The organism is Variovorax fucosicus (genome assembly GCF_030316825.1).
GTDB classification, from domain to species: domain Bacteria; phylum Pseudomonadota; class Gammaproteobacteria; order Burkholderiales; family Burkholderiaceae_C; genus Variovorax; species Variovorax fucosicus.
Genome location: NZ_JASZYU010000004.1, coordinates 331945 through 387827 on the forward strand (window position 1 = coordinate 331945; position 55883 = coordinate 387827).

General features: G+C 66.7%; 51 protein-coding genes and 4 tRNA genes (2 of these 55 only partly in view). 32 read left to right on the forward strand and 23 right to left on the reverse strand.

The window, feature by feature from the left end:
* A protein-coding gene (locus QTI05_RS23750; RefSeq protein WP_286543199.1) for a response regulator transcription factor crosses the window boundary here: on the reverse strand, positions 1-27 show its 5' portion. Its footprint begins 657 nt before the window's first position; only the first 27 of its 684 coding nucleotides appear in the window; its start codon is at positions 25-27; the stop codon falls past the left edge of the window.
* Positions 28-130: 103 nt separating this feature from the next.
* On the opposite strand from QTI05_RS23750, the gene QTI05_RS23755 reads away from it, so the two are divergent.
* From QTI05_RS23755 to QTI05_RS23765, 3 genes are all read left to right on the forward strand, one after another.
* Positions 131-1090 (forward strand): tripartite tricarboxylate transporter substrate binding protein, encoded by a 960-nt coding sequence (locus tag QTI05_RS23755; protein WP_286543201.1) that lies wholly within the window; start codon positions 131-133, stop codon positions 1088-1090.
* Positions 1091-1185: 95 nt separating this feature from the next.
* Positions 1186-1743 carry a tripartite tricarboxylate transporter TctB family protein gene (locus QTI05_RS23760; RefSeq protein ID WP_286619888.1) on the forward strand — a complete coding sequence of 186 codons (558 nt, stop codon included), beginning with the start codon at positions 1186-1188 and terminating at the stop codon, positions 1741-1743.
* Between the two features lie 12 nt (positions 1744-1755).
* Positions 1756-3279, forward strand: coding sequence for a tripartite tricarboxylate transporter permease (locus QTI05_RS23765; protein WP_286543203.1), 1524 nt, complete (start codon positions 1756-1758; stop codon positions 3277-3279).
* A gap of 22 nt (positions 3280-3301) precedes the next feature.
* On the opposite strand, the gene QTI05_RS23770 is transcribed toward QTI05_RS23765, so the two are convergent.
* On the reverse strand, positions 3302-3664 hold the full coding sequence (locus QTI05_RS23770) for a hypothetical protein (RefSeq protein ID WP_286619890.1): 363 nt from the start codon (positions 3662-3664) through the stop codon (positions 3302-3304).
* 179 nt (positions 3665-3843) lie between these two features.
* Between QTI05_RS23770 and QTI05_RS23775 the strand changes: the two genes are divergently transcribed.
* Positions 3844-5043: a glutamate carboxypeptidase gene (locus QTI05_RS23775; RefSeq protein ID WP_286543636.1), complete on the forward strand. Its 1200-nt coding sequence runs from the start codon at positions 3844-3846 to the stop codon at positions 5041-5043.
* A 40-nt stretch (positions 5044-5083) separates the two neighbouring features.
* On the opposite strand, the gene QTI05_RS23780 is transcribed toward QTI05_RS23775, so the two are convergent.
* The 6 genes from QTI05_RS23780 to QTI05_RS23805 form a co-directional block, all read right to left on the reverse strand.
* Positions 5084-8191, reverse strand: coding sequence for an efflux RND transporter permease subunit (locus tag QTI05_RS23780; protein WP_286619891.1), 3108 nt, complete (start codon positions 8189-8191; stop codon positions 5084-5086).
* Positions 8192-8203: 12 nt separating this feature from the next.
* Positions 8204-9373, reverse strand: coding sequence for an efflux RND transporter periplasmic adaptor subunit (locus QTI05_RS23785; RefSeq protein ID WP_286619892.1), 1170 nt, complete (start codon positions 9371-9373; stop codon positions 8204-8206).
* The gene (locus tag QTI05_RS23790) at positions 9370-10905 is read right to left on the reverse strand and encodes an efflux transporter outer membrane subunit (RefSeq protein ID WP_286619893.1); all 1536 of its coding nucleotides are present in this window, start codon (positions 10903-10905) and stop codon (positions 9370-9372) included. The genes QTI05_RS23785 and QTI05_RS23790 overlap by 4 nt, the downstream gene beginning before the upstream one ends.
* Positions 10902-11660, reverse strand: coding sequence for a CerR family C-terminal domain-containing protein (locus tag QTI05_RS23795; protein WP_286619895.1), 759 nt, complete (start codon positions 11658-11660; stop codon positions 10902-10904). Before QTI05_RS23795 ends, QTI05_RS23790 begins: the two co-directional genes overlap by 4 nt.
* 91 nt (positions 11661-11751) lie before the next feature.
* Complete coding sequence (locus QTI05_RS23800) at positions 11752-12123, reverse strand: type II toxin-antitoxin system VapC family toxin (RefSeq protein WP_286619897.1); 372 nt, start codon at positions 12121-12123, stop codon at positions 11752-11754.
* Positions 12120-12317, reverse strand: coding sequence for a type II toxin-antitoxin system VapB family antitoxin (locus tag QTI05_RS23805; protein WP_286619899.1), 198 nt, complete (start codon positions 12315-12317; stop codon positions 12120-12122). Before QTI05_RS23805 ends, QTI05_RS23800 begins: the two co-directional genes overlap by 4 nt.
* An 87-nt stretch (positions 12318-12404) precedes the next feature.
* Here QTI05_RS23805 and QTI05_RS23810 point away from each other — a divergent pair, with 87 nt between their 5' ends.
* The 9 genes from QTI05_RS23810 to QTI05_RS23850 all read left to right on the forward strand — a co-directional run bounded on the left by QTI05_RS23810 (position 12405) and on the right by QTI05_RS23850 (position 22072).
* On the forward strand, positions 12405-13937 hold the full coding sequence (locus QTI05_RS23810; RefSeq protein ID WP_286619902.1) for a sigma-54 interaction domain-containing protein: 1533 nt from the start codon (positions 12405-12407) through the stop codon (positions 13935-13937).
* Between the two features lie 184 nt (positions 13938-14121).
* The gene (locus QTI05_RS23815) at positions 14122-15309 is read left to right on the forward strand and encodes a substrate-binding domain-containing protein (protein ID WP_286619904.1); all 1188 of its coding nucleotides are present in this window, start codon (positions 14122-14124) and stop codon (positions 15307-15309) included.
* A gap of 262 nt (positions 15310-15571) precedes the next feature.
* Positions 15572-17026, forward strand: a complete 1455-nt coding sequence (locus QTI05_RS23820) for an extracellular catalytic domain type 2 short-chain-length polyhydroxyalkanoate depolymerase (RefSeq protein ID WP_286619906.1) — start codon at positions 15572-15574, stop codon at positions 17024-17026.
* A 47-nt stretch (positions 17027-17073) separates the two neighbouring features.
* Positions 17074-17838: an ABC transporter ATP-binding protein gene (locus QTI05_RS23825; protein WP_286619908.1), complete on the forward strand. Its 765-nt coding sequence runs from the start codon at positions 17074-17076 to the stop codon at positions 17836-17838.
* Positions 17835-18569, forward strand: a complete 735-nt coding sequence (locus QTI05_RS23830; protein ID WP_286619910.1) for an ABC transporter ATP-binding protein — start codon at positions 17835-17837, stop codon at positions 18567-18569. Before QTI05_RS23825 ends, QTI05_RS23830 begins: the two co-directional genes overlap by 4 nt.
* Positions 18566-19546: a branched-chain amino acid ABC transporter permease gene (locus tag QTI05_RS23835; RefSeq protein ID WP_286619913.1), complete on the forward strand. Its 981-nt coding sequence runs from the start codon at positions 18566-18568 to the stop codon at positions 19544-19546. Before QTI05_RS23830 ends, QTI05_RS23835 begins: the two co-directional genes overlap by 4 nt.
* A gap of 19 nt (positions 19547-19565) precedes the next feature.
* On the forward strand, positions 19566-20642 hold the full coding sequence (locus QTI05_RS23840) for a branched-chain amino acid ABC transporter permease (protein WP_286543231.1): 1077 nt from the start codon (positions 19566-19568) through the stop codon (positions 20640-20642).
* Positions 20643-20644: 2 nt separating this feature from the next.
* Positions 20645-21514, forward strand: coding sequence for an alpha/beta fold hydrolase (locus QTI05_RS23845; RefSeq protein WP_444812959.1), 870 nt, complete (start codon positions 20645-20647; stop codon positions 21512-21514).
* A 51-nt stretch (positions 21515-21565) separates the two neighbouring features.
* Positions 21566-22072: a DUF1993 domain-containing protein gene (locus QTI05_RS23850; RefSeq protein ID WP_286543234.1), complete on the forward strand. Its 507-nt coding sequence runs from the start codon at positions 21566-21568 to the stop codon at positions 22070-22072.
* Here the strand turns inward: QTI05_RS23850 and QTI05_RS23855 are convergent.
* Positions 22054-22320, reverse strand: coding sequence for a hypothetical protein (locus QTI05_RS23855; RefSeq protein WP_286543239.1), 267 nt, complete (start codon positions 22318-22320; stop codon positions 22054-22056). The genes QTI05_RS23850 and QTI05_RS23855 overlap by 19 nt on opposite strands.
* An 88-nt stretch (positions 22321-22408) precedes the next feature.
* Positions 22409-22894, reverse strand: a complete 486-nt coding sequence (locus tag QTI05_RS23860; protein ID WP_286619915.1) for an Lrp/AsnC family transcriptional regulator — start codon at positions 22892-22894, stop codon at positions 22409-22411.
* 137 nt (positions 22895-23031) lie between these two features.
* Between QTI05_RS23860 and QTI05_RS23865 the strand changes: the two genes are divergently transcribed.
* A complete protein-coding gene (locus tag QTI05_RS23865; protein WP_286543244.1) occupies positions 23032-24048 on the forward strand; it encodes a 1-aminocyclopropane-1-carboxylate deaminase in 1017 nt (338 codons plus the stop codon).
* Positions 24049-24074: 26 nt separating this feature from the next.
* On the opposite strand, the gene QTI05_RS23870 is transcribed toward QTI05_RS23865, so the two are convergent.
* Positions 24075-24293, reverse strand: a complete 219-nt coding sequence (locus QTI05_RS23870; protein WP_286543246.1) for a YbdD/YjiX family protein — start codon at positions 24291-24293, stop codon at positions 24075-24077.
* Complete coding sequence (locus QTI05_RS23875) at positions 24290-26356, reverse strand: carbon starvation CstA family protein (RefSeq protein WP_286619917.1); 2067 nt, start codon at positions 26354-26356, stop codon at positions 24290-24292. The genes QTI05_RS23870 and QTI05_RS23875 overlap by 4 nt, the downstream gene beginning before the upstream one ends.
* Positions 26357-26582: 226 nt before the next feature.
* Here QTI05_RS23875 and hppD point away from each other — a divergent pair, with 226 nt between their 5' ends.
* Genes hppD through QTI05_RS23895 form a run of 4 tightly spaced genes read left to right on the forward strand, consistent with a single transcriptional unit; the run spans position 26583 to position 30406 of the window.
* On the forward strand, positions 26583-27668 hold the full coding sequence (hppD, locus tag QTI05_RS23880; protein WP_286543252.1) for a 4-hydroxyphenylpyruvate dioxygenase: 1086 nt from the start codon (positions 26583-26585) through the stop codon (positions 27666-27668).
* A gap of 37 nt (positions 27669-27705) precedes the next feature.
* Complete coding sequence (gene phhA, locus QTI05_RS23885; RefSeq protein ID WP_286619919.1) at positions 27706-28590, forward strand: phenylalanine 4-monooxygenase; 885 nt, start codon at positions 27706-27708, stop codon at positions 28588-28590.
* The gene (locus QTI05_RS23890; protein WP_286619921.1) at positions 28587-29945 is read left to right on the forward strand and encodes a class II 3-deoxy-7-phosphoheptulonate synthase; all 1359 of its coding nucleotides are present in this window, start codon (positions 28587-28589) and stop codon (positions 29943-29945) included. The genes phhA and QTI05_RS23890 overlap by 4 nt, the downstream gene beginning before the upstream one ends.
* Before the next feature lie 20 nt (positions 29946-29965).
* Positions 29966-30406: a DUF1801 domain-containing protein gene (locus tag QTI05_RS23895; RefSeq protein ID WP_286619923.1), complete on the forward strand. Its 441-nt coding sequence runs from the start codon at positions 29966-29968 to the stop codon at positions 30404-30406.
* On the opposite strand, the gene QTI05_RS23900 is transcribed toward QTI05_RS23895, so the two are convergent.
* From QTI05_RS23900 to hemH, 3 genes are read right to left on the reverse strand one after another with little or no spacing between them, the layout of a single operon-like run.
* The gene (locus QTI05_RS23900) at positions 30363-31001 is read right to left on the reverse strand and encodes a response regulator transcription factor (protein WP_286619924.1); all 639 of its coding nucleotides are present in this window, start codon (positions 30999-31001) and stop codon (positions 30363-30365) included. The genes QTI05_RS23895 and QTI05_RS23900 overlap by 44 nt on opposite strands.
* Positions 30998-32359 (reverse strand): cache domain-containing protein, encoded by a 1362-nt coding sequence (locus QTI05_RS23905; protein WP_286619926.1) that lies wholly within the window; start codon positions 32357-32359, stop codon positions 30998-31000. The genes QTI05_RS23900 and QTI05_RS23905 overlap by 4 nt, the downstream gene beginning before the upstream one ends.
* Before the next feature lie 13 nt (positions 32360-32372).
* Positions 32373-33404: a ferrochelatase gene (hemH, locus tag QTI05_RS23910; RefSeq protein ID WP_286619928.1), complete on the reverse strand. Its 1032-nt coding sequence runs from the start codon at positions 33402-33404 to the stop codon at positions 32373-32375.
* A 15-nt stretch (positions 33405-33419) separates the two neighbouring features.
* Here hemH and QTI05_RS23915 point away from each other — a divergent pair, with 15 nt between their 5' ends.
* On the forward strand, positions 33420-34172 hold the full coding sequence (locus tag QTI05_RS23915; protein WP_286619930.1) for an HAD family hydrolase: 753 nt from the start codon (positions 33420-33422) through the stop codon (positions 34170-34172).
* A gap of 16 nt (positions 34173-34188) precedes the next feature.
* On the opposite strand, the gene QTI05_RS23920 is transcribed toward QTI05_RS23915, so the two are convergent.
* From QTI05_RS23920 to hpnC, 5 genes are all read right to left on the reverse strand, one after another.
* Positions 34189-35118 carry a hypothetical protein gene (locus tag QTI05_RS23920; RefSeq protein WP_286619932.1) on the reverse strand — a complete coding sequence of 310 codons (930 nt, stop codon included), beginning with the start codon at positions 35116-35118 and terminating at the stop codon, positions 34189-34191.
* A gap of 2 nt (positions 35119-35120) precedes the next feature.
* Positions 35121-35870: a DUF6345 domain-containing protein gene (locus QTI05_RS23925; protein ID WP_286619934.1), complete on the reverse strand. Its 750-nt coding sequence runs from the start codon at positions 35868-35870 to the stop codon at positions 35121-35123.
* 108 nt (positions 35871-35978) lie between these two features.
* Positions 35979-37235, reverse strand: a complete 1257-nt coding sequence (hpnE, locus tag QTI05_RS23930; RefSeq protein WP_286619937.1) for a hydroxysqualene dehydroxylase HpnE — start codon at positions 37233-37235, stop codon at positions 35979-35981.
* A gap of 11 nt (positions 37236-37246) precedes the next feature.
* Positions 37247-38089 carry a presqualene diphosphate synthase HpnD gene (gene hpnD / locus QTI05_RS23935; RefSeq protein WP_286543273.1) on the reverse strand — a complete coding sequence of 281 codons (843 nt, stop codon included), beginning with the start codon at positions 38087-38089 and terminating at the stop codon, positions 37247-37249.
* A 45-nt stretch (positions 38090-38134) separates the two neighbouring features.
* On the reverse strand, positions 38135-38974 hold the full coding sequence (gene hpnC / locus QTI05_RS23940) for a squalene synthase HpnC (RefSeq protein WP_286619939.1): 840 nt from the start codon (positions 38972-38974) through the stop codon (positions 38135-38137).
* Positions 38975-39018: 44 nt separating this feature from the next.
* Between hpnC and QTI05_RS23945 the strand changes: the two genes are divergently transcribed.
* The 13 genes from QTI05_RS23945 to QTI05_RS24005 all read left to right on the forward strand — a co-directional run bounded on the left by QTI05_RS23945 (position 39019) and on the right by QTI05_RS24005 (position 53839).
* Positions 39019-40929 carry a potassium transporter Kup gene (locus QTI05_RS23945; protein ID WP_286619941.1) on the forward strand — a complete coding sequence of 637 codons (1911 nt, stop codon included), beginning with the start codon at positions 39019-39021 and terminating at the stop codon, positions 40927-40929.
* A 106-nt stretch (positions 40930-41035) separates the two neighbouring features.
* Entirely contained in the window at positions 41036-42208 is a 1173-nt protein-coding gene (locus tag QTI05_RS23950) for an efflux RND transporter periplasmic adaptor subunit (protein WP_286543280.1), read from the forward strand.
* On the forward strand, positions 42205-45351 hold the full coding sequence (locus tag QTI05_RS23955) for an efflux RND transporter permease subunit (protein WP_286619942.1): 3147 nt from the start codon (positions 42205-42207) through the stop codon (positions 45349-45351). The genes QTI05_RS23950 and QTI05_RS23955 overlap by 4 nt, the downstream gene beginning before the upstream one ends.
* 76 nt (positions 45352-45427) lie before the next feature.
* A tRNA-Leu gene (locus tag QTI05_RS23960) sits at positions 45428-45514 on the forward strand.
* 26 nt (positions 45515-45540) lie between these two features.
* Entirely contained in the window at positions 45541-46854 is a 1314-nt protein-coding gene (gene tig, locus QTI05_RS23965) for a trigger factor (protein WP_286619945.1), read from the forward strand.
* 94 nt (positions 46855-46948) lie between these two features.
* Positions 46949-47557: an ATP-dependent Clp endopeptidase proteolytic subunit ClpP gene (gene clpP / locus QTI05_RS23970; RefSeq protein WP_286543286.1), complete on the forward strand. Its 609-nt coding sequence runs from the start codon at positions 46949-46951 to the stop codon at positions 47555-47557.
* A 103-nt stretch (positions 47558-47660) separates the two neighbouring features.
* Complete coding sequence (gene clpX, locus QTI05_RS23975; RefSeq protein WP_286619947.1) at positions 47661-48929, forward strand: ATP-dependent Clp protease ATP-binding subunit ClpX; 1269 nt, start codon at positions 47661-47663, stop codon at positions 48927-48929.
* Between the two features lie 9 nt (positions 48930-48938).
* Positions 48939-51383 (forward strand): endopeptidase La, encoded by a 2445-nt coding sequence (gene lon, locus QTI05_RS23980; RefSeq protein WP_286543292.1) that lies wholly within the window; start codon positions 48939-48941, stop codon positions 51381-51383.
* A 53-nt stretch (positions 51384-51436) separates the two neighbouring features.
* A tRNA-Gly gene (locus QTI05_RS23985) sits at positions 51437-51512 on the forward strand.
* A gap of 51 nt (positions 51513-51563) precedes the next feature.
* Positions 51564-51637, forward strand: a tRNA-Cys gene (locus QTI05_RS23990).
* Positions 51638-51739: 102 nt separating this feature from the next.
* A tRNA-Leu gene (locus QTI05_RS23995) sits at positions 51740-51832 on the forward strand.
* A gap of 19 nt (positions 51833-51851) precedes the next feature.
* A complete protein-coding gene (locus QTI05_RS24000) occupies positions 51852-52493 on the forward strand; it encodes a DUF6806 family protein (RefSeq protein WP_286543294.1) in 642 nt (213 codons plus the stop codon).
* Positions 52494-52528: 35 nt separating this feature from the next.
* Entirely contained in the window at positions 52529-53839 is a 1311-nt protein-coding gene (locus tag QTI05_RS24005; RefSeq protein ID WP_286619949.1) for an MFS transporter, read from the forward strand.
* A 1-nt stretch (position 53840) separates the two neighbouring features.
* Here the strand turns inward: QTI05_RS24005 and QTI05_RS24010 are convergent, their stop codons facing one another.
* The 3 genes in view from QTI05_RS24010 to QTI05_RS24020 are tightly spaced (each overlapping or abutting the next) and all read right to left on the reverse strand, a layout consistent with a single transcriptional unit that may run on beyond the window.
* Positions 53841-54602 (reverse strand): PA3715 family protein, encoded by a 762-nt coding sequence (locus QTI05_RS24010; protein ID WP_286619951.1) that lies wholly within the window; start codon positions 54600-54602, stop codon positions 53841-53843.
* Positions 54599-55402 (reverse strand): glutamate racemase, encoded by an 804-nt coding sequence (murI, locus tag QTI05_RS24015; protein ID WP_286619953.1) that lies wholly within the window; start codon positions 55400-55402, stop codon positions 54599-54601. The genes QTI05_RS24010 and murI overlap by 4 nt, the downstream gene beginning before the upstream one ends.
* On the reverse strand, positions 55399-55883 hold the 3' end of the coding sequence (locus QTI05_RS24020) for a fumarate hydratase (protein WP_286657926.1). The gene runs 1066 nt beyond the window's last position; 485 of the gene's 1551 nt are visible here — the last part of the coding sequence; the start codon falls outside the window, past its right edge; the stop codon is at positions 55399-55401. Before QTI05_RS24020 ends, murI begins: the two co-directional genes overlap by 4 nt.

The following is a 55883-nucleotide window of genomic DNA, read 5'->3' on the forward strand; positions in this document are numbered from 1 at the left end:
ATCGTCTTCGACGAGCAGCAGTTTCATTCGGTGTTTTCCCCAAGCCGCCGGACAGCCAACTGACAGCAGGGCGGCGCATGATAGCGGGGTTCAGGTTCTGATCAGCTTCTTAGTCACTGGAGACACATACATGCGTCGCGATACCTTTCTGAAGTCACTGGCCGCCTTGGCCGCCTCCGGCGCGCTGCCGATGTCGGCCTGGGCCGCCGCCAACGTCAAGATGATGATCCCGGCCAACCCCGGCGGCGGCTGGGACACCACCGGCCGGGCCCTGGGCAAGGCCATGACGGACGGCAAGCTGGCCGACACCGTGAGCTACGACAACAAGGGTGGCGCCGCCGGCGCACTGGGCCTGGCCCAGTTCGTCAACGGTTCCAAGGGCGACGCCAACGCGCTGATGGTGATGGGCTCCGTGATGCTCGGCGGCATCATCACCGGCAAGCCGCCGGTCAAGCTCGAGCAGGCCACGCCGATCGCGCGCATGACCACGGAGTACAACGTGTTCGTGCTGCCGGCCAACTCGCCCATGAAGACCATGGCCGACGTGGTGGCCCAGCTCAAGAAAGACCCTGGCAGCGTCAAGTGGGGCGGCGGTTCGCGCGGCTCCACCGAGCACATCGCCGCGGCCATGATCGCGCAGAAGGTCGGCGCCGACCCATCCAAGATCAATTACGTCGCGTTCCGTGGCGGCGGTGAAGCCACGGCGGCCATCCTGGGCGGCAACGTCACGGTCGGCGGTAGCGGCTACAGCGAGTTCGCACCGTACATCGCCGACGGCAAGATGCGCGCCATTGCCGTCACCTCGGCCCAGCGCCTGCCCGGCATCAACGTGCCGACGCTCAAGGAACAGGGCATCGATGTCGAGATCGGCAACTGGCGCGGCGTCTACGGCGCACCGGGCATCACGCCCGAACAGCGCAAGGCCCTGACCGACCTGGTGCTGGCGACGCTCAAGACGCCGTCGTGGGCCGACTCGCTCAAGAAGAACGACTGGACGCCTGCCGTCCTGTCCGGCGAGGCTTTCGCCAAGTTCGTCGACGACGACTTCGCCAGTCTGCGCGCGATCATGATCAAGTCCGGCATGGTCTGAGGCCTGCACGTTTCGCTCCGGAGCACGTCGGCGACGTGCTCTTTTTCCATCCGGCATTCCGATAACAACACAGCCAAGAAGAAAACGAGGCAACCATGCAATCCGATTCATTGACCGTCGGGCCATTGCCCCAACCGCCGGCCTCGCCGGCTGCCGTGCGCGTCCAGACGCTGGTGGGCGTCGGCGTGCTGCTGGTCGGGCTGGGCCTGGCCTTCGGCGCCATCAGCATCCCGTCCGAAGCGGGCTATGGCGGCGTCGGCCCCAACTTCCTGCCCTGGCTGGTGTCGATCGTGCTCACGATCTGTGGGGGCTGGATCATCTGGGAGGCGCGCACCGGCGGCTTCCGCGAAATGGATGCGCCCGCCGACGATGCCGAGCCCGCCTACTGGTCGGGCTTCGTGTGGCTGTCGGCCGGCCTGCTGCTGAACGCCGCGCTGATCACCGTCATCGGGTTCATCCTGAGCTGCACGCTCTGCTATGTGCTCGCGGTGCAGGGCCTGCGCCGCGCCGCCGGCCAGGCCGCGGTGAACCAGCCGCGCACCTGGTTGATCGACCTGGTTACCGGGCTGCTGATTTCGGCGCCGGTGTACTGGATGTTCACCAAGTTCCTGGCCATCAACCTGCCGGGTCTCACCACCACCGGCTGGCTCTGAAAGGCGTTTGACATGGACATCCTCAACGCGCTCATGCACGGGTTCGCAACCGCGATCACCCCGGTCAATCTGCTCTGGTGCCTGTTCGGCTGTGCCCTCGGAACCGCCGTCGGCGTGCTCCCCGGCATCGGCCCGGCGGTGGCCGTGGCGATGCTGCTGCCGATCACCGCCAAGGTCGAGATCACGGCCTCGATGATCTTCTTCTCGGGCATCTACTACGGCGCCATGTACGGCGGCTCCACCACCTCGATCCTGCTCAACACGCCCGGGGAGACGGCCAGCATGGTGACGGCCATGGAGGGCAACAAGATGGCCAAGAGCGGCAGGGCGGGCGCAGCGCTCGCCACCGCGGCCATCGGCTCGTTCGTGGCCGGCAGCATCGCCACCGTGATCGTCACGCTGTTCGCACCGTTCGTGGCCGAGTTCGCGGTCAAGCTCGGGCCGCCCGAGTACTTCATGCTGATGCTGCTCGCCTTCACCACGGTGAGTGCGGTGCTCGGCAAGAGCACGCTGCGCGGCATGACGGCGCTGTTCGTCGGCCTCGCCGCCGGCTGCGTCGGGCTCGACCAGATCTCGGGCCAGGGCCGCTACACCGGCGGGGTGCCCGAGTTGCTCGATGGCATCGAAATCGTGCTGGTCGCGGTCGGCCTGTTCGCGGTGGCCGAGGTCATGTACGCGGTGATGTACGAAGGCAAGGTGGTCGAAGGCCAGAACAAGCTCAGCCGCGTGCACATGACAAAGCGCGACTGGAAGCGCTCGATCCCGGCCTGGCTGCGCGGCACCGCCATCGGCACGCCGTTCGGCTGCATCCCCGCAGGCGGCACCGAGATCCCGACTTTCCTGAGCTACGCGATGGAAAAGAAGCTGGTGAAGAACCCCGAGGACAAGGCCGAGTTCGGCACCAAGGGCGCCATCGAGGGCGTGGCCGGCCCCGAGGCCGCCAACAACGCCACGGTGACGGCGGCGCTGATCCCGCTGCTCACGCTCGGCATCCCGACCAGCAACACCACCGCCATCCTGCTCGGCGCATTCCAGAACTACGGCATCCAGCCGGGTCCGCAGCTCTTCACCACCTCGGCTGCGCTGGTGTGGGCGCTGATTGCTTCGCTCTACATCGGCAACGTGATGCTGCTGGTGCTGAACCTGCCGATGGTCGGCCTGTGGGTCAAGCTGCTCAAGATCCCGAAGCCGCAGCTCTACGCCGGCATCCTGATCTTCGCCACGGTCGGCGCCTACGGCATGCGCCAGAGCGCGTTCGACCTGTTCCTGCTGTACGGCATCGGCCTGCTCGGCGTGGCGATGCGGCGCTTCGACTTTCCGACCGCGCCGGTGGTGGTCGGCATGATCCTGGGCCCGCTGGCCGAAGCGCAACTGCGCAACGCCATGTCGATCGGCGAGGGCAGTGCGGTGGTGTTCTTGCAGCGCCCGATGTCGCTGGCGCTGATCATCATCGTTCTCGCCGTGCTGATCCTGCCGCGCCTGGCCAAGCGCATGAGCGAGCGCAAGCGGCTGCGGCTCGCGCAACTCGACACCTGACGCTGAGCACCGCTGCTGCCGGCTAGCGCGGGGCGGTGGTGGTGCTTTCGGCCGACGGCACGACGATCGCGCGGCCATCGCGCGAGGGCCGCGCATCGGCACCACCGGAACTCGGCACTGTGCCTTCGGGCGCCACCACGGTGGCGCGGCCGTCGCGCGAGGTCACGGCCGCCGCCGGCGGCGGGCCACCCTCGGCGCGATCCAGCAAATTGCCCGCCGCACGCACGCAGGCCTCGCGCGCCGGTGCGGGCAGGGTGCCGTCGTTGCAGCGCGCGATCTGCTGGTCGTAGCGCTGCTGCGCCGAACCGGGCTGTGCGGCGGCCAGCGACGCGCCACCCACCAGCAAGCCGGTCAGGAAAAGAGTGCGAAGGCGTTGTGCGTTCATGATTTTTCATTGTGCGGGCACGGGCTTTCGGCGGTGTGCGAAGCGGCTGTGTCAGGTGGTAGGCAAAGGCCCCGTCCGGCTCTTCTAAACTGATCCCCCTTTTATTTGATGAGGTGCCGATGATGCGGTTTGCATGGAACAGACGCGGGGCTTCTGCCCGCTGGGTGCGTGGCCTGTCGATGGGGTTCGCGGCGGCGGTTTGTTCGTCGCAGCTGCTGGCCGAGCCCAACAAGGACGTCTATGACCGCGCTGCGAGCTACAAGGATGAAGCGCTGCTCCTGCTGGAGCGGCTGGTCAACATCGATTCCGGCTCGGCCAATACCGCGGGCCTCGAGCGCGTGCGCGGCGTCGTGGTCGAAGAACTGCAAAAGCTCGGCGGGAAGATCGAAACCTTTCCGGCCACGCCGCACCCCGGCACCAACGTGACCGCCACTTTCGAGGGCACGGGCACCCGGAAGATCCTACTGATGGCGCACATCGACACGGTGTTCCCGGACGGTACGGCCAAGAACAAGCCGTTCTACATCAAGGATGGGCGCGCCTACGGGCCCGGCGTGATGGACAACAAGGGCGGCGTGGTCACCGGCCTCTATGCCATCAAGATCCTGAAAGCGCTGAATTTCAAGGACTACGCCCGCCTGACCCTGCTGCTGGACACCAATGAGGAGGTCGGCTCGGTGGACACCTCCGCCCTGATCCGCCGTGTGGCCAAGCAGCACGATGTGGTGCTGAACCTGGAGCCCGGCCGGCCGGCCGACGGTTTGGTGCTGTGGCGCAAAGGCGGCGCGACAGCCCTGGTCGAGGTGAAAGGGCGGGCCGCACACGCCGGCGTGGCCCCCGAGAGCGGCCGCAATGCGGCCACCGAAGTGGCCCACCAGGTTTTGCAACTCGGCAAGCTCGGCGATGCAGAGAAGCTCACCACGATCAACTTCACGGTGCTGACGGCGAATGGGGCGACCAACGTGATTCCCGAGAACGCATCGGCCAAGGGTGATGTTCGCGCGGCCACACGGGAGGAGTTCGATCGCATCGAACGCGACCTGGCCCGTGTTTCGCAAAACAAGCTGATCCCCGACACGCAGGTCAAGACCACGCTGTCACGCGGCCTGCCCCCCATGCCGCGTACGCCCGCGGCCGAGGCCCTGGTCAAGACCGCCGAGTCGATCTACGCGGAGATTGGCAAGAAACTGACGATCGAGGGTTCCGGCGGCGCCGCCGATGCGAGCCTGGCCGCCGATGAGGGCGTGCCCACGCTCGACGGCTTCGGCATCGTCGGCGGCGGCATCCACACGCCCGAGGAATATGCCGAGGTCGCCAGCGTGGTGCCGCGCTTCTATCTGCTGACCCGCATGGTGATGGAGCTCAGCAAGAAGCCTTGAGCCCCCGCGGCCCGCGCGGTTCGCGCACCGCGCCGCGGCCTCAGGTGGTCGACGTCTTCAGGTCGTCGTCGATGTGCGGGTCGGCCGGCTGCCCGCGCAGCTTGCGCACCGTGCGCCGCAGCCAGTGCTCGATGTCGTCGATGTAGGTGAACACGGCCGGCACCACCAGCAGGCTCAGCACGGTCGAGGTGATGAGCCCGCCAATCACGGCCACCGCCATCGGCGAGCGGAAGCTCGAATCCGCCGCGCCGAAACCGACCGCGATCGGCAGCATGCCGGCGCCCATCGCGATGGTGGTCATGATGATCGGCCGCGCGCGCTTGTGGCAGGCGTCGCGCAACGCGTCCCAGCGGCTCATGGCGTGGTCGCGGCGCGCGACGATCGCATACTCCACCAGCAGGATCGAGTTCTTGGTCGCCACGCCCATCAGCATGATCAGCCCGATGAGCGACGGCATCGACAGCGCCTTCTGCGCCACCAGCAGCCCGACGAAGGCGCCGCCCAGTGCCAGCGGCAGCGCGCACAGGATCGTCACCGGGTGCAGGAAGTCCTTGAACAGCAGCACCAGCACGATGTAGATGCACAGCACGCCGGTCAGCATTGCCAGGCCGAAGCTTGCGAACAGCTCGGTCATCACTTCCGCATCGCCTACCTCGGCCACGCGCACGCCGGGCGGCAGGTTGGTGATGGAGGGCAGCTTCATCGCCGCGTCCTTCGCGTCGCCCAGGCCCACGCCCGACAGCTCGATCTCGAAGTTGACGTTGCGCGAGCGGTCGTAGCGGTCGATGACGGCCGGGCCGCCTTCCATGGTGAGCTTGGCCACCTGGCCCAGCATCACCGGGCCGCGCGCGCTCGGCACGCTCAGGCGCTCCAGCAGCGACAGATCCTGCCGCGCCGAGTCCTCCAGCTTCACCACGATCGGCACCTGCCGCTGCGCCAGGTTGAGCTTGGGCAGCGACACGTCGTAGTCGCCGAGCGTGGCGACGCGCAGCGTCTCGGCAATGGCCGAACTCGTGACGCCGAGGTCGGCCGCGCGCGCGAAGTCGGGCCGCACCGCGATCTCGGGCCGGATCAGGCTCGCGGTCGAGGTGATGTTGCCCAGGCCCGGAATGGTGCGCAGGTCGCGTTCCACCGCGCGTGCCGCGGTGGTCAACGCGTTGGGGTCGTCACCGCTCAGCGCCAGGATGTACTTCTCGCCCGAGCCGCCCAGGCCGACGGTGCTGCGCACGCCCGGCAGCGTTTCCAGCGCGGCGCGGATCTGGTTCTCGATGACCTGCTTGCGCGGCCGGTCGCCGCGCTCGTCGAGCTGGATGGTGAGCGTGGCCTTGCGCGTTTCGGGCGTGCCGAAGTTGGCGAACGGGTCGCCGCCCGCGCTGCCGCCGCCGACCGTGGTGTAGACGCTTTTCACGTGCTGCACTTCCATCACGCGCCGGCGTGTTTCCTCGGCCGTGGCCGTGGTCTGCGCCAGCGTGGCGCCCGGCGCGAGCGACAGGTACACCTGCGTCTGCGAGTTGTCGTCGGGCGGAATGAAGCCGGTCTTCAGCAGCGGGATCATCGCGAGCGAGCCGAAGAAGAACAGCGTGGCCAGCACCATGGTCATGAAGCGGTGCTTCATGCACCAGCCGGCCATGCGCATGTAGATCCTGAGCCAGCCGGCTTCCTTTTCCTGCGTGACCAGCGGCTTGAGGATGTAGGCGGCCATCATCGGCGTGAGCACGCGCGCCACCACCAGCGACGCGAACACCGCGAGCGACGCGGTCCAGCCGAACTGCTTGAAGAACTTGCCCGCCACGCCACTCATGAAGGCCGTGGGCAGGAACACCGCAATCAGCGTGAAGGTGGTGGCGATCACCGCCAGCCCGATCTCGTCGGCCGCCTCCATTGCGGCTTCGTAGGGGCTCTTGCCCATGCGCAGGTGCCGCACGATGTTCTCGACCTCGACGATCGCGTCGTCCACCAGGATCCCGACCACCAGCGACAGCGCCAGCAGCGAAATCACGTTGACCGAAAAGCCCAAGAGGTGCATGCCGATGAACGCCGGAATCACCGACATCGGCAGCGCCACGGCCGTGACGAAGGTCGCGCGCCAGTCGCGCAGGAACAGCCACACAACCAGCACCGCGAGGATGGCGCCTTCATACAGCAGGTGCAGCGAGCCGTTGTATTCCTCTTCCACCGGCGTCACGAAGTTGAAGGCTTCATGCAGCGCGATGTCGGGGTGCTGCAGGCGCATTTCGCCCAGCGCCTTCTGGATTGCGGCGCCCACCTCGACCTCGCTCGCGCCGCGGCTGCGCGCCACTTCGAAGCCGACCACCGGCTTGCCGTCGAGCAGCGCGGCGGCGCGCGGCTCGGCCACGGTGTCGCTCACGCGGGCGACCTGGTCGAGCCGGACGCGGCGGCCATCCGACAGCGCGATCTGCAGGTCGGCCAGTTCGGCCGCCGACTGCACCGTGGCCAGCGTGCGCACGGGCTGCTCGCTGCCGCCCAGGTCGGTGCGGCCGCCGGCGCTTTCGGTCTGCACCTGGCGCAACTGGCGCGAGATGTCGGCCGCGCTCGCGCCCAGCGCCTGCAACTTGGCCGGATCCAGGTCCACATGCACCTGGCGCGTGACGCCACCCACGCGGTTGACCGCGCCCACGCCCGGCAGTGCGAGCAGCTTCTTGGTGATGTCGTTGTCGACGAACCAGCTCAGCGCCTCGGGGTCGAGCTTGTTCGATGCAATGGTGAAAGCCAGCACCGGCTGCGCCGCGAAGTCGAGCTTGGTGACGACCGGGTCGCGCACGTCGGCGGGCAGGTCGGAGCGCACCTTCTGCACCGCGGAGCGCACGTCGTCGACCGCTTCCTGCACCGGCTTTTCGAGGCGGAACTCGACAATCAGCGTGGCCGCACCGTCCTGCACCTTGGTCGTGATGTGCTTCAGGCCCTGGATGGTGGCGATCGAATTCTCGAGCTTGCGCGCCACGTCGGTTTCGAGCTGCGAAGGCGCGGCGCCCGGCAGCGCGGCCGACACCGTCACGGTCGGCAGGTCGATGTCGGGAAAGTTCTGCACCTTCATTGCGTTGAACGACAGCAGCCCACCGAAGGTGAGCAGCACGAACAGCATCACCGCGGGAATCGGGTTGCGTATGGACCAGGCGGAGACATTCATGGCGTGCGTTCCTTACTTGGCCGCGACGGGGGCGCCGGCCGGCGCCGGGGCGTCCACCACGCGCACGAGGTCGCCGTCGTTCAGGAAGCCCGCGCCTTGCACCACCACCCTGGCATTGGCAGGCATCTTCGTCAGCACCTCGACGCGGTCGCCCACGCGCCGGCCGGTCTCGATCTTGAGCTGGGTCACCCGGTTGTCCGGCTGCAGCACCAGCAGGAAGTTGAACCCGTCTCGCGGCACGATCGACGCCTGCGGCACAGTCCACGCATTGCTGCGGCCCAGCTGGAAGTCGCCGCGCGCGAACATGCCTGCCTTGATGCCGGTGTTCTGCAGCACGTTCGGCACATCGACGTACACCAGCGCCGCGCGCGTCTGCGGGTCGACCGTGGGTGCGATGCTGCGCACCTTGCCCTGCACCTGCGCACCACTGGCGCTGACCACCAGCACCGGCGTGCCGACCGCGACGCGCCCCAGCTCGGCCGAGGTGACTTCGGCGCGCCATTCGAGCCGGCCCTGGCGGATCAGCTTGAACAGCTCGGTGCCGGCCGAGACCACGCCGCCGACCGTGGCCGTGCGCGACGAGATCACGCCGTCGTCGGGCGCCAGCACCTGCGTGTTGCGGCCACGCACCTGCTGCGCCGCCAGCACCGCCTCGGCCGCTTCGACCTTGGCCTTGGCGGTTTGCTCGGTGGTCTGGTACTGGTTGATCTGCTGCTGGCTCAGCGCGCCGGTCTTTTCGAGCGTGCGTGCGCGCGCGGCGTTGCCGGCCGCATCGGCCGCGTTGGCCCTGGCCTCGGCCAGCGATGCCTTCGCCTGTGCCACGTCGGCGTTGATGGTCTCGGGCGAGAAGGTGGCCAGCACCTGGCCGCGCTTGACCACGTCGCCCACGTTCACGCGCACTTCGGCCAGCCGCAGTCCGTTCGACTCGGAGCCCACGCTGGCCTCCTGCCAGGCGGCCACGTTGCCGTTGGCCGCGAGCGTCATGGTCAGCTCGGTCTGCTCGGGCTGCGCCACGGTGACGGTGAGCGTTGGCCGTGCCGGAGCGGCACCGGCCTTCTTGGCGGCCGCGGGTGCGTTGGCTGCGTCGGGCTTCTTCTTCATCGCGAAGAAGGCGCCGGCGACGATGAGCACCAGCACGATGGCGGCGATGACGAGGGTAGAGCGTTTGATCTTGGTGTTCATGGCGACTTGGTCGTTGTCGTTTCTTGTCGGGTCATTGCGAGGGGTGCGGCAGCGTCGGGCCGGGCCCAGCCGCCGCCCATCGCGCGGTAGAGCGCCACCCAGGCCTCGGCCCGTTCGCGCTGCAGCGCCACGCGCGCCGTTTGTGCGGTGAGCAGCGTGCGGCGCGAGTCTTCGAGCTCGAACAGGCTGGCCAGGCCGCTGTCGTAGCGCGCCTGCGTGGCGTTGAACGAGGCCTGGTAGTTCTGCACCGCGGTGTCGGCGTCGCCGGTGCGGCTGGCCGTGCTGTCGAGATTGAGCAGCGCTTCCTCGACCTCGCGCACCGCCTGGCGCACGCTGCCGCGGTAGATCGATGCCATCTCGTCGTAGCGCCCGCGGGCTGCCTCGGCATTGGCCTTGTACGCGCCGCCGTCGAGGATCGGCACGGTCAGCGACACCGGGCCCGCGCTCCAGGTGTCGAGTGTCTGGCGGGTGCCCTGCGTGCGGATCTGCAGACGGCCGATCGAGCCCGTGAGCGACAGGCGCGGATAGCGCTGCGCCTCGGCCTCGCCGACATCGGCGCTGGCTGCGGCCACGTCGAGCTCTGCCGAGTACACGTCGGGCCGCTGCGCGAGCGCTTCGGCCGGCACGCTGGCAACCGACTGGACTGCCGGCAGTGCGCGGTCGACCGGCGCGGCGGCCAGCTTTTGTTCGAGTGCGCGGGCCTCGATGCCGGTCAGCGCGACCAGCCCGGCGCGCGACACCGCGCAGGTGGCGCGCTGCTGCGTGAGCCGGCCCGCGGCATCCGCCGCACTGGCGCGCGCCAGCGCTGCATCGGCCGGCGCCGTGAAGCCGGCGCGCATCGACAGGTCGTTGAGCCGCGCCGTCTCGGCCCGCGAGCGCGTGTCGTTCTCGGCCACCGCCAGTTGCCGCTCGCAGGCGCGTTCGCTGAAGTAGAGGTTGGCCGTGTCCGCCGCCACCGAAACGCGTGCCTGGTGCCACTTGGCATCGGCGCCCGCGAGCCGCAACGATGCCGCATCGCGCCCCGAGCGCAGCTTGCCGAACAGGTCGACCTCCCAGCTCGACTGCAGGCCGGCCTGCAACGTCGTCATCGGTGGGATCGATGCGGACGATGTGCTGCTGCTGCTCGTGGAGGAAGACGTGCCGGTGCCCGAACTGCCCGATTGCGAATTGCTGCGCGTGGCTGACAGCGTGCCGGTCAGGTTCGGCAGCAGCGCGGCACCTGCGGCCACGCTGGTGGCGCGCGCGTCGCCGATGCGCGCCGCCGCGCTCGCGAGCGTCGGGCTGGCGGCCTCGGCCGCTTCGATCAGCTCCACCAGCAGCGGGTCGTCGAGCTGGCGCCACCAGTCGGCCAGCGCCGCTGGCGAGCCCGCATGGGGCAGGGCGGCCGAGCCGCCCGGCGGCGGCAGCGGCGCGTTCCATTGCGCGGGGATGGGGGCGGGCGCCGCCGAGGGCGGCCGCGTCAGGCTGCAGGCGCCGAGTGCCAATGGCACACAAACGGCTGCACCCAGCAGCTGGAATCTGCGAAGGCTCATAGGACTTGCTTCTTCTCTGTCTTGTTGCGGGTCGAAGGTGCCCGCTTGGGGTTGGAGGACGCGCGCTTCGTGGGCTGCGCAACCTTTTTCTCTTCGCTTCGGCGTTGTGCCTCCGAGGCGACCACGGCAAGAGCGTAACTGACCAGCCGGTCAGTCCATGTATCGATTTGCTGCGTCGATTGGAGCAGCGAGGGGCGCATGAAGTCGATTACCTCCTGCATAAGGAACATCTGGATCGCCATGCCCGCCACCGAGAACGCGAGCCGGTGCATGTCGTCGTCGGCCTTGGGCACCTGCAGGTGCCGGCACAGCACGCCCACCAGCGCCTCGTGCGGCGCCTGGATGTCGCGCTCCAGCTCGATCCTCCACTGGCTCGTGGGCTCAACCATTTCGCGCATGTGCAGCCGCATGCACTGCCGCGCGATCTCGCCGTTCTTGAGCGGCGCGAGGTACCCCTCCATGAAGATGTGCAGCGCCTCTTCCAGCGAAATGCCGGGCGCCGAGAACCGCGCCGTCAGCTCGCGCGGATCGCCGCCCATCGGTTCGGTGAAGGTCGCTGCATAGAGCCCGGCCTTGTCGCCGAAGTAGTAGCTGATGGCCGCGATGTTGGCATTGGCCGCCAGCGCGATCTCGCGCGTGGAGGTCTTGGCGAAGCCTTTTTCGGCGAACAGCGCGAGGGCGGCAAGAAGGATGCGGTTGCGGGCCTCGATGCCGTCGGCGCGGGTGGGGTGGGGTGGCGGGAAGAAGGCAGGCATGGCGCCGCATTGGAGCACATAAATCAATCGATTGATTGACTTGACATGATCCAGCGCATGGCTATTCACCCAGTACGGGTGCCGCTGAAATTCAATGATTCAGGGAGAAGGCCAGATCAAGCTGGCGGGCTGCGGCTTGCAGGCGCTTGTCGAGCGTCCACAGGCGCGTGCCGGGTGTCAGGCGTGCCGCGGCAAGCAGGTGTGCATCGACATAGCCAATACCGATGCCGTGCAAGGTGTGGGTGGCAATGAAGCCCAACACTTCAGTGTCGGTTGCCACGGTGGCCGCGGGCAGAAACTGCAGGGCCTCCAGCACGCTCGCGCGCTGCTTCAGGCTGCCCAGCGCAAGCTCGCCCACCACAAAGGGGTGCCCGAGCACCTGGCCTTGCGCAAGGCTGTCCGCCAGGGCCTTGTTGCCGCGCTGCAGGTGGTCGACCCACACCGAGGTGTCGACCAGGATCACGCCTTGGCGCCCCTGCGGCGTGGCGCGGCTTCGAGTTCGGGTTCGGTGCCGCCGAGCAGCGCAAGCCTTCGGGCGCTCTCGCGTTCGATGAGCGCCTTCAGGGCTTCGCGGATCAGCGTCGACTTTTCCTTCAGGCCGGTCATGAGCTGGGCTTGATCCAGAAGCTGGTCGTCGAGGGTGAGGGTTGTGCGCATGCAGGCTCCTTGGTGCACAATCATCGTAGCATCAAAATGTGCATCAAATGATGCTTGCCGCCGTGCAGCAATCCAGTACGATGCGCCATGCCTCCGCCCGTCGCACCCCCTGCGCTCCCCCTCGACGCCGCCGCCATCCACGCGCTTGCCGCGCGGTCGATGTTCCATTTGTTCTCCAGCATCAGCCAGGGCATGTTCCTGGTCGATCGCAGCGGGCGCATCGTGTGGGTGAACGAGGGCTACAAGCGCTTTCTGCCGTTGCTGGGGTTCTCGTCGGTCGACCAGTTCCTCGGGCAGATGGTCGAAGACGTGATTCCCAACACGCAGATGCGACAGGTGCTCGAAACCGGCAAGCCGATCCTGATCGACCTGCTCACCAACAAGGCGGGCACTTTCGTGGTCAGCCGCATCCCGCTGCACGAGGAGCGCGAAGGCGACGCCGGCTACGTGCTGGGCGACGTGATCGGCGCCATCGGCATCGTGCTGTTCGACCATCCCGAGACCACGCTGCAGCCGCTCATCAGCAAGTTCGCGATGCTGCAGCGCGACCTGGACGACGCGCGGCGCGAGCTGGCCTCACAGCGCGCCAACCCGCTGCTGCAGCACTCGCCCGATGGGCAGCGCCGCGCCAAGTACACCTTTGCCAGCTTCATCGGCAGCAGCCCGGCGGCGGTGGACGTCAAGCGCCATGCGCGGCGCGCGGCGCAGTCGTCGAGCCCGGTGCTGCTGCTGGGCGAAACGGGCACCGGCAAGGAACTGCTGGCGCATGCCATCCACACCGCATCGGCGCGAGCCAGCGGGCCGTTCGTCAGCCTCAACATCGCGGCCGTGCCCGACACGCTGCTCGAGTCCGAGTTCTTCGGTTTTGCGCCCGGCGCCTTCACCGGTGCCGACCGCAAGGGGCGCGAAGGCAAGTTCAAGCTGGCCGACGGCGGAACGCTGTTTCTCGACGAGATCGGCGACATGCCGATGGGCCTGCAGGCCAAGCTGCTGCGTGCGCTGCAGGAGGGCGAGATCGAGCCGCTAGGCTCCAACAAGCTCGTGCCCTTCGATGCGCGCGTGATCGCGGCCACCTCGCGCGACCTGGCTGCGCTGGTGCGCGACGGGCGCTTTCGCGAAGACCTTTACTACCGCCTCAACGTGCTGCCGCTGCGCGTGCCGCCGCTGCGCGAGCGGCGCGGCGACATTCCCGCGTTGGTCGAGGCGCTGAGCGAAGACATGGCGCTGCGCAGCGGCGACGCGCCGCCCGAGCTGATGCCCGACGCGCTGGCGCTGTTGGCCGCGCAGCACTGGCGCGGCAACACACGCGAACTGCGCAACGTGCTGGAGCAGCTCAGCATGCGCAGCGACATGCAGCGCATCGACGCGGACGAGATCAAGCGCGTGCTGGCCGAAACCGGGCTGGAGAAGATCGCCGCGCCGGAGCCGATCGCTTCTTCGGCCAGCGGTGCCGACGAAGCCACCAGCCTGCTGCGCCCGCTGGCCGAGCAGATCGCCGAACTGGAGCGCCGCGCCATCGACGCGGCGATGGCGTCCACCGGCGGCAACAAGCTGGCCGCCTCGCGCCTGCTCGGCATCTCGCGCGCGACCCTCTACGACCGGATGACGACGACCGGCTGAGTGCCCCGCGAGGCGCTGGAAAACCCTGAACAAAAATCAGACAACTGTCTGAAATAAAGGCATTCAGATCGTCTGCAGGCCACACAAAACTATAGAGTTACAAGGGAAATCCCTTTGAAATCAACAGTGTGGCGGTTGGCATGAACTGTGCAATATTCAGTCATTCCAACCAGGAGACACATCCATGATCCGTCGCCACCTCATCGCGGCCGCCGCCCTGAGCACGATTGCCGCAGCCGTTACGGCCCACGCGCAAACCAACGAAGTCCGCATCGCCCACATCTACAGCAAGACCGGCCCGCTCGAGGCCTACGGCAAGCAGACCGCGGTCGGCCTGCAGATGGGTCTGGAGTACGCCACGGGCGGCACCATGATGGTCAACGGCAAAAAGATCGTGCTGATCGAAAAGGACGACCAGGGCAAGCCCGACCTGGGCAAGTCGCTGCTCGCAGCCGCCTACTCGGATGACAAGGCCGCGCTGGCAATCGGCCCGACGTCGTCGGGCGTGGCGCTCGCGATGCTGCCGGTGGCCGAGGAGTACAAGAAGATCCTGATCGTCGAGCCCGCGGTGGCCGACTCGATCACCGGCGACAAGTGGAACAAGTACATCTTCCGCACCGGCCGCAACAGCTCGCAGGACGCGATCTCCAACGCAGTGGCGATCGACAAGCCGGGCGTCACCGTCGCCACGCTCGCGCAAGACAACGCCTTCGGCCGCGATGGCGTGAAGGCCTTCGCCAGCGCGATCAAGAAAGCCAAGCTCGCGCACGAGGAATACCTGCCGCCCGCGACCACCGACTTCACGGCCGGCGCGCAACGCCTGATCGACAAGCTCAAGGATCAGCCGGGCCGCAAGATCATCTGGATCGTGTGGGCCGGCGCCGGCAACCCGTTCAAGATCGTCGACCTCGACCTCAAGCGCTACGGCATCGAGATCGCCACCGGCGGCAACATTTTGCCGGCCATGGCCGCCTACAAGGCGCTGCCGGGCATGGAAGGCGCGGCCTACTACTACTTCGGCATTCCGAAGAACCCGGTCAACGAGGCGATGGTGGCGCAGCACTACCAGCAGTTCAAGACGCCGCCGGACTTCTTCACCGCCGGCGGCTTCTCGGCCGCGATGGCTGCCGTCACCGCACTCAAGAAGACGGGCGGCGACGCCAGCGCCAACAAGCTCATCCCCGCCATGGAAGGCATGAGCTTCGACACGCCCAAGGGCAAGATGACCTTCCGCAAGGAAGACCACCAGGCGATGCAGTCGATGTACCACTTCAAGATCAAGGTCGACCCGGCGTTCGCGTGGGGCGTGCCCGAGCTGGTCCACGAGATCAAGCCTGAAGAGATGGACATCCCCATCAAAAACAAAAAGTAGAGGCTCGCCCCCAGGCTGCGCGCACTTCGTGTCGCGCACGCCTTCCCCCTGCCGGGGGCAACACCAGCGGCCCGGCAGAGCCGGTTCCGCGGTGTTCTTGAAGGTTCATGCCGCGCCCGAGGAAGCGCAGCTCCCTGTCCCGCCCCGGATGGCCGCCGGGCGGAGCGCCAGCTTGCGCCCTTGCGGCGCGAGAGCGGCGCTGCCAACGGTCGATTCGTCAGCAAGCAAGCGTTCGATACACCTACAAAAGAAGGAGACAGCGATGGCAGCGATGCGATGGAAAAACTGGAAGGGATTGGCCGCGGCGGTAGCGATGACGATGGCGGCGCAGGTCACGACGGCAGCGGTGCCGCTGCCGGGGCTGGGCGCCAACCCGGCAGAGGTGAGCGTGTCCGGCCTGTCCGCGGGCGGCTTCATGGCGGTGCAACTGCACGTGGCCTATTCGGCCACCTTCAAGCGCGGCGCCGGCGTCGTGGCCGGCGGGCCGTTCTACTGCGCCGAGGGCTCGGTGGTCAATGCCACCGGGCGCTGCATGACGCACAGCACCAGCATCCCCGTCTCGACGCTCGTGAGCACCACCAACAGCTGGGCTGCCAGCGGTGCGATCGACCCGGTGTCTAACCTGACCGCCTCGAAGGTGTACCTGTTCTCCGGCACCTCGGACAACACCGTCAAGCAGGCGGTGATGGACGACCTCAAGACCTACTACCAGAGCTTCGTGCCTGCGGCCAACACGGTCTACAAGAACAACATCGGTTCCGGCCATGCGATGGTCACCGACGACTATGGCGGCGCCTGCAGCACCACCGCCGCGCCCTACATCAACAACTGCGGCTTCGACCTGGCGGGCGAGATCCTGCAGCAGCTCTACGGGCCGCTGAACGCGCGCAACAACGGCACGCTGGGCGGCAGCTTCACCGAGTTCAACCAGTCGGAGTTCATCACCGGCCACGGCGTGGCCGCCACCGGCTGGATCTACGTGCCGCAGGCCTGCACGACGACGTCGTGCCGCGTGCACCTGGTGCTGCATGGCTGCAAGCAGAACTACACCGACGTGAGCGACCAGTACGTGAAGAAGACCGGCTACAACCGCTGGGCCGACACCAACAACATCGTCCTGATCTACCCGCAGACCAGCACCGCCGCCACCAACAGCTGCTGGGACTGGTGGGGCTACGACAGCGCGAACTATGCGAAGAAGTCGGGCCCGCAGATGGCGGCGCTCAAGGCCATGGTCGATCGCGTGACCGGCTCCGGCGGCGGCTCGTCGCTGCCGGCGCCGACCGGCGTGGGCACCTCGGGCGCGACCAGCAGCAGCATGGTGATCGGCTGGAACGGCGTCGCGGGCGCCAGCGGCTACAACGTCTATCGCGGCGGCAGCAAGGTCAACGCCACGCCCGTCGCCGGCACCAGCTACACCGACAGCGGCCTGACTGCGTCCACGACCTACAGCTGGACGGTGACCGCACTGAACGCCAGCAACGTCGAGGGCGCGATGTCGACCGCGGCCACAGGCGCCACCACCGCGGGCAGCGGCGGCGGCGGAACCTGCTACACGGCGAGCAACTACGCGCACACGCTGGCCGGGCGCGCCTATGCGTTGTGGGGCTTCACCTACGCCTACGGCTCGGCCCAGGCCATGGGCCTGTGGAACATCTACGTAAACACTACGCTGAAGCAGACCGGGCCCGGCTACTACGTGATCGGCAGCTGTTGAGGCCGATCGCCGTCGACCTACTTCTTTTGATTTGCAAATGACCAACGATGCTTGAGACCCGAGACCTGACCATCCGCTTCGGCGGGCACGTGGCCGTCAACAACGTGAGCTGCGCCTTCGCGCCGGGCACGCTGACGGCCATCGTCGGCCCGAACGGTGCGGGCAAGACCACCTACTTCAACCTGATCTCGGGCCAGCTCAAGGCGAGCGCGGGCACGGTGCTGCTCGACGGGCAATCGCTCGCGGGCATGTCGCCGTCGGCGCGCACGCACGCGGGCCTGGGCCGGGCGTTTCAGCTGACCAACCTGTTCCCGAACCTCACGGTGCTGGAGAACGTGCGCCTGGCGGTGCAGGCCACGCGCGACGGCGCGCACCGGCGCGGGCTCAACCTGTGGAGCATCTGGAGCGACCACAAGGCGCTGACCGCACGGGCCGACGAACTGCTCGCGCAGATCAACCTGAAGGCAAAAGAGCACGCCACCGTGGCGAGCCTGCCGCACGGCGACCAGCGCAAGCTCGAAGTGGCATTGCTGATGGCGCTGGAGCCCAAGGTGTTCATGTTCGACGAACCGACCGCCGGCATGAACGCGGCCGAGGCGCCGGTCATCCTCGATCTGATCCGCCAGCTGAAGCGGGACAAGACCAAGACCATCCTGCTGGTCGAACACAAGATGGACGTGGTGCGCGAGCTGGCCGACCGCATCATCGTGCTGCACAACGGCACGCTGGTGGCCGACGGCGAGCCGGCCGAGGTGATCGCCTCGCCGGTGGTGCAAGAGGCCTACCTGGGCATTGCGAAGGAGGCTGCATGAGCGCCAACCTGTTGGAACTGCAAGGCGTGCACACGCACATCGGGGCGTATCACATCCTGCATGGCGTCGACCTCGCCGTGCCCCGTGGCCAGCTCACCATGCTGCTCGGGCGCAACGGCGCCGGCAAGACGACCACGCTGCGAACCATCATGGGCCTGTGGCATGCGTCGCAGGGCAGGGTGCGCTTCGGCCATGACCCGGATCGGGACATCACGGCCATGCGCACGCCCGACATCGCCGCGCTCGGCATTGCCTACGTGCCCGAGACCATGGGCATCTTCTCCGACCTCACGGTCAAGGAGAACATGCTGCTCGCCGCGCGCAGCGCGAAGAATGCCGATGGCATCGACGACACGCGGCTGAAGTGGATCTTCAAGCTCTTCCCCGCGGTGGAGAAGTTCTGGAACCACCCGGCCGGCAAGCTCTCGGGCGGGCAGAAGCAGATGCTGGCCGTGTCGCGCGCCATCGTGGAGCCGCGCGAGCTGCTCATCATCGACGAGCCCAGCAAGGGCCTGGCGCCCGTGATGATCAACAACATGATCGACGCCTTCGCCGAACTGAAGCGAAGCGGCGTGACGATCCTGCTGGTGGAACAGAACATCAACTTCGCGCAGCGCCTGGGCGACACGGTGGCCGTGATGGACAACGGCCGCGTGGTGCACAGCGGCAGCATGGCCGCGTTCTCGGCCGATGCGCAACTGCAGCAATCGCTGCTCGGACTGGCCCTATGAAACTCGACTTCGACTGGAAGCCGCTGCTTCTCGCTCCCATCCTCGCATTGGTCGCGCTGCCGCTCACCGGCTCGTTCTCGACCTGGCTCACGCTCACGGTGGCGGGCCTGGCGATGGGCATGATCATCTTCATCATCGCCTCGGGCCTGACGCTGGTGTTCGGGCTGATGGACGTGCTCAATTTCGGCCACGGCGTGTTCATCGCGCTCGGTGCCTTCGTGGCCAGCAGCGTGCTCGGCCTGATGGGCGACTGGACGGGCTCGGGCGAGCTGTGGCGCAACCTGGTGGCCGTGTTCCCGGCGATGCTGGTCGCGATGGCGGTGGCCGGTGTTGTCGGCCTCGCGTTCGAGCGCTTCATCGTGCGGCCGGTGTACGGCCAGCACCTGAAGCAGATCCTCATCACGATGGGCGGCATGATCATCGGCGAGGAGCTCATCAAGGTGATCTGGGGCCCGGCGCAGATTCCGCTGCCCTTGCCCGAAGCCTTGCGCGGCTCGGTGCTGGTGGCCGATGCGGCCATCGGCAAGTACCGGCTGCTCGCGGTGGTGGTCGGCCTCGTGGTGTTCGGCCTGCTCGCATGGACGCTGGGCCGCACCAAGATCGGCCTCCTGATCCGCGCCGGCGTGCAGGACCGCGAGATGGTCGAGTCGCTCGGCTACCGCATCGGCCGGCTGTTTGTCGGCGTGTTCGTGGTCGGCAGTGCGCTGGCGGGCCTCGGAGGCGTGATGTGGGGGTTGTTCCAGCAGAACCTGGTGCCGCAGATGGGGGCGCAGGTCAACGTGCTGATCTTCATCGTGATCATCATCGGCGGGCTGGGCTCGACCGGCGGGGCGCTCATTGGCGCGCTGCTGGTGGGTCTCATGACCAACTACATCGGGTTTCTCGTGCCCACGCTCACGCAGTTCGCGAGCATTTTCCTGATGGTGGCCGTGCTGCTGTGGCGGCCGCAGGGCGTGTACCCGGTCACGAACCGTTGATGAAGAAGAGACCCCGACCATGTTCCTGAAACGTCTTCTCTCCAACGACACGCCGCGCAGCCGCCTGCTCGCGCTGCTGCTGGTCGCGCTGTTCATCGCGCTGGCCTTTGCGCCTTTCATCTTCCCGGGCGTCAAGGCGCTCAGCGTGGCGGCCAAGGTGCTGGTGTTCGTCGTGCTGGTGGCGAGCTTCGACCTGCTGCTGGGCTACACCGGCATCGTGAGCTTCGCGCACACGATGTTCTTCGGCATCGGTGCCTATGGCATCGCGATCTCGGCGACACGGCTCGGCGCCGGATGGGGTGCGCTGCTGACCGGGCTGGGCGCGTCGCTCGTGGTGTCGCTGGTGCTGTCCTTTGCGATCGGGCTGTTCTCGCTGCGGGTGCGCGCGATCTTCTTCGCGATGATCACGCTGGCGGTGGCGTCGGCATTCCAGACGCTGGCCTCGCAGCTGTCGGACTTCACCGGTGGCGAGGATGGCCTGACCTTCAAGCTGCCCGAGCTGATCTCGCCGAGCTTCGAGTTTGCCGATGAGCCGTTCCTGGGCGTGTCGCTCGACGGGCGGCTGCTGTGCTACTACATGCTGTTCGTGGTGGCCGTGGTGCTGGTGCTCGCGCTGCTGCGCATCGTGAACTCGCCGTTCGGCCGCGTGCTGCAGGCGATCCGCGAGAACGAGTTCCGCGCCGAGGCCATCGGCTACCGCGTGGTGGTGTACCGCACCACAGCCGCCGTGCTGTCGGCGCTGTTCGCCACGCTGGCCGGCGCGATGCTCGCGATCTGGCTGCGCTACAACGGGCCCGACACCTCGCTGAGCTTCGAGATCATGGTCGATGTGCTGCTGATCGTGGTGATCGGGGGCATGGGCACGATCTACGGCGCGGTGATCGGCGCCACCTTGTTCGTGGTGGCGCAGAGCTACCTGCAGGATTTGCTGCGGCTCGGTAGCGAGGCCGCGAGCGGGCTGCCCTGGCTTTCTGCGCTGCTGTCGCCCGACCGCTGGCTGTTGTGGCTGGGGGTGCTGTTCGTGCTGTCGGTGTACTACTTCCCGACCGGCATCGTCGGCCGCCTGCGGGCGAGGGCATTGGGGGCGCCGAGATGAACATGTCCTCGTCGAACTACGTGCAGCTTCTGGGCCGCGAGATCCACTTCATGGACTGGGGCCCGCGCGAGGGCGAGGTCATCGTGGCCTGGCACGGGCTGGCGCGCACCGGGCGCGACATGGACGAGCTGGCACTGCACTTTGCCGAGCGGGGCTTTCGCGTGCTGTGCCCCGACACCATCGGCCGCGGCCTGAGCCAATGGAGCACGGCGCCTGACGACGAGTACCAGCTCTCGTTCTACGCGCAACTCGCCGACGCGTTCTGCGAGCAGCTCGCGCTCGACCGCCTGCATTGGGTCGGCACCTCGATGGGTGGCGCGATCGGCATGGTGTGCGCGTCGGGGCTGGCGCAGCCGCGCATGAAGCAGCGCATCGCCAGCCTGGTGCTCAACGACAACGCGCCCGAGCTTGCGCAATCGGCGATCGAACGCATCCGCTCCTATGCCGGCAGTCCGCCGGCCTTCGACAGCGTGCTGGAGCTCGAAGCCTTCTTCCGCACCGTCTACAAGCCCTACGGCTGGCTCAGCGATGCGCAATGGCGCCGCCTGACCGAAACCTCGACCCGCCGCCTGCCTGACGGCCGTGTGACGCCGCACTACGACCCGGCGATGGTGCGGCAGTTTGTCGCGCATCCGGACGACTACAGGATCTGGCCGCACTACGACGCGATCGACGCGCCGGTCCTGTGCCTGCGCGGGATCGATTCCGACCTGGTGCGGCCCGAAACCCTCGCCGCGATGCGCGGCCGTGGGCCCGGCGCGCGGGGCGGTTTGCAGGTGCTGGAGGTGCCGGGCTGTGGCCATGCGCCGGCGCTCAACGTGCCCGGGCATCTGGAGCCGATCGAGGCTTTCATTCGCGCCGCTGCAGGCTGAGCGGGTTCGCGCCACAATCGCGCGCCCAACCACACAGCAGAAAAGCCAGCCATGTCCCTCACGATGTACGACGCCTCCGTCACCGTCTTCCTGCACAACCTGAAGCAGCTCTCGCACCTGCTCGACAAGGGCCTGGCGCACGCGCAGGCCACTGGCATCGACCCGGCCACGCTGGTGCAGGCCAGGCTGGCCGAAGACATGCGGCCGCTGTCGTTCCAGATCCAGGGCGCGAGCGACGCGAGCAAGCTGGCCGTGGTGCGCCTCACCGGCGTCGCGGCGCCGAGCTTTGCCGACACCGAAACCACCTTCGAAGAACTGCAGGCGCGCATCGCCAACACCCGAGGCTGGCTGCAGAGCGTGCCGCGCGAAGCGTTCGAAGGCAGCGAGGAGCGCACCTTCACCATGAAGGCCGGCGCCACCGAGCTCGCCTTTGTCGGCCAGCCCTACCTGCTGCACTTTGCGTTGCCGAACTTCTTCTTTCACGTGACGACCGCGTACGACATCCTGCGCCACAAGGGCGTGCAGATCGGCAAGCGCGACTACCTCGGCCGCGCCTGAGCGGCGGGCGGCATGGTCTTTGGCGCTTGCGCGGCCGATGGCTGCGCAGCCGCGCCAGGATGCACCAGCACCCAGAGGATGCGGCACTGGCCGACCAGCAATGCCACCAGAAGCAGCATGCCGAGCGGCCCGAAGTCGCCGCGCACGCCCATGAACGCCTCGAACAACAGCGAAGCGACGGCGCCCAGCGCGACGATGCAGGCGAGCAGGGCGAGGACGGTGACGGCAACCTTGAAGACGCGTTTCATGTGCCATGAGAATGACGCGTCCGGCAGTCGCGGTCAAGTCGCCGGATGGTGCAGATGCGACATCTTCCGTTCGCAATAGGCCGCGCCGCTAGAGCGGCAGTTGCGTCGTCGACAGCACCTGCTTCAACACCATGAAGGTGCGAATCTGCCGCACACCTGGCAGGTACAGCAACTGTTCGGCGTGCAGCCGGTTGTAGCTGTCGTTGTCGCGGGTTCGCACCAACATGAAATAGTCGAACTCGCCGGTGACCACGTGGCACTCGAGGCAACCCGACACCTTCTGCACGGCTTTCTCGAAATCGGCGAAGGACTCGGGCGTGGAGCGGTCCAGCACCACGCCGATCATCACCAGCGTGCCGTAGTCGAGCGCCTGCGCGTCGAGCAGCGCGACGACGCGCTTGATCAAGCCCATGGCCTTGAGGCGTTCGACCCGGCGCAGACAGGCCGGCGCACTCAGGTTGACCTTGGCGGCCAGTGCCACGTTGGACACCGAGGCATCGCGCTGCAGCGCGCGAAGGATCGCCCGGTCGGTACGATCAAGTTCATCCTTGGCGGACAATTTTGTTGTGCTCATCGATCAATTCTCGGAATAAATATCGACAGATGCTAAATCCGATGGAGATTGATTTCTCAAAAGGCAATAAATTCGCAACCATCGAAAGTCTGAATCTTCCTACGATTCCCCTCACGTCTTGAACAAGGAATCGTCCCGTGAACCTGCAGAAATTCCCGCGCCACCCACTCACCTTCGGCCCTACGCCGATCCAGCCGCTCAAGCGGCTCAGCGCCCACCTCGGCGGCAAGGTCGAGCTCTATGCCAAGCGCGAAGATTGCAACAGCGGCCTGGCTTTCGGCGGCAACAAGACACGCAAGCTCGAGTACCTGATCCCCGAAGCGCTCGAGGGTGGCTACGACACGCTGGTGTCGATCGGCGGCATCCAGTCGAACCAGACCCGGCAGGTGGCCGCGGTGGCGGCGCACCTGGGCCTGAAGTGCGTGCTGGTGCAGGAGAACTGGGTCAACTATTCCGATGCGGTGTACGACCGCGTCGGCAACATCGAGATGTCGCGCATCATGGGCGCCGACGTGCGGCTCGACGCGGCCGGCTTCGACATCGGCATCCGCAAGAGCTGGCAGGACGCAATGGACAGCGTGCGCCAGGCCGGCGGCAAGCCGTTCCCCATTCCCGCCGGCTGCTCCGAGCATCCGAAAGGCGGCCTTGGCTTCGTCTCATTCGCCGAAGAAGTGCGGCAGCAGGAGGCCGAGCTGGGCTTCAAGTTCGACTACATCGTGACCTGTGCCGTCACCGGCAGCACGCAGGCCGGCATGGTGGTGGGTTTTGCGGCCGACGGACGTGCCGACCGCGTGATCGGCATCGACGCATCGGCCAAGCCGCAACAGACCTTCGACCAGATCCTGCGCATTGCGAAGAGCACGGCGAAGCTGGTCGAACTGGAGCGCGACATCACCGAAAAGGACGTGGTGCTCGATACACGCTTCGGTGGCCCGGAATATGGGCTGCCGAACGAAGGCACGCTCGAGGCGATCCGCCTCTGCGCGCGCATGGAAGCGATGCTGACCGACCCGGTGTACGAGGGCAAGTCGATGCACGGCATGATCGAGAAGGTGCGGCTCGGTGAATTCCCCGCGGGCTCGAAGGTGCTGTATGCACACCTTGGTGGCGTGCCGGCGCTCAACGCCTACAGCTTCATCTTCCGCAACGGCTGAAGCAAACCTTCACCGGCGCCTGCGCCTCAGCAGCAGCGCCCCTTGCCACCGCCGTAGCGGGCCTCCTGCCGCTCGCGAAAGAAGGCCTCGTAGCTCATCGGTGCCTGCTCCGGGTGCGTGCGGCCCATGTGGCGCAGGTAGGTGTCGTAGTCCGGCTGGCCCACCATCAGGCGCAGTGTTGCGCCCAGCGAGCGCGCCAGGTAGCGCCCGGCCTCCGGCAGCGTGGCGCCCGGCGCTCCCATCATGACGCGGCCGAAGGCAGCAGCGGCTCGAAGGGCGTTTCGCGCGCGGTCGGCTTGTGGGCCGCGCGTGCAGCAAGCGAGGTGCGCACGCTGTAGAACAGCACGCTCAGCACCACGAAGATGAAGAGCGCGCACAGGGCAGCATCGAGCCGGTCGTTGAAGATGATGCGCGACATGGCTTCGGGCGTCTTCGCCGGCGCGATGAGCACGCCCTGCGCCAGGCCGTCGGCGTACTTGGCGGCATGGGCCAGGAAGCCGACCTTGGGGTCGGACGAGAAGATCTTCTGCCAGCCCGCGGTCAAGGTGCACGCCAGCAGCCAGACGGCAGGCACCACCGTCACCCACGCATAGCGCTCGCGCTTCATGCGGAACAGCACCACGGTGCCCAGCATCAGCGCCACCGCGGCCAGCATCTGGTTGGAGATGCCGAACAGCGGCCACAGCGTGTTGATGCCGCCCAGCGGATCGACCACACCCTGGTAGAGGAAGTAGCCCCAGGCCGCGACTGTCAGGGCGGTGGCCACCAGGTTGGCCGGCCATGAGTCGGTGCGCTTGAGCGCCGGCACGAAGCTGCCCAGCAGATCCTGCAGCATGAAGCGCCCGGCGCGCGTGCCGGCGTCCACCGCCGTCAGGATGAACAGCGCCTCGAACAGGATGGCGAAGTGGTACCAGAAGGCCATCATGGCCGGCCCGCCGATGGCCTGGTGCAGGATGTGCGCCATGCCCACGGCGAGGGTCGGCGCGCCGCCGGTGCGGCCGAGGATGGTGGTCTCGCCCACGTCCTTGGCGGTCTGCAGCAGCATCTCGGGCGTGACCATGAAGCCCCAGCTCGAGATGGTCTGCGCCACCGCCGCCGGTGTGGTGCCGACCAGCGCCGCCGGGCTGTTCATCGCAAAGTACACGCCTGGCTCGATGCAGGAGGCAGCCACCAGCGCCATCACCGCGACGAAGGATTCGGCCAGCATGCCGCCGTAGCCGATGAAGCGCGCATGGCGTTCGTTGTCGAGCATCTTGGGCGTGGTGCCCGAAGAGATCAGCGCATGGAAGCCCGACACCGCGCCGCAGGCGATGGTGATGAAGAGGAAGGGGAACAGGCTGCCCGACCACACCGGGCCGTTGCCCTGCGCGAACTGGGTGATGGCGGGCATCTGCAGCGTCGGCGCGACGAACACGATGCCGATCGCCAGTGCGACGATGGTGCCGATCTTCAGAAAGGTCGACAGGTAATCACGCGGCGCCAGCAGCAGCCACACCGGCAGGCTGGCGGCGATGAAGCCGTAGCCGATCAGCATCCAGGTCAGCGCCTTGCCGTCGAAGGTGAAAAGCGGCGCCCAGGTGGCGCTCTGGCTCACGGCCTGGCCGCCGAAGATCGCGAGCATCAGCAGCACGAACCCGATCACCGAGACCTCGCCGATGCGCCCAGGCCGGATGTAGCGCAGGTACACGCCCATGAACACCGCCACCGGAATCGTCGCCGCCACCGTGAAGGTGCCCCAGGGCGATTCGGCCAGTGCCTTCACCACGATCAGCGCCAGCACCGCGAGGATGATGATCATGATCATGAAGGTGCCGAACAGCGCGATCATCCCCGGCACGACACCCATTTCCTGCTTGATCAGGTCGCCGAGCGAGCGGCCGTCGCGCCGTGTCGAGATGAACAGGATGATGAAGTCCTGCACCGCACCTGCGAACACCACGCCGGCCAGGATCCAGAGCAGGCCCGGCAGGTACCCCATCTGTGCCGCGAGCACCGGGCCGACCAGCGGGCCGGCGCCGGCGATGGCCGCGAAGTGGTGGCCGAACAGCACGTTCTTGTCGGTCGGCACGTAGTCCAGGCCGTCGTTGTGGCGGTGCGCCGGCGTCTTGCGGTTGCCGTCCAGACCCAGTACCTTGTCGGCAATGAAGAGGCTGTAGTAGCGGTAGGCGATCAGGTAGGTGCAAAGGGCTGCGACCACGACCCACAAGGCGTTGATCGCCTCGCCGCGGGCCAGGGCCACCGTTCCCAATGCGAATGCGCCGATCACGGCCACGATGAGCCACACCAGATGGCGGCGGATGTTGTGCATGCGGATGTCTCCTTGGTATATGTCCCGAAGGAGTGTCGCGAGCCTGCGCCGCGCGGGCATCCGTCGCACCGCGCGGGTGGGCTGCGTGGCATTGCGTAATGGAAAACCCGGAAAAAGACGGATTCCTGCATGGCGATCGGTGCGCGCCTGCAGATTGCAGGAATGCTGCGCTGCCTACTGCGTAGCATCTGTCCACCCGATTCAACGCCCCTCGCTGGAGACCTACATGACCGATTTGTTCGAAAACCCGATGGGCCTGCAAGGCTTCGAGTTCGTCGAGTTCGCCTCACCCACGCCCGACACGCTGGAGCCCTTCTTCGAGAAGCTGGGTTTCTCGCTGGTGGCCAGGCACCGTTCCAAGGATGTCGTGCTGTACCGCCAGGGCGACATCAACTTCATCGTCAACCGCGAACCCAACAGCCCGGCCGCGTACTTCGCCGCCGAGCACGGGCCTTCGGCTTGCGGCATGGCGTTTCGCGTCAAGGATTCGCACAAGGCCTACGCCCGCGCGCTGGAACTGGGCGCGCAGCCGATCGAGATTGCAACCGGCCCGATGGAGCTGCGCCTGCCTGCCATCAAGGGCATCGGCGGCGCGCCGCTGTACCTGATCGACCGCTTCGAGGACGGCAAGTCGATCTACGACATCGACTTCGAGTTCATCGAGGGCGTGGAGCGCCATCCGCCGGGCCACGGCCTGAAGGTGATCGACCACCTGACGCACAACGTCTACCGCGGCCGCATGACCTTCTGGGCCAACTTCTACGAGAAGATCTTCAACTTCCGCGAGATCCGTTACTTCGACATCCAGGGCGAGTACACGGGCCTCACGTCCAAGGCGCTGACGGCGCCCGACGGCAAGATCCGCATCCCGCTGAACGAGGAATCGTCCAAGGGCTCGGGCCAGATCGAGGAGTACCTCATGAAGTTCAACGGCGAAGGCATCCAGCACATCGCCCTCCTGAGCGACAACCTGATCGACACCATCGACCGGATCGGGCTTGCCGGCGTTCCGCTGATGACCGCGCCGAACGACATCTACTACGAGATGCTCGAGACGCGCCTGCCGGGCCACGGCGAGCCGATCGCCGAACTGCAGGCCCGAGGCATCCTGCTGGACGGCACCACCGAAGGCGGCCAGCCGCGCCTGCTGCTGCAGATTTTTTCGGAGACGGCGTTCGGCGGCCCGGTGTTCTTCGAGTTCATCCAGCGCAAGGGCGACTACAGCGACGGTTTCGGCGAGGGCAACTTCAAGGCTCTGTTCCAGTCGATCGAGCGCGACCAGGTGCGCCGCGGCGTGTTGCAGACCAGCTAGCACCATGCTGCAGCAACTCAAAGAGTTGGACACCGACATGGCCAAGACGAAACATGGCCTGGCCGCTGGCGATGCGGCCCGGCCCGAACGCGCGGACTGGACCATCGACCAGGGCTGGGACGCCTACACCGGCGCCGAACATGGCGTCTGGAAAACCCTGTTCGAGCGTCAGTCGAAACTGCTGCCCGGCCGCGCCTGCGACGAGTTCGTCGAAGGCATGCGCAACCTGCCGATCGGGGCAGACGAGATCCCAGATTTCCGCAGGCTGAGCGATGTCCTCATGAAAAAGACCGGTTGGCAGGTGGTGGCGGTGCCGGGCCTGGTGCCCGACGAGGTGTTCTTTGAGCATCTGGCACACCGGCGCTTTCCGGCCGGCCACTTCATCCGCAAGCCGAACGAGCTGGACTACCTGGAAGAGCCCGACGTGTTCCACGACGTGTTCGGCCATGTGCCCATGCTGATGAATCCGGCCATTGCCGACTACATCCAGGCCTATGGCGAAGGCGGCTTGCGCGCGCAAAAGCTCGGCGTGCTCGACAAGCTGGCGCGGGTGTACTGGTACACGGTCGAGTTCGGTCTCCTCAAGCAGGCCGACGGCCTGCGCATTTACGGCGCCGGCATCGCCTCGTCGTTCACCGAGACGGTTTTTTCGCTGGACGACGCATCGCCCAATCGCATCGGCTTCGATCTTGAGCGCGTCATGCGAACCAACTACCGGATCGACGATTTCCAGGAAAGCTACTTCGTCATCGACAACCTGGATCAGCTGCTCGAACTCGCAAAGATCGACTTCGCGCCGCTGTACCAGCGCATTGCCGGGCAGCCCGACTACCAGCCCGGCACGGTGCTCGCGTCCGACGCCGTGCTCGCAAGAGGCACCGGCCGGTATCACGACGCCAAGCGCGCTGAAGCGAAAGCATGAGTCTTGTCTGGCAGCCATCCTCGTGGAGAAGTCACACCGCGCTGCAGATGCCGTCGTATCACGACACGCATGCGCTGCAGGAGACGGAGCGGCGCCTTTCCGGCCTGCCGTCACTGATCTTTCCGGGTGAAATCTCGCAGCTGCGTGAGCGTCTCGCGGCCGTGTCCCGGGGCGAGGCCTTCCTGCTGCAGGGCGGGGATTGCGCCGAGAGTTTCGATGAATACGGCCAGGGGCCGGTGGAGTCCACCTTCCGCGTAATTCTTCAGATGGCCGTCGTGCTGACCTACGCCGCGGCCTGCCCGGTGGTGAAAGTCGGGCGCATTGCCGGGCAGTTCGCCAAACCGCGTTCCTCCGACACGGAAGTGCAGGACGGGGTGGCATTGCCCTCCTACCGCGGGGACATCATCAACGGCAGTGCGTTCACGGCGGACGCGCGGCAGCCTGACCCCACTCGGCTGCTGACGGCGTACTCGCATTCAGCGACCACGCTGAACCTGCTGCGCGCCCTGGCCCAAGGCGGTTTCGCCGATCTGCACGAAGTGCATCGATGGACCGCGGACTTCGTCCGTTCGAGTCCGCAGGGCGAGCGCTTCGAAGAGCTCGCCGATCGCATCACCCAGTCGCTGGCGTTCATGGAAGCGTGCGGGTTCGACGCGCGCCGGACGCCGCAACTGCACGCGGTCGAGTTCTACACCTCGCACGAGGCCTTGCTCCTGCACTACGAGGAGGCGCTGACGCGCTTCAACGAGCGGACTGGCAGCTGGTACGGCGGCTCGGCTCACATGCTCTGGCTGGGCGAGCGCACGCGCCGGCTCGATGGTGCCCATGTCGAGTACTTGCGCGGCCTGGGCAACGCGATCGGTGTGAAGCTGGGGCCATCCGCCAGCCCGGACGACGTGCTTCGGCTCATGGATGTACTGGATCCAGATCAGGAGCCCGGCCGGCTGGTGCTGATCACGCGCATGGGAAGCGACAGGGTGGCGGATCGATTGCCGCCTCTTCTGCGTGCCGTTCGCCGCGCCGGACGCACGCCGGTCTGGTGTTGCGACCCGATGCACGGCAACACCGTGACTTCGTCCAACGGCTTCAAGACGCGAGACTTCGAACGCATCCTCCAGGAACTCCGGGGCTTCTTTGCCGCGCACGGGCAGGAAGGCACCTACGCCGGAGGCCTGCACTTCGAGATGACCGGGCAGGACGTCACCGAATGCCGCGGTGGCGCGCAGGAACTGACCGACGAAGGGCTGTCGGCGCGCTATAGGAGTGCCTGCGATCCACGACTGAATGGGTCGCAGAGCCTGGAACTGGCGTTCCAGATTGCAGCCGTGCTCAAGGCTGCACACAAGTCGGGCTGAAGAACTCCTAGGATGAGGCCATGAAAAAGTCAGACACGAACCAAGGCCAGCCGGCATCGCAACTCATCTCGAAAAGAATCGCCGAACTCGGGGACTGGCGTGGGGAAACCCTTGGCAGGATGCGCAAGCTCATCAAGGAAGCAGACCCGGACGTCGTCGAGGAGTGGAAGTGGATGGGCACGCCGGTGTGGTCGCACGACGGCATCCTCTGCACCGGCGAATCCTACAAGGACAAGGTGAAGCTGACCTTCGCCAAGGGCGCGTCGCTGAAGGATCCGGCCCGTCTCTTCAACGCGAGCCTCGACGGCAACGCACGCCGCGCGATCGACATCCACGAAGGAGAAGAAGTCGACGAGTCCGCCTTCAAGGCGCTCATTCGCCAAGCGATCGACCTCAACAGTTCCCGCAAGTCGAAACCTAGCCGCGATCGAACTGGCGAGCGTGCTCCACCGCGTACTTGATCAGCTCGGCCTGGCCTTCGATACCGAGCCGGCGCTTGATGCTCTGGCGGTGCGCCTCGACCGTGCGCACGCTCAGGTTCAGGTCGCGCGCGATCTGCTTGCTCGACTCGCCGCGGCCCAGCGCTGAAAGGATCTCGCTCTCGCGCGGCGTGAGCAGCGGCTTGGGCGCCTGGTTGCGGAACAGCCGCTGCGAGACGGCCGGGCTCAGGAAGGTGCCGCCCGCGGCCACGGCTTCGATGGCGGCGACGATCTCGGACGCCGGTGCGTCCTTCAGCACATAGCCGCGCGCGCCGGCCTGCAAGGCCTGCTGCACGTACTCGGGGTTGTCGTACATGCTGAGCATCACCACGCGCGCCGCCGGCTGGCGCTGCTGGAGCAGCGCGGCCAGCTCGATGCCGTTCATGTCCTTCATGCCGACATCCGCCAGCACGATGTCCGGCTGCAGCGACTCGATGGCGTTCAAGGCTTCGGCGGCACTGCCTGCCTCGCCGACGATCTCGAGCGTCGGCAGCGGATCGAGGCGGGCGCGCAGGCCGTCGCGCACCAGCGGGTGGTCGTCGACCAGGAACAGGCGAATCACGGCGCGCTGCGTCATGCGGGTTCCGCGCCGTCCGCCGGCACGTCGGCCAGGATCGATGTACCGCTGCCGCCCGAGCGCACGCGCAGGCGCCCACCGATGGCTGCCACGCGCTCACGCATGTTGCGCAGGCCGATGCCGCGGCGCGGATCGAGCTGCATGGCATCGACATCGAAGCCGGTGCCGTCGTCGCCGACTTCGAGCCGCACGCCGTCCGCATCGAAGTCCAGCGCGATGCGAACCTGCTGCGCCCGCGCGTGCTTGCGCACATTGGTCAGCGCCTCCTGCGTCACGCGGAACAGCGCGGTCTTCACTTCCTGCGGAAGCTCGCGCGGCGTGCCGTGCACCACGACCGAGGCAGCGACCGCGCCTTCCTCGCCGAACTCTTCGCCCAGGCGTTCGAGTGCGGCCGGCAAGCCAAGCGTGTCGAGCAGGGCCGGCCGCAGCCGGTGCGAAATGCGCCGCACCTCCGAAAGCGAATCGTTGAGCCGCTGCAGCGCCTTGCCCAACGCCGGCGGCGCGACCTGGTGCGTGCGCTCCAGCGCATCGACTGCGGATTCGATCAGCAGCTTGGCCGACACCAGTGTCTGGCTGGTGCCGTCGTGCAGTTCGCGCGCCAGATGGCCGCGCTCGTCTTCCTGCGACTGCACGACCTGGCGTGCCAGCAGCCGCAGCTTGGCTTCGGCAACGCGGTGCTCGCTGAGGTTCAGCAGCAGCCCGGCGGCGCTGACCACGCCCAGGCAGAGCGCCGCAATGCCGGCGATCCAGAGCATGGTGGTGGTCACGTTGACGTTCATCTGCCGGTCTAGCGTATTCATCGTTGACTCGATGTCGTCGAGGTAGAGGCCGGTGCCGACCATCCAGTTCCAGCGCGGCAGCGCGGTCACGTAGCCGAGCTTGGGCGCGGTCTGCGCGCTCGAAGGCTTGCGCCACTGGTACTCGACGAAGCCGCCGCCTCGGCGCGCCTGCGCGATCAGATCCTGGATGGTGGGGCGCCCCTGCGAATCCCGTAGCTCCCGCAGGTTCTGCCCGACCAGCTCGGGCTGGCGCGAATGCATGAGCGAGCGGCCGTCCAGGTCGTAGACGAAGAAATAACCGTCGTCGCCGTAGTCAAGTGCAGCGAGCCGGCGCAGCGCCTCGTTGCGGGTCGCGTCGTCGTCCAGCCCCGCGTCGTACAGCGGCCGCACGACGCTGAGGGCGAGCTCCACGTAGCTGCGCAATTCGTTGCGCCGCTGCGCCATGTAGGTCTGCTCGATCAGCGCGCGCTCGCGCTGCGCCAGGTCGCGCTCCTGATGGCGCACGGCAAGAGCTACCAGCACCAGCGCGATCAGCAGCGGCGCGACGGCGAGTGCAATGATCTTGGTGCGGAGCTTCACGGGCGAACGGAGCTCAGGCCGGGTAGGTCGGCCAGCCGGCCAGGTTGCGTTCGGCAACGGCACAGAGCGCCGTGATCCAGGCCGGGCTGTCGTTCAGCGCCGGGATGTAGTGGAACTCCTTGCCGCCCGCCTGCAGAAAGGCGTCGCGGCCCTCCATCGCTATCTCTTCCAGCGTCTCGAGGCAGTCGGCAGGAAAGCCCGGACAGATCACGTCGACGCGGCCGGTGCCGCTGGCGCCGAGCAGGCGCAGCGTCGGCTCGGTGTAGGGCTCCAGCCAGGTGGCGCGGCCGAAGCGCGACTGGAAGGTCACGCGGTGCTGGTCGGGCGACAGCTGCAGCCGTTCGGCCAGCAGGCGCGCAGTTTCGAGGCATTGCGCCTGGTACGGATCGCCGAGCTGGATGTTGCGCGCCGGAATGCCGTGAAAGCTCATCACCAGCTGGTCGGGCTGGCCGTGCTGTTGCCAGTGCGCGAGCACGCTTTGCGCAAGCGCCTCGATGTAGAGCGGCTCGTCGTGGTACTGGTTGACGAAGCGCAGCTCCGGCAGCCGCCGCAGCGTGCGCATCCAGTCGTTTACCGCGTCGATCACGCTGGCGGTGGTGGTTGCGGAGTACTGCGGGTAGGCCTGAAGCACCAGCACGCGCGTGACGCCTTCGGCCTTGAGCGCGTCGAGTTGCGAGGCGATCGACGGGCTGGCATAGCGCATCGCATCGCGAACAATCACGCGGTGGCCGCGCTCGCCGAGCCAGCCGGCCAGCAGCACGGCCTGCCTGTGTGTCCAGAGCTTGAGCGGCGAGCCTTCGGGCAGCCACACGCTCGCGTACTTGGCGGCCGATCGGGCCGGCCGCGTGCGCAGGATGATGCCGTGCAGGATCAGGCACCAGATGGCGCGTGGAATCTCGACCACACGGGGGTCGTGCAGAAACTGCGAGAGGTAGGGCCGCACGGCGCGGGCGGTGGGTTCGTCGGGCGATCCGAGGTTGCACCAGAGCACGGCAACGCGCTCGTCGGCAGGAGAAACTGCAGGCGGTTCAGGGCGAAAGGGCATGCGGTATTCTGAGGCATGACCTCTGCCGGCCTGGCTCCCATGCTCGACGTGAAACGCATCGCCGCGATCTCGCTCGACCTTGACGACACGCTCTGGCCGATCTGGCCGACCATCGAATACGCCGAGCGCACGTTGCACAAATGGCTGGAGACGTCGGCGCCGCGAACCGCCGCCTTGCTGATCACGCCGGGCGTGCTGCGCGAGCTGCGCGAAGCCACGGTCAGGGAGCGTTCCGACCTGGCGCACGACATGAGCGCGCTGCGGCTCGAATCGATCCGCGCCGCGCTGAAGCGGGGCGGTGAAGACCCGACGCTGGCCGAACCGGCGTTCGAGGTTTTTTTTGCTGCGCGGCAGAAGGTCAAGCTCTACGACGATGCCTTGCCCGCACTCAAGTGGCTCAGCGAGCGCTACCCGCTGGTGGCGGTGTCCAACGGCAACGCCGACATCCACCGCACCGGCGTGGGCCGCTGGTTCCGCACCGCGTTCAATGCGCAGGGCTTCGGCAGCGGCAAGCCGCATGCACCGATCTTCCGCGCCGCGGCGGCGTCGGTCGGCCTGCTGCCGCGCGACATCCTGCATGTGGGCGACGACGCCGAGCTCGACGTGGTGGGCGCACTCAACGCCGGCATGCAGGCAGCCTGGCTGGTGCGCGCCGGCGGCGATGCGGTGCAGTCCTGGCCGCAGGATGCACGGCCGCAACTCATCGTGCCCAACCTGCATGCGCTGTGCCTGGCGCTGGAGGCCGGGCAGGGCGAGTCGAGCGACTGACGCCGCGCCCCTCGCTTCAACAGCAGCAACGGCGTGCGCCGAGCTTGCCGGTCTGCCCGATCAGGCTTTCGGCGCCCGGCAGGTCGAGCGGCAGATAACTTTTTTCGGTCGCCGGAACGACCATCACGAACGCCTGCCGCTCCAGTGCATGCGCCACTTCGATGGTGGCCATGTAGACCGGCGCCAGCAGCCGCTGCGACTTGCGTTTGGGCAGGCTCAGGTAGCCGAAGCGTAGTCCGTCACGGCTCTCCACGCTGACCTCGCCCTTGGCCTGGCCGAAGCGCGCTGCCAGTTGCTGGCCGATCTGCCGCAGAGCCCGCTCGGGGTGCAGGACTTTGGCTTTCTCGAAGACCTCGCCGCTCGGACTGCGCATCAGCAGCGACAACGAATCCAGCACGCCCTCAGCGGCGATCTGCACCGCCACCGACGCCGGGCCGAGCACCGGCACGCCATCGATGTGCTGCCGGAAAGCGCCGACCGCGCGGCACAGTACGGGAGCGATCGCCTTGCCCGACCGATCCGCGGCGCTGGCCTTGATCTGCCACAGGCGCTCGAAAGCGAGCGTTTCGCCGCGGCCCAGGTTGTCGTGCAGGCCAAGCAACTTGACAAAGCCTTCGGCGCGCCCGGTCAGCGCCTCCCTGGACTCGATCTCCTTGAACATCCATTCCATCGGCGCGAGCCCGGCCGCCAGCTTGACCGCACCCGACGCGTGGTAGACCACGGCATGGGCACCTTGCGGCAGGCGGACCAGCGTGCGGTCTTCGTGCGTCGTCCACTGGCCGCGGTCCAGGTTCCTGTCGCAGGCTTCGCCGCCGGCCTTGAGGAACTTGCGCAGGCGGCGCTGCAGTTCGTCGATCGACGCGCGGCGCAGCTCGAGGATGCCGAGTTCGGCGGGCACATCCAGCCTGGAGGACGCGAGCGATTCCATCAGTGCATTGATGTCCATGATCAGCCCTCCGTCCAGCGCCACAGAATGCAGGCCTGCCGGCTCGGCGGCAGATCGGGCTCCACGTTGCCGTGGCCCCAGAGGTGGTCGCGGTTCAGGTAGCTTCGATCCCAGCGGATGTTGCCGTTGTTCCAGGTCGCCGCATCGCCGACGCAGACCGTGATCGGGTGGTTGTCGACCGCCCAGTCCGACACGCCGTCGTGCCACGACTGCGAGACCGTGTGGCCATGGACCAGGTTGTCGGCCACGTCCTCGCCGCATTCGTCGGTGGTGAAGCCGTCGTACATGCTGTCCCATGCGCCGCAGTAGATGTGCAGCCCGGCAAAGATGTTCCACAGGCCCACCACGTTGTTGCGGTCGACTGTTTCGCACGAGTACGCCATGACCCACTCGGCGTTCCAGTTCTCGCCGAGCTGCCACTTGCCGGAGTAGGTGCGCCAGGCGGTCTGCGGCGTGTCGAACAGCATTCGGGCCTGGCCGTCGCCTTCGTGGCCGCCGTGGGTCTCGATCCAGAACAGGTCGACGTTGTCGACATAGGTGCGGTCGTCGCCACCCTGGTCGGTGTCGCGGATGTCGGTTTCCCAACAGTCGGTGTTGGCCCAGTAGAACGAGCGCGTATGCCCGGCGCCGCGCAGCTTGCTGTCGAAGCCGTTGGCCCGGTTGAAGGTGTAGGTCAGATCGTCCGCCGTGCTCACGCCCGCAGCCCGCGCGTGATTGAAGTAGCGGATCGCATCGATGCCGAAGTTCGCCATGCTGCTTGCCCCTTTCCGTTGCTCGATCCCGCTGGATTGCGGGTCGAATCCGGATTGAGCGCGCTTGGCGCGCAGGGCACATCCACCCGCCGAAGTACGAGGGTTGCGCTAGACCGTATGCGCTACGCCGCTCAGCACCGCGCCTTCGAGCGTCGCGGGGTAGGGGCCTTCGACGTAGTCGCCGCAAGCGCTCAGTCCCGGCGCGATCTGCATCGGCGGGCGCTGCAGGCCCGGCGTGCAGGCGAAGGTGGCACGTTTCTCGACCACCGTTTGCAGCACGCGCGGCTGCCGGCAGCCCAGTTGTGCGGCGGCCTGCGCGCAGACCTGTGCTTCGAGCGCGGCGCGCTCGGTGCTGCTCGCGCTGACCACCATCGCCCACAGGTCGGCCGGGCCACCGAGCTGGCCGCGGTCGAACACGAACTGTGCGGGCGCATCGGGTGTCGAGCGCAGCGCAAGCATCGGTTCGGGCAGGCGGTGGCCGCCTTCGAGGTAGACAGTGGTGATGGCCTCGAAGCGCAGCGCGCGGGCCTGCGCGCACCAGGCCGCGGCGTCGACAGCGCTGGCCTCGGCCAGTCGCGCCGCTTCTGCAGGCGGGCAGGCCAGCAGTACCGCGTCGAAGCTTTCGTCGTCGACGCGCCAGCCCCCGCCCGCGTCCGGCGCAATGGCGTGGACGCGATGGCCGAGCGCGACGCGACCGCCGCGTTCGCCGATCCGGCGTGCCGCAGCCTCGGGGAACAGCACACCGAGGTCTTGCCGGGGCAGCAGCAGGTTGGAGCCGCCGCTCACGCCGAACATCGCGTCACGCAGCACGCGCAGGAAGACCTGGCCGCTGGCTTCGGCGGCCGGCGTGTTGAGGGCCGAGACGCAGAGCGGGTCGATCATTTCGGCGCGCACGCGCGGCGTGAGCGCAGCGCAGAGTTCGGCCACCGAGCGCTGCGCGTCGCAGCTGAATCCGGCGCGCTGCCAGCCGGTGGCGGCGCGCAGCAACGTGAGCTTGTCGTGCCATGACCAGCCGCGTGCGCCGAGGATGCCGACCAGGGCATCGAGCGGCGCCGGCAGCTTTGGAAACCGCAGTCCGGTGCCATCCGGGAACACCAGCGCCAGCGGCGTGCGCAGCAGTGCTGCGTCGACATCGACGCCGACCAGCCGCATCAGGCGCAAGGTCTCGCTGTAGGCGCCGATCAGGATGTGCTGGCCGTTGTCGAGCGTGATGGCGCTGCCGTCGGCCAGCATGGCCGGCAACCCGCGCGCACGGCCGCCGAGTGCGCGCGAAGCTTCGAACACCGTGACCTGGTGGCCTGCTTCCGAGGCCGTGACCGCAGCCGCGAGGCCGGCCCAGCCGGCGCCGATGACCGCGAGTTTCATGGTGCGATGCTTCAGATCTTTCCGAGCGCCTGCACGCGCCATGCCAGCCACAGCTTGCGCACGGGCGTGAGGCTCACGCGCTGGTTCAGCACCTGGAAGTTGTCGCGCTCGATCTCGCGCAGCAGGGTGCGATAGATGCTGGCCATCATGAGGCCGGGTTTTTGCGCGCGCAGGTCGGCGGCGGGCAGCAGGGCCAGCGCCTCGTCGTAGGCAGCATGGGCGCGTTCGGCCTGGAACTTCATGAGCGCCACGAAGCGCTCGGAGTACACGCGGTTCAGCAATTCGTGCGCCTTCACGTCGAACTGCTGCAACTCGTTCACCGGCAGGTAGATGCGGCCGCGCAGCGCGTCTTCGCCGACGTCGCGGATGATGTTGGTGAGTTGCAGTGCCAGGCCCAGCTTGTGGGCGTAGCCGGTGGTGCGCGGATCGGTCTGGCCGAAGATGCGCGCCGCGACCTCGCCCACCACGCCGGCGACCAGGTGGCAGTACTGCGCGAGGTTGGGAAACGCGAGGTAGCGGGTCTGTTCCAGGTCCATCTGGCAGCCGTCGATCACCTGCAGCAGTTGCTTCGCCTCGATGCCGAACCCGGCGGTGTGGGGCATCAGCGCCTTCATTGCGGGATGGCGCGGCTCGCCGGCGAACGATTGCGCGACTTCGGTGCGCCACCAGGCCAGCTTGGTGGCGGCCACGCCGGGATCGCGCACCTCGTCGACGACATCGTCGATCTCGCGGCAGAACGCGTAGAACGCGGTGATCGCCGCACGGCGCGGCTTGGGCAGAAACAGAAAGGCGTAGTAGAAGCTGCTGCCTGAAGCGGCGGCCTTCTCCTGGACGTATTGCTCGGGCGTGGTCATCGTGGCTGCGAAATCATTGGGCGCGATTGTCGGCGACCGGACGGGTCACATGCGCAGCGCGCGCCATGCCAGCAGCGGTGCGTCGGCGGCGCCGATGGTGGGGCGGTGCCGCAACGTGTCGAAGCCCAGCGCCTCGATCTTGTCGAGGATGCGCAGGCCACCCTGCACCACGAAGCGCAACTCCCACCCCATGCGGCCCGGCAGCCGGTGCACGAGTGGTGCACCCTGCTGCATCAGCCCGCGCGCCCATGCGGCCTCGCTTGCTATCAAATTGATAGCTTCCCGTGCAGGCGGGGCCGACCCGCAAGACTTGATGAGGCTTTCGGGCGTGACGCCGTGCGCCGCGCAATCGGCCAGCGGAAAGTAGAGGCGGCCGCGCGGCAGATCCACGCTCGGGTCCTGCCAGAAGTTGATGAGTTGCAGCGCACTGCAGATCGCGTCGCTCTGCGCCAGCGCGGTGACGTCTTGAACGTCGCACAGGTGCAGCAGCAGGCGGCCGACCGGGTTGGCGGAACGGGCGCAGTAGTCGAGCAGCTCGGCGCGGTCGGCGTAGGCGGCACCGTCGCGGGTTTTCTCGATGTCCTGCGCGAAAGCCGAAAGCAGGGCGGCCAGCAGCGGCTCGGGCAGCGCGAAGTCGCGCATGGCCACCGCGAGCGGGCCGAACACTTCGGGCCAGCGCGCCGAGGCCGCAGCGCCGCGTGCGGTAGCGGCAAGGTCGGCGCGGTAGGCCTGCAGCGCGGCGAGCCGATCGGCGGGCGAAGCGTCGCCTTCGTCGGCGATGTCGTCGGCCGTGCGCGCAAATGCGTAAATCGCGGCGATCGGCGGGCGCAGCCGCGGCGGGCAGAGCCAGGACGCGACCGGAAAGTTTTCGTAGTGATCTGGCACGCGCAGGATTGTCAGGCACGCGCGTTACGATCCCGCCGCACGCCATGAACACCACCACCTCCTCTTCCCCGACCGGCGCTGCGCCGCATGCTGCCGGCGGTGCCGGCCTGATGATGGCCGCGCTCGGCGTGGTGTTCGGCGACATCGGCACCTCGCCGCTCTATGCCTTCAAGGAAACGCTGAACCCCGACCACGGCGTGGCCTTCAGCCCCGACGCCGTGCTGGGGCTGCTGTCGTTGATCTTCTGGGGGCTGATGGTGGTGGTCTCGCTCAAGTACGTGGTGTTCGTGCTGCGCGCCGACCACGACGGCGAGGGCGGCATCCTGGCGCTGCAGGCGCTGGCGCGTCACGCGGCCGAGGGCACCGACACGCGGCCCTGGATGTGGAAAGTTCTGGGCCTGCTCGGGCTCGTGGGCGCCGCGATGTTCTACGGCGACAGCCTCATCACACCGGCGATCTCGGTGCTGTCGGCGGTCGAGGGGCTGGAGGTCGAAGCGCATGCGCTCAAGCCGTTCGTGATTCCGATCACGCTGCTGATCCTCATTGCGCTGTTCGCGGTGCAGCGCCTCGGCACCGAGGCGGTCGGCAAGGTGTTCGGCCCGGTCATGCTGCTGTGGTTCGTGGTGCTCGGCGTGGCCGGGGCGTTGCAGATCGTGAAGCAGCCGCAGGTGCTGGCAGCACTCGATCCGAGCCGCGCGATCGGCTTTCTGGTGACGCACCGCGCGCAGTCGCTGGCAGTGCTGGGCGCGGTGTTCCTGGCGTTCACCGGTGGCGAGGCGCTCTATGCCGACATGGGGCACTTCGGCGCCCGGCCGATCCGGCTGGCCTGGACTTTCATCGCCATGCCGGGCCTGGCGCTCAACTATTTCGGGCAGGGCGCGCTGGTGCTGGGCAACCCGGCAGCGGTCGACAACCCGTTCTTTCGCATGTTCCCGGCCTGGGCCGTGGTGCCGATGGTGGTGCTGGCGGCGATGGCGACCGTGATCGCCTCGCAGGCCGTGATTTCCGGCGCCTTCTCGCTCACCGCGCAGGCCATGCGCATGGGCTATCTGCCGCGCATGCGCGTGGTTCAGACCTCGGGGTCGGCGATCGGCCAGATCTATGTGCCGGCGGTCAACTGGATCCTGATGGTCGGCGTGCTGCTGCTGGTGGTCGGCTTTCGCAGCTCGAGCGCGCTGTCGGCGGCCTACGGCATCGCGGTGTCGATCACGATGGTGACGACCACGCTGCTCGCCGGTGTGGTGGCCTACAAGCTCTGGCGCTGGAACCGGGTGGCGGTGCTGGTCGGTGTGCTCGTGTTCGCGGCCATCGACCTGACCTTTGTGGTCGCCAACAGCCTCAAGGTGGCCGAAGGCGGCTGGCTCACGCTGGCCGTGGCGGTGTTCATGATGGTGATCTTCACCACCTGGGCCAAGGGCCGCCGCCTCGGACTGCAGGCAGCCGAGGCCAATCAGTTGCCGCTGCGGCCTTTCATCGAATCGCTGGCCGCCAGCATGCCGCACCGGGTGCGCGGCACGGCCGTGTTCCTGAACGGCGACGCCGACTCGGTGCCGCATGCGCTGTTGCACAACCTCAAGCACAACCAGGTGCTGCACGAGCAGGTGATCACGCTGGTGGTACAGCCCAGCGCCACGCCGCGCGTCGACGCGGCGCACCGCATCACGGCCGAAGACCTGGGGCACGGCGTCTGGTCGGTGGTGGCTCGCCACGGCTTCATGGAACGGCCCGACGTGCCAGAGTTCATCCGCATCTTTGCCTACCAGAAGGGCGTGGCCTGCGAGTCGATGAGCACCTCGTACTTCACCTCGCGCGCCTCGGTGATCGACGCGCATCTGCCGGGCATGAATCCGGTGCGGCGCGCGCTGTTCGGCTGGCTGCAGCGCAATGCGGGCCGGGCTTCGGACTACTTCCAGCTGCCCGGCAACCGCCTGGTCGAAATGGGCCAGCGAACCTGAATCGGGGCGGTCGGGACGCCGCAGTTATTGACAGCCTTTCGCGTTTACCCTAGATTACTAACCGGCTGGTCATTAATGACCCCTGTCAGCTCAATCAAGGTGTCCCATGACCGCGTTTTCCTCCATCCGTGCCACGCCGCTGCGTTGCGGTGCCGCATTGCTCCTGATCGCGGCGCTGGCCGCCTGCACCAAGCCGCCGCCGCCCGAAGAGCCGGTGCGCGCGGTCAAGGTCATCACCATCGGTGCCAGCGCCTTCGCCAGCGAGCCGGAGTTCTCGGCCGAGGTCAAGGCCCGCGTCGAGTCGCGCCTGGGCTTTCGCGTTGCGGGCAAGATCATCAAGCGCCAGGTCGACCTGGGGCAGCACGTCAAGGCGGGCCAGGTGCTGGCGCAGCTCGATCCGCAGGACTACCGCCTTGCCGCCGAGGCGGCCCGGGCCCAGTCGGCCGCCGCGTTGACCAACCGTGACCTGGCGTCTGCTGACCTCAAGCGCTACCGCGAGTTGAAGGAACAGAACTTCATCAGCGGCGCCGAACTCGAGCGCCGCGAAACCACCTACAAGGCCGCGCAGGCCCAACTCGAGCAGGCCCAGGCACAACTGTCGTCGCAGGGCAATCAGGCCAGCTACACCACGCTGGTGGCCGACGTCTCGGGCGTGGTCACGGCGGTCGAAGCCGAGCCAGGCCAGGTGGTTACGGCCGGCATGACGGTGGTGCGCATCGCGCAGGACGGCCCGCGCGACGTGGTGTTCGCGGTGCCGGAAGACCGCGCCGGTTTCGTCAAGGTGGGCTCACCCGTCACGGTGCGGGGCTGGGCCAACGACAGCGAGCAGGAAGGCACGGTGCGCGAGGTCGCTGCCAGTGCCGACCCGGTGACGCGCACCTACAGCGTCAAGGTCGCGATCGATGCGGCCGATGCGCCCGCGCTCGGCGCCACCGTCTACGCTCGGCCCAAGTCGCTGGCGCGCAGTGGAACGCCAGTGATCAAGCTGCCGACCAGCGCGTTGCGCGAGGAAGGGAAGGCCACTGCGGTCTGGGTGCTCGACAAGGCGACGATGACGGTGCGCTCGCAGCCGGTGCAACTGGCCACGGCCGACGGCAACGAGGCCGTGGTGGCCGGCGGCCTCACGCCCGGCATGCTGGTGGTGGTGGCTGGCGTGCACGTGCTGTCGCCGAACCAGAAGGTCACGGTCTACGAATCGAAAGTGGGCGGAACGCCCGTTGCCCCGGCGCCGGGCGCCGTCAAGACTGTCGCGCCGGCCGCTTCGGGTGCGGCCCGATGAGCACGCCGGACGCCGGCAGCACCGGTTTCAACCTGTCCAAATGGGCGCTCGACCACGGGCCGCTCACGCGCTACCTCATGTTCGTGCTGATGCTGCTGGGCTTTGCCGCCTACTTCCAGCTCGGCCAGGACGAAGACCCTCCCTTCACCTTCCGCATCATGGTGGTGCGCACCTACTGGCCGGGCGCGACGGCACAGCAAGTGGCCGAGCAGGTCACCGACAAGCTCGAACGCTCGCTGCAGGAGGCGCCGTACGCCGACAAGATCCGCAGCTATTCCAAGCCGGGCGAGTCGCAGATCATTTTCGAGATCAAGGATTCGTCCAAGGCCAGCGAGGTGCCGAACGTCTGGTACACGGTGCGCAAGAAGATCGGCGACATGCGCAGCACGCTGCCGGCCGGCGTGCAGGGGCCGTTCTTCAACGACGACTTCGGCGACGTCTACGGCGTGATCTACGCGCTCGAGAGCGAGGGTTTCAGCCACGCCGAACTGCACAACCTGGCCGACGACGTGCGCCAGCAGCTGCTGCGCGTGAAAGACGTTGCCAAGGTCGACCAGTTCGGCGTGCAGGACGAAAAGGTCTACATCGAGGTGTCGCAGAAGCGCGTGGCGCAGCTGGGCCTCGACTTCAACGCCGTGCTGGCGCAGATCGGTTCGCAGAACGCGGTGGAGAGTGCAGGCACGATCCAGTCGCCGCTCGACGTGGTGCAGGTGCGCGTGGGCGGCCAGTTCACCAACATCGAACAGTTGCGGGAGATGCCGATCCGCGGCAGCTCGGGCAACCAGCTCAAGCTCGGCGACATTGCCGACATCCGCCGCGACTACATCGACCCGCCCTCGGTCAAGGTGCGGCACCAGGGCAAGGAAGTGGTTGCGCTCGGCATCTCGATGGCCAAGGGCGGCGACATCATTGCGCTCGGCAAGGCGCTGCACGCGGCCACGGCCCAGATCGACAAGCAACTGCCCGCGGGCGTGAAGCTCGCGCAGGTGCAGGATCAGCCGGTGTCGGTGTCGACCTCGGTCAACGAGTTCGTGCATGTGCTGATCGAGGCCGTGGCGATCGTGCTGGCCGTGAGCTTCATCGCGCTCGGCCTGCACAAGGGCGGACGCTTCGGCTGGTACGTCGACATCCGGCCGGGGCTGGTGGTGGCGATCACGATTCCTCTGGTGCTGGCCGTGACCTTCCTGGCGATGAACTACTTCGGCATCGGCTTGCACAAGATCTCGCTCGGCTCGCTGATCATCGCGCTCGGCCTGCTGGTGGACGACGCCATCATCGCGGTCGAGATGATGGTGCGCAAGATGGAGGAGGGCTACGACAAGGTGCGTGCGGCCACCTTTGCCTACGACGTCACGGCGATGCCGATGCTCACGGGCACCCTGATCACGGCGGCCGGCTTCCTGCCGATCGGCATCGCCAAATCGGTGACCGGCGAATACACCTTCGCGATCTTCGCGGTGACCGTGATCGCGCTGGTGTTGAGCTGGATCGTCTCGGTCTACTTCGTGCCCTACCTCGGCACCCTGCTGCTCAAGGTGAAGCCGCACGATCCGGATGCACCGCCGCACGAGCTGTTCGATTCGCCGTTCTACAACACCTTCCGGCGCGCGGTGAACTGGTGCGTGGAATACCGCTGGCTGACCATCGCTGCCACCGTGCTGATCTTCGCGCTGGGCATCGTCGGCATGGGCAAGGTGCAGCAGCAGTTTTTCCCTGATTCGAGCCGCCCGGAGATCCTGGTCGACCTGTGGTCGCCCGAGGGCACCTCGTTCAAGGCCACCGAAGAGGTGGCCAAGCGGGTCGAACAGCGCTTTCTGCAGGAGAGCGGCGTCGCGACCGTGAGCACCTGGATCGGCTCCGGCGTGCCGCGCTTCTACCTGCCGCTGGACCAGGTGTTTCCGCAGAGCAACGTGTCGCAGCTGATCGTGCTGAGCAAGGACTTGAAGCAGCGCGAACTGCTGCGCCTCAAGCTGCCGACGATCCTGGCGCAGGAATTTCCCGAGGTGCGCGGCCGCGTCAAGCTGCTGCCGAACGGGCCGCCGGTGGCCTACCCGGTGCAGTTCCGCGTGATCGGCACCGATCCGGCGCAGTTGCGCGTGCATGCCGACGAGGTCAAGGCCGTGATGCGCGACAACGCCAACATGCGGGGCGTCAACGACAACTGGAACGAATCGGTCAAGGTGATCCGCCTCGAGGTGGACCAGGCCAAGGCGCGCGCGCTCGGCGTTACCAGCCAGGCCATCGCGCAGGCGGCCAGGACCATGTTCAGCGGCACCACTGTCGGCCAGTACCGCGAGAACGATCGCCTGATCGACATCGTGCTGCGGCAGTCACCCGACGAACGCGAGGCGATCTCGGACATCGGCAACGCCTATCTGCCGACCACCTCGGGCCGCTCGATTCCGCTCACGCAGATCGCCAAGCCGGTGTTCACCTGGGAGCCGGGCGTGATGTGGCGCGAGAACCGCGACTACGCGATCACCGTGCAGGGCGACATCGTCGAGGGCCTGCAGGGCGCCACCGTCACGGCCGAACTCCTGCCGCAATTGCGCGCGCTCGAAGCCAGGTGGCATGCGGCCGGGGAGGGTGGCTACCGCATCGACGTGGCGGGCGCCGTCGAGCAGAGCAGCAAGGGCTCTTCGTCGATCGTGGCGGGCGTGCCGATCATGCTGTTCCTGGTGTTCACGCTGCTGATGCTGCAGTTGCACAGTTTCAGCCGGTCGCTGCTGGTGTTCATCACCGGGCCGCTCGGCATTGCCGGCGTGGCGGCGGCGCTGCTGCTGCTGAACCGGCCGTTCGGCTTTGTCGCGCTGCTTGGCGTGATCGCGCTCATGGGCATGATCCAGCGCAATTCGGTGATCCTGATCGACCAGATCGAGAGCGACCGGGCGGCCGGCGTGCCGGCCTGGGACGCGATCGTCGAGTCGGCGGTGCGGCGGCTGCGGCCGATCGTGCTGACCGCGGCGGCGGCCGTGCTGGCGATGATCCCGTTGTCGCGCAGTGTTTTCTGGGGGCCGATGGCGGTGGCGATCATGGGCGGGCTGATCGTGGCCACCGTGCTGACCCTGCTGGCACTGCCCGCCATGTACGCCGCTGCATTCCGCGTCAGGCGGGAACCGGAACAGGCCCCCGTTAGCGTTTAAAATGCGCGGTTGACCGATTTCGAGCGGGTGGTCTGGATTCAGGGGCCGCCCGTTTTTTCGTTGCATGCACCGGACCGCGCGGGTGGCGAAATTGGTAGACGCACCAGGTTTAGGTCCTGACGTTCGCAAGAACGTGCCGGTTCGAGTCCGGCCCCGCGCACCAGCCCAATCTCTCTTGAGGAACACAAAATGACCGTGAACGTTGAAACCCTCGAAAAGCTCGAGCGCAAGATCACGCTGACCTTGCCGGTCGGCACCATCCAGTCCGAAGTCGACTCGCGCCTCAAGAAGCTGGCCCGCACCGTCAAGATGGACGGCTTCCGTCCGGGCAAGGTGCCGATGAACGTCGTGGCCCAGCGCTACGGCTACTCGGTCCACTACGAAGTGATGAACGACAAGGTTGGCGAGGCCTTCTCGCAGGCCGCCAACGAAGCCAAGCTGCGCGTGGCCGGCCAGCCCCGCATCACCGAGAAAGAAGAGTCGCCCGAAGGCGAACTGGCTTTCGACGCGGTGTTCGAGGTGTTCCCCGAAGTCAAGATCAACGACCTGTCGGGTGCCCAGGTGGATCGCATCACGGCGGAAGTCGGCGACGACGCGATCGACAAGACCCTCGAGATCCTGCGCAAGCAGCGCCGCACCTTCGCCCAGCGCGCGATGGACGCCGCCGCGCAGGACAACGATCGCGTGACGGTCGACTTCGAAGGCAAGATCGACGGCGAAACCTTCCAGGGCGGCAAGGCCGAAGACTTCCAGTTCATCGTCGGCGAAGGCCAGATGCTGAAGGAATTCGAAGACGCGGTGCGCGGCCTGAAGAGCGGCGACAGCCGCACCTTCCCGCTGTCGTTCCCGGCCGACTACCACGGCAAGGACGTGGCCGGCAAGCAGGCCGACTTCATGGTCACCGTGAAAAAGATCGAAGCCTCGCACCTGCCCGAAGTCAACGAGCAGCTTGCCAAGTCCCTCGGCATCGCCGACGCGACCGTGGAAGGCCTGCGCGCCGACATCAAGCGCAACCTCGAACGCGAAGTGAAGTTCCGCCTGCTGGCGCGCAACAAGAACGCCGTGATGGACGCGCTGATCGCCAACGCCGAACTCGACCTGCCGAACTCGAGCGTGCAATCGGAAATCGACCGCATGGTCGAAGGCGCGCGCGCCGAACTGAAGCAGCGCGGCATCAAGGACGCCGACAAGGCGCCGATCCCCGAAGAAATGTTCCGCCCGCAAGCCGAGCGCCGCGTGCGCCTGGGCCTGGTGGTGGCCGAACTGGTGCGCGCCAACAACCTGCAGGCCAAGCCCGAGCAGATCAAGGCGCACATCGACGAGCTGGCTGCCAGCTACGAAAAGCCGGCCGACGTGGTGCGCTGGTATTTCGGCGACAACCGCCGCCTGGCCGAAGTCGAAGCCGTGGTGATCGAGAACAACGTCACGGACTTCGTGCTCGGCCGCGCCCAGGTCAGCGAAAAATCGGTGTCGTTCGACGAGCTGATGGCGCAGCAGGGCTGATCGTCCGCCGGCTCCGCAGCAATTGGGGCTTGTGCTTTCAGGCACGAGCCCCATTTTTGCTTGGGTACAGTACAAACCTCTCTGGAGAGCACATATGAGCGTTCAGGAAACCAAGGGCCTGGGTCTGATCCCGATGGTCATCGAGCAGTCGGGCCGCGGCGAGCGGTCTTACGACATTTATTCGCGTCTGCTCAAGGAGCGGGTGATTTTTCTGGTTGGCGAGGTGAACGACCAGACCGCCAATCTCGTGGTGGCACAGCTGTTGTTTCTCGAGAGCGAAAATCCGGACAAGGACATTTCGTTCTACATCAATTCCCCGGGCGGGAGCGTGAGCGCCGGTCTGGCGATCTTCGACACCATGCAGTTCGTCAAGCCGGAAGTCTCGACGCTGTGCATGGGCATGGCGGCCAGCATGGGCTCGTTCCTGCTGATGGCCGGTGCCAAGGGCAAGCGTTTTGCGCTGCCCAACTCGAAGATCATGATCCACCAGCCCTCCGGCGGCACCTCGGGCCAGGCGACCGACATCGAGATTCACGCGCGTGAAATCATCAAGACGCGCGAGCAGCTCAACAAGATCTACGCCGAGCGCACCGGCCAGCCGGTCGAGAAGATCGCGCTCGACATGGAACGCGACCGCTACCTGTCAGCCGAAGAAGCGCAGGTCTACGGGCTTGTCGACCAGGTGATCCACAAGCGGGCATAAGTCGCTTTTTCGCCTGCCGCGGGTCTGAATACGGCGTTTCCCACACGGGGAACGCCGTTTTTGTTTCGCTATCATTGTTAAATCCCAGTTACGAGGCATCTGCATGGCCGAGAAAAAAGGCTCTTCCAGCGAAAAAACGCTTTACTGCTCGTTCTGCGGGAAGAGTCAGCACGAGGTCAAAAAGCTGATCGCCGGTCCGTCGGTGTTCATCTGCGACGAATGCATCGACCTCTGCAACGAAATCATCCGCGACGAACTGCCGGCGGGTGAGGAAGCACGCGACGCGCGCAACGACCTGCCGACGCCGCTCGAGATCAAGACCAACCTCGACAACTACGTGATCGGCCAGGAGCCTGCCAAGCGTATGTTGTCCGTGGCGGTCTACAACCACTACAAGCGCCTGCGCCACAAGGAAAAGAACATCAAGGGCGATGAGGTCGAGCTCAGCAAGAGCAACATCCTGTTGATCGGCCCGACCGGTTCCGGCAAGACGCTGCTGGCCCAGACGCTGGCGCGCATGCTCGACGTGCCCTTCGTGATGGCCGACGCCACCACGCTGACTGAAGCGGGCTACGTCGGCGAAGACGTCGAGAACATCATCCAGAAGCTGCTGCAGAGCTGCAACTACGAAGTCGAAAAGGCCCAGCGCGGCATCGTCTACATCGACGAGATCGACAAGATCTCGCGCAAGTCCGACAACCCCTCGATCACCCGCGACGTGTCGGGCGAGGGCGTGCAGCAGGCCTTGCTCAAGCTGATCGAAGGCACCATGGCGAGCGTGCCGCCGCAGGGCGGGCGCAAGCATCCGAACCAGGACTTCCTGCAGATCGACACGACCAACATCCTGTTCATCTGCGGCGGCGCGTTTTCGGGTCTCGAGAAGGTGATCGAGAACCGTACCGAAGCCTCCGGCATCGGCTTCGGCGCGATGGTGCGCAGCAAGGAGCAGCGCAGCATCACCGAGGTGTTCCGCGAAGTGGAGCCGGAAGACCTGATCAAGTTCGGCCTGATCCCCGAACTCGTCGGCCGCATGCCTGTGGTGGCCTCGCTGGCCGAACTGAGCGAAGACGCGCTGGTGCAGATCCTGACCGAGCCGAAGAACGCGGTGGTCAAGCAATTCACCAAGCTGCTGCAGATGGAGGGCGTGGATCTCGAGATCCGTCCCGCCGCGCTGAAAGCGATTGCACGCAAGGCGCTGGCGCGCAAGACGGGCGCACGCGGTTTGCGGTCGATCCTTGAACAGTCGCTGATCGACACCATGTTCGAATTGCCCAACGCGACCAATGTCGACAAGGTGGTGGTCGAGGAATCGACCATCGACGAAAACAAGCCCCCGTTGCTCGTGTACCGCGAAGCGGCGAAAAAGGCCTAAAGGATCCTCATGTCCGGTCATACCCCTCTTCCTCCCGACGCCATCGATCTGCCGCTGCTGCCGCTGCGGGATGTCGTGGTATTCCCCCACATGGTGATCCCGCTTTTCGTGGGCCGCGCCAAGAGCATCAAGGCGCTGGAACTGGCCATGGAGGCGGAGCGCCGCATCATGCTGGTGGCGCAAAAGGCTGCCGCGAAGGACGAGCCTTCGGTCGAGGACATGTTCGAGGTCGGTTGTGTCTCGACCATCCTGCAGATGCTCAAGCTGCCCGACGGCACGGTCAAGGTGCTGGTTGAAGGCCAGCAGCGTGCCCGCGTGAACCGCATCGACGACGGCGAGACGCATTTCTCGGCCAACGTGACGCCGATCGAGGCGCCCGAGGCATCCTCGCAAAAAGGCACCGAGATCGAAGCGCTGCGCCGCGCCGTGATGCAGCAGTTCGACCAGTACGTCAAACTCAACAAGAAGATTCCGCCCGAGATCCTGACCTCGATCTCGAGCATTGATGATCCGGGCCGCCTGGCCGACACCATTGCCGCCCACCTGCCGCTCAAGCTCGACAACAAGCAGGCAGTGCTCGATCTCGATGACATCAAGTCGCGCCTGGAAAACCTGTTCGGCCAGCTCGAACGCGAAGTCGACATCCTCAATGTCGACAAGAAGATCCGCGGCCGCGTGAAGCGCCAGATGGAAAAGAACCAGCGCGACTTCTACCTGAACGAGCAGGTCAAGGCGATCCAGAAGGAGCTCGGCGAAGGCGAAGAGGGCGCCGACATCGAGGAGATCGAGAAAAAGATCAAGCTCGCCAAGATGCCGAAGGACGCGCTCAAGAAGGCGGAGTCCGAACTCAAGAAGCTCAAGCTGATGTCGCCGATGTCGGCCGAGGCCACGGTGGTGCGCAACTACATCGACGTGCTGGTCGGCCTGCCCTGGAGCAAGAAGACCAAGATCAAGCACGACCTCGCGAACGCCGAGGAAGTTCTCAACGAAGACCATTACGGGCTCGACAAGGTCAAGGACCGCATCCTGGAATACCTCGCAGTCCAGCAGCGCGTCGACAAGGTCAAGGCGCCGATCCTGTGCCTGGTCGGGCCTCCGGGCGTGGGCAAGACCTCGCTCGGCCAGTCGATCGCGAAGGCGACCGGCCGCAAGTACACGCGCATGGCGCTGGGTGGCATGCGCGACGAGGCCGAGATTCGCGGGCATCGCCGCACCTACATCGGCGCGCTGCCGGGCAAGGTGCTGCAAAGCCTGAACAAGATCGGCACGCGCAATCCGCTGTTCCTGCTGGACGAGATCGACAAGCTCGGTACCGACTTCCGCGGCGACCCGTCGAGCGCGCTGCTCGAAGTGCTCGACCCCGAGCAGAACCACACGTTCGGCGACCACTACGTCGAGGTCGACTTCGACCTCTCCGACGTGATGTTCGTTGCGACCTCGAATTCGATGAATATTCCGCCGGCGCTGCTGGACCGGATGGAAGTGATCCGCCTTGCGGGCTACACCGAAGACGAGAAGACGCACATCGCGCTGAAGTACCTGCTGCCCAAGCAGCTCAAGAACAACGGCGTGAAGGAAGAAGAGCTGCTGGTCACCGAAGAAGCGGTGCGCGACATCGTGCGCTACTACACGCGTGAAGCCGGCGTGCGTTCGCTCGAGCGCGAACTGTCGAAGATCTGCCGCAAGGTGGTGAAGGGCCTGCTGCTCAAGAAGATGACGCCCAAGGTCACCGTCAACGGCGAAAACCTCAACGACTTCCTCGGCGTGCGCAAGTACACCTTCGGCCGCGCCGAAGCGCAGAACCAGGTCGGTCAGGTGGTCGGCCTCGCATGGACCGAGGTCGGCGGCGACCTGCTCACGATCGAAGCCGTCACGATGCCCGGCAAGGGCGTCATCAGCCGCACGGGCTCGCTCGGCGACGTGATGAAGGAATCGGTCGAGGCCGCGCGCACGGTGGTGCGCAGCCGCGCCCGCCGGCTCGGCATCAAGGACGAGACCTTCGAGAAGCGCGATATCCACATTCACGTACCCGACGGCGCAACTCCGAAGGACGGCCCGAGCGCGGGCGCTGCCATGACCACGGCCTTCGTGTCGGCGCTCACCGGCATCCCGGTGCGCGGCGATGTGGCGATGACGGGCGAGATCACCTTGCGCGGCGAAGTCACGGCCATCGGTGGCCTGAAGGAAAAGCTGCTGGCTGCGCTGCGCGGCGGCATCAAGACCGTGCTGATTCCCGAAGAGAACGCGAAGGACCTGCAGGACATTCCCGAGAACGTGAAGAACGGCCTCGAGATCGTTCCGGTGCGTTGGATCGACAAGGTGCTGGAGATCGCGCTCGAGAAGATGCCGACGCCGTTGTCCGATGAAGAGGTGGCAGCGTCTGCCGCGGCCGTGGCAGAATTGGCCAAGCAACGCAGCGTGCAACCGACCGAAGATTCTTCGGTCAAACATTGAACGAGGCGCTTGCAGGAGTCCGAAAAAGCGGTATATAATTCGAGGCTCGAAACGCGGGAATAGCTCAGTTGGTAGAGCGCAACCTTGCCAAGGTTGAGGTCGAGAGTTCGAGACTCTTTTCCCGCTCCAATTTTCGAAAAAGGGAAGCATCAGCTTCCCTTTTTTTTGTTCGTACAACGTGGCGCGATAGCAAAGCGGTTATGCAACGGATTGCAAATCCGTCTAGCCCGGTTCGACTCCGGGTCGCGCCTCCACTCTCCATCAGGTCATCGTTCGCGATACCGATTCGGCAGCCTCGCCAACCTTCGTTGTCGGGGCTGTTTTTGTTTGGGTTATCTTCGACGCAACGACCCTCCGCCCGGGTGGTGAAACTGGTAGACACATCGGACTTAAAATCCGCCGCTTCCTGCATAAGGGGCATGCCGGTTCGATTCCGGCCCCGGGCACCAACCTACAAGGGAGCAAGACATGCCTCGCTACAACGCTCCGTTTGAAATTCATGTGCACGGCGATGTGCCGTTGCGCGCCGATGTCACCTTCGACCAGATCCAGGAGGCGCTCCAGCCGCTCTGGAAGTACGCTGGCGCCAAGTCGCTCGCCGACGGCGCCACCAGCTCGTACGAGGAAGAGCCGGGCATCCGCTTCGAGCAGAAGGAGCACATGCTGCAGATGTGCTGGACCGTGGCCGGTGACGAAGACTTTCGCCAGGCACTCGACGAGATGTGCATGGCACTGAACGAGCTGGCAGAGCAGGGCGCCGCGATCGAGGTCACGTTCTACGACACCGACTTCGACGAGGAAGAAGGCGATCCCGACGAGGAATCGCGCGACGACTTCATCATGCTGTTCGTCGGCCCGAACCCGGCCGCGATCATGCAGGTGCAACGCGACCTGCTGGTCGAAGACGTGGTGAACCTCATGGAGCGCCATTTCGAGGGCGCCGAACTCGGCGGCGTGGTCGCCGAGATCGACAAGCTGTTCGGCGACCGTTTCGACGCGCTGGTCAACTCGCTCGAAATCGGCAGGCGCCCGCGCGGCAGCGGTGGCACGGGCGGAGGCCCCGGCACCGGTGGTCACGGCGGCGGTCGTCGTCCGCGGCACCTGCACTAGCCGCTTCATCGCAGCTCGCCGAACAGGTTCAGCGCGTGGCCCTGTTTCCGTCGTCTGCGCTCAACCCCGGCGTGCGCAAGCGCGAGGTGTTCGGCTGGGTCATGTACGACTTTGCCAACTCGGGCTACACCACGGTCGTGATCACCGCCGTGTTCGCGGCCTACTTCGTGGGCGGTATCGCGAAGGGCGCGCCCTGGGGCGCGTTTGCCTGGACGCTGTCGCTCAGCATCGCCTACGCGATCGTGATGCTCACGATGCCGGTGATCGGCGCCTGGGCCGATCTGCGCGCTGCCAAGAAGCGGGTCCTGATGCTGGTGACCGCAGGCTGCGTGCTCGGCACGGCGGCACTTGCGTTGACGGCGCAGCTCCAAGGCCCTGCGGCGGTGGCGCTCGCGATGCTGCTGATCATCGTTTCCAACACCTTCTACTCTTACGGCGAGTCGCTCACAGGTGCCTTCCTGCCCGAACTGGCCACGGCCGAGGGCATGGGCAAGGTCAGTGGCTGGGGCTGGGGCTTCGGCTATGTCGGCGGCATGCTCACGCTGGGCCTGTGCCTGGCCTATGTGCTGTGGGCCCAGGCGCAGGGTTTGCCGGCCGCGCATTTCGTGCCGGTGACGATGCTGGTCACGGCCGCGATCTATGGCGTGGCGGCTTGCGCCACCTTTGCGCTGTTGCCCGAGCGTGCGCATCCGGCGGCCGATGCCGGCCGGGTGTCATGGGCCGACTCCTGGCGCCAACTGCGCCAGACCTTCGAGCAGGCTCGCGCGTTCTCCGATTTCATGTGGCTCTTGGCCTGCACCGTGGCCTATCAGGGCGGCGTGGCGGTGGCGATCACGCTGGCCGCGATCTATGCCGAGCAGGTGATCGGCTTCAAGCCGCAGGAGACGATGATCCTGATCTTCGCGCTCAACTCGGCGGCGGCACTCGGTGCGTTCGGCTTCGGCTATCTGCAGGATCGCATCGGCCACAGGATCTCGCTCGCGGGCACGTTGGTCGCGTGGATCGCGGTCTGCGTGATCGCGGGCTCGGTCACGACCAAGGGCGGCTTCTGGTGCGCCGCCGCGATCGCCGGGCTGGCGATGGGTTCGAGCCAGTCGGCGGGCCGCGCCATGACCGGTGTGCTCGCGCCGCCGCGGCAGGTCGGCGAGTTCTTTGGCCTGTGGAGCTTTGCGACACGGCTGGCGAGCATCGTGGGCCCGTTGAGCTATGGGGCCATCACCTGGATGACCGGTGGCAACCAGCGCATTGCGATCTTTTCGACCGCGGTGCTGTTCGTCGCCGGCTTGCTGTTGCTGCTCCCCATCGACATGAAGCGCGGCCGCGCCGCGGCCCTGGCGGCTGGCTGAGCTAGTCGTTGCGCAGTGCCTTGGGCACGCGGTAGGTCTCGCCGTCGTAGTGCAGCGTGTAGGTGCGCAACTGGGCGGGCAAAGTCTTCTCGACGCATTCGCCGCCTTCCTGCGTTGCGGCGCGGTTTTCGACCCGGGTGCGCTGCACCAGCAGGTCTGCATAGCCCTCGCTCGTGGTGCGGGCCACCGACAGCGTGCTGCGAACCTGGTCGAAGCGGCCGTTGCAGCTGGTGTCCCACTCGCCGCCGTCCATGTCGAGCTCGATTTCGTCGAGTGCCTTGTGCAGCTTCACGCCCTTCATCGCATAGAGCCGCAGCGTCTCGCTCGCGTAGGGGTTGGCGCGCGAGCTGCCGCGATAGCGCACCCGGACGCCGAAAGCACGCGTGTCCGCGGCCAGCGTGTAGCGCGCGGTGTCGATGCGGATGTCGTCGACGGCGATGGCATCCGACGTGAGCGCAGCCGGCTCGAACAGCCGGCTCACGATGGTGTCGCGCTCGGTGTTGCCGTTGTCGGGGCGCTGGATCACGAGCACCTCGAGGTCGTAGGCGGTCACGCCCGGCTCGGGTGAAGGCCGCGGCATCGGCAGCACCACGATGCTGCGCCCCGGAAAGGCCGGCCAGAGCTTGCAGGCGGCGCGCTCCCCGTCGAGCTGGCGCTGCGGATGCAGCTTGGCATGCATGCGTTCGGCCAGGCCGCTCTCGCAGGCCGCCTGCGCCGCCAGCGCGGGCAAGGCGAGCAGCAGCATGGCCGCGAGGTGCTTCATGCCATCGCCGCTGATGGGTGCACCGGCGCCGTCAGCCAGCGCGCGGCAGCAGCCGCGAGGACTTCGGGCGCGCCGCTGGTTTCGAGCCGTACCTCACCCGCGCCTTCCGTGGCCAGCGAGCTGTTGGCCGCCAGCAGGCGGCGCGTTTGCTGCGCAACCGGGGCGCCGGTGTCGATGAAGCGAACCGATGGGCCGGCATGGCGGCGCAGCTCATCGGCCACGAAGGGGTAATGGGTGCATCCGAGAACCAGCGTGTCGGCCTGGCCGGGCTCGATGCCAAATCGGCCAGCAGCGTCCAGGTAGCGCGCGCAGAGCGCCGCGATCTTTTCAGCGTCCGAGGATTCGATGGCACCCGCCAGCCCGTCGCAGGGCACCAGGCTGAAGCTGGCCTGGCCGGCCAGTGCGGCATGCAGCGTGCGGAACTTGGCGCTGTCGAGCGTGCCACGCGTGGCGAGCACCGCAATGCGCTTGGTCGTGCTCAGCGCCACCGCGGGCTTGAGGGCAGGCTCCACGCCCACCAGCGGAAGCACCGGGTAGGCCGACCGCAACAGATGGATCGCAGCCGCCGTGGCGGTGTTGCACGCCACCACCAGCGCCTTGATCGCGTGGCGCTCGGCCAGGCCGGCAGCCACCGCCAGCGAGCGCTGTGCCACGAAGGCATCGCCCCGCTCGCCGTAGGGTGCATGGGCGGTGTCCGCGAAGTACACGAAGCGCTCGCGGGGCAACTCGGCGCGCAGCGCGTTCAGCACGCTGAGGCCGCCGATGCCGCTGTCGAACACGCCGATGGGCGATGAACTCAAGCCGGTTCCAGCGTGATGGTCTTGAACTCGCCGCTGGCGATGCGCTTTTGCCACTCGGCCGGGCCCGTGATGTGCGCGCTGGTGCCGCCGGCGTCGACCGCCACGGTCACCGGCATGTCCACCACGTCGAACTCGTAGATGGCTTCCATGCCGAGGTCGGCGAAACCCACGACCTTGGCAGTCTTGATCGCCTTGCTGACCAGGTAGGCGGCGCCGCCCACGGCCATCAGGTAGGCGCTCTTGTGCTTCTTGATGGCTTCGATCGCCACAGGCCCGCGCTCGGCCTTGCCGATCATCGCGATCAGGCCGGTCTGGGCCAGCATCATTTCGGTGAAGCCGTCCATGCGCGTGGCGGTGGTCGGGCCGGCCGGGCCGACCGCCTCGCCCTTGACCGGATCGACCGGGCCGACGTAGTAGATGACGCGGTTGGTGAAGTCCACCGGCAGCTTTTCGCCCTTGGCCAGCATGTCGGAGATGCGCT

Excerpts from the sequence above, each read along its gene's own strand:
- QTI05_RS23915 (WP_286619930.1), top strand. The coding sequence starts at position 33,420 with ATGACCTCTGCCGGCCTGGCTCCCATGCTCGACGTGAAACGCATCGCC.
- QTI05_RS23785 (WP_286619892.1), bottom strand. The coding sequence starts at position 9,373 with ATGAACACCAAGATCAAACGCTCTACCCTCGTCATCGCCGCCATCGTG.
- QTI05_RS23820 (WP_286619906.1), top strand. The coding sequence starts at position 15,572 with ATGGCAGCGATGCGATGGAAAAACTGGAAGGGATTGGCCGCGGCGGTA.
- QTI05_RS24010 (WP_286619951.1), bottom strand. The coding sequence starts at position 54,602 with ATGAAGCACCTCGCGGCCATGCTGCTGCTCGCCTTGCCCGCGCTGGCG.
- QTI05_RS23795 (WP_286619895.1), bottom strand. The coding sequence starts at position 11,660 with ATGCCTGCCTTCTTCCCGCCACCCCACCCCACCCGCGCCGACGGCATC.
- QTI05_RS23920 (WP_286619932.1), bottom strand. The coding sequence starts at position 35,118 with ATGGACATCAATGCACTGATGGAATCGCTCGCGTCCTCCAGGCTGGAT.
- QTI05_RS23955 (WP_286619942.1), top strand. The coding sequence starts at position 42,205 with ATGAGCACGCCGGACGCCGGCAGCACCGGTTTCAACCTGTCCAAATGG.
- QTI05_RS23895 (WP_286619923.1), top strand. The coding sequence starts at position 29,966 with ATGAAAAAGTCAGACACGAACCAAGGCCAGCCGGCATCGCAACTCATC.
- clpX (WP_286619947.1), top strand. The coding sequence starts at position 47,661 with ATGGCCGAGAAAAAAGGCTCTTCCAGCGAAAAAACGCTTTACTGCTCG.
- QTI05_RS23760 (WP_286619888.1), top strand. The coding sequence starts at position 1,186 with ATGCAATCCGATTCATTGACCGTCGGGCCATTGCCCCAACCGCCGGCC.
- lon (WP_286543292.1), top strand. The coding sequence starts at position 48,939 with ATGTCCGGTCATACCCCTCTTCCTCCCGACGCCATCGATCTGCCGCTG.
- QTI05_RS23810 (WP_286619902.1), top strand. The coding sequence starts at position 12,405 with ATGCCTCCGCCCGTCGCACCCCCTGCGCTCCCCCTCGACGCCGCCGCC.
- QTI05_RS23950 (WP_286543280.1), top strand. The coding sequence starts at position 41,036 with ATGACCGCGTTTTCCTCCATCCGTGCCACGCCGCTGCGTTGCGGTGCC.
- QTI05_RS23830 (WP_286619910.1), top strand. The coding sequence starts at position 17,835 with ATGAGCGCCAACCTGTTGGAACTGCAAGGCGTGCACACGCACATCGGG.
- QTI05_RS23815 (WP_286619904.1), top strand. The coding sequence starts at position 14,122 with ATGATCCGTCGCCACCTCATCGCGGCCGCCGCCCTGAGCACGATTGCC.
- hppD (WP_286543252.1), top strand. The coding sequence starts at position 26,583 with ATGACCGATTTGTTCGAAAACCCGATGGGCCTGCAAGGCTTCGAGTTC.
- QTI05_RS23775 (WP_286543636.1), top strand. The coding sequence starts at position 3,844 with ATGGGGTTCGCGGCGGCGGTTTGTTCGTCGCAGCTGCTGGCCGAGCCC.
- QTI05_RS24000 (WP_286543294.1), top strand. The coding sequence starts at position 51,852 with ATGCCTCGCTACAACGCTCCGTTTGAAATTCATGTGCACGGCGATGTG.
- QTI05_RS23780 (WP_286619891.1), bottom strand. The coding sequence starts at position 8,191 with ATGAATGTCTCCGCCTGGTCCATACGCAACCCGATTCCCGCGGTGATG.
- QTI05_RS23770 (WP_286619890.1), bottom strand. The coding sequence starts at position 3,664 with ATGAACGCACAACGCCTTCGCACTCTTTTCCTGACCGGCTTGCTGGTG.
- QTI05_RS23870 (WP_286543246.1), bottom strand. The coding sequence starts at position 24,293 with ATGATGGGAGCGCCGGGCGCCACGCTGCCGGAGGCCGGGCGCTACCTG.
- QTI05_RS23850 (WP_286543234.1), top strand. The coding sequence starts at position 21,566 with ATGTCCCTCACGATGTACGACGCCTCCGTCACCGTCTTCCTGCACAAC.
- hpnD (WP_286543273.1), bottom strand. The coding sequence starts at position 38,089 with ATGACCACGCCCGAGCAATACGTCCAGGAGAAGGCCGCCGCTTCAGGC.
- QTI05_RS23890 (WP_286619921.1), top strand. The coding sequence starts at position 28,587 with ATGAGTCTTGTCTGGCAGCCATCCTCGTGGAGAAGTCACACCGCGCTG.
- QTI05_RS23790 (WP_286619893.1), bottom strand. The coding sequence starts at position 10,905 with ATGAGCCTTCGCAGATTCCAGCTGCTGGGTGCAGCCGTTTGTGTGCCA.
- QTI05_RS23875 (WP_286619917.1), bottom strand. The coding sequence starts at position 26,356 with ATGCACAACATCCGCCGCCATCTGGTGTGGCTCATCGTGGCCGTGATC.
- QTI05_RS23855 (WP_286543239.1), bottom strand. The coding sequence starts at position 22,320 with ATGAAACGCGTCTTCAAGGTTGCCGTCACCGTCCTCGCCCTGCTCGCC.
- QTI05_RS23840 (WP_286543231.1), top strand. The coding sequence starts at position 19,566 with ATGTTCCTGAAACGTCTTCTCTCCAACGACACGCCGCGCAGCCGCCTG.
- QTI05_RS23900 (WP_286619924.1), bottom strand. The coding sequence starts at position 31,001 with ATGACGCAGCGCGCCGTGATTCGCCTGTTCCTGGTCGACGACCACCCG.
- hpnE (WP_286619937.1), bottom strand. The coding sequence starts at position 37,235 with ATGAAACTCGCGGTCATCGGCGCCGGCTGGGCCGGCCTCGCGGCTGCG.
- QTI05_RS23825 (WP_286619908.1), top strand. The coding sequence starts at position 17,074 with ATGCTTGAGACCCGAGACCTGACCATCCGCTTCGGCGGGCACGTGGCC.
- phhA (WP_286619919.1), top strand. The coding sequence starts at position 27,706 with ATGGCCAAGACGAAACATGGCCTGGCCGCTGGCGATGCGGCCCGGCCC.
- QTI05_RS23945 (WP_286619941.1), top strand. The coding sequence starts at position 39,019 with ATGAACACCACCACCTCCTCTTCCCCGACCGGCGCTGCGCCGCATGCT.
- QTI05_RS23755 (WP_286543201.1), top strand. The coding sequence starts at position 131 with ATGCGTCGCGATACCTTTCTGAAGTCACTGGCCGCCTTGGCCGCCTCC.
- QTI05_RS23765 (WP_286543203.1), top strand. The coding sequence starts at position 1,756 with ATGGACATCCTCAACGCGCTCATGCACGGGTTCGCAACCGCGATCACC.
- tig (WP_286619945.1), top strand. The coding sequence starts at position 45,541 with ATGACCGTGAACGTTGAAACCCTCGAAAAGCTCGAGCGCAAGATCACG.
- QTI05_RS23835 (WP_286619913.1), top strand. The coding sequence starts at position 18,566 with ATGAAACTCGACTTCGACTGGAAGCCGCTGCTTCTCGCTCCCATCCTC.
- QTI05_RS23860 (WP_286619915.1), bottom strand. The coding sequence starts at position 22,894 with ATGAGCACAACAAAATTGTCCGCCAAGGATGAACTTGATCGTACCGAC.
- hemH (WP_286619928.1), bottom strand. The coding sequence starts at position 33,404 with ATGCCCTTTCGCCCTGAACCGCCTGCAGTTTCTCCTGCCGACGAGCGC.
- QTI05_RS23805 (WP_286619899.1), bottom strand. The coding sequence starts at position 12,317 with ATGCGCACAACCCTCACCCTCGACGACCAGCTTCTGGATCAAGCCCAG.
- QTI05_RS23845 (WP_444812959.1), top strand. The coding sequence starts at position 20,645 with ATGTCCTCGTCGAACTACGTGCAGCTTCTGGGCCGCGAGATCCACTTC.
- clpP (WP_286543286.1), top strand. The coding sequence starts at position 46,949 with ATGAGCGTTCAGGAAACCAAGGGCCTGGGTCTGATCCCGATGGTCATC.
- QTI05_RS23925 (WP_286619934.1), bottom strand. The coding sequence starts at position 35,870 with ATGGCGAACTTCGGCATCGATGCGATCCGCTACTTCAATCACGCGCGG.